Annotated in this window: 52 protein-coding genes and 1 tRNA gene; 46 read left to right on the forward strand and 7 right to left on the reverse strand. The window is 38.5% G+C overall.

Features of this window, described 5'->3' with window-relative positions:
• The first annotated feature begins 102 nt into the window (after positions 1-102).
• Both BMZ99_RS17015 and BMZ99_RS17020 read left to right on the forward strand, forming a co-directional pair.
• Positions 103-191, forward strand: a tRNA-Leu gene (locus BMZ99_RS17015).
• Positions 192-566: 375 nt separating this feature from the next.
• Complete coding sequence (locus BMZ99_RS17020) at positions 567-2,411, forward strand: APC family permease (protein WP_090939967.1); 1,845 nt, start codon at positions 567-569, stop codon at positions 2,409-2,411.
• 58 nt (positions 2,412-2,469) lie between these two features.
• Here the strand turns inward: BMZ99_RS17020 and BMZ99_RS17025 are convergent, their stop codons facing one another.
• Entirely contained in the window at positions 2,470-3,375 is a 906-nt protein-coding gene (locus BMZ99_RS17025) for an RluA family pseudouridine synthase (RefSeq protein WP_090939970.1), read from the reverse strand.
• Positions 3,376-3,648: 273 nt separating this feature from the next.
• Here BMZ99_RS17025 and BMZ99_RS17030 point away from each other — a divergent pair, with 273 nt between their 5' ends.
• The 9 genes from BMZ99_RS17030 (at position 3,649) to BMZ99_RS17070 (ending at position 12,876) form a co-directional block, all read left to right on the forward strand.
• Entirely contained in the window at positions 3,649-5,256 is a 1,608-nt protein-coding gene (locus tag BMZ99_RS17030) for a gamma-glutamyltransferase family protein (protein ID WP_090939972.1), read from the forward strand.
• Positions 5,257-5,498: 242 nt separating this feature from the next.
• Positions 5,499-6,905, forward strand: coding sequence for a sodium:solute symporter family protein (locus tag BMZ99_RS17035; protein WP_090940086.1), 1,407 nt, complete (start codon positions 5,499-5,501; stop codon positions 6,903-6,905).
• Between the two features lies 1 nt (position 6,906).
• Positions 6,907-7,332 carry a HutP family protein gene (locus BMZ99_RS17040; protein WP_090939975.1) on the forward strand — a complete coding sequence of 142 codons (426 nt, stop codon included), beginning with the start codon at positions 6,907-6,909 and terminating at the stop codon, positions 7,330-7,332.
• A gap of 155 nt (positions 7,333-7,487) precedes the next feature.
• Positions 7,488-7,733 carry a hypothetical protein gene (locus tag BMZ99_RS17045; RefSeq protein ID WP_090939979.1) on the forward strand — a complete coding sequence of 82 codons (246 nt, stop codon included), beginning with the start codon at positions 7,488-7,490 and terminating at the stop codon, positions 7,731-7,733.
• Between the two features lie 221 nt (positions 7,734-7,954).
• A complete protein-coding gene (gene kduI / locus BMZ99_RS17050) occupies positions 7,955-8,782 on the forward strand; it encodes a 5-dehydro-4-deoxy-D-glucuronate isomerase (RefSeq protein ID WP_090939982.1) in 828 nt (275 codons plus the stop codon).
• A gap of 116 nt (positions 8,783-8,898) precedes the next feature.
• Positions 8,899-9,657 carry a 2-dehydro-3-deoxy-D-gluconate 5-dehydrogenase KduD gene (gene kduD, locus BMZ99_RS17055; protein WP_090939985.1) on the forward strand — a complete coding sequence of 253 codons (759 nt, stop codon included), beginning with the start codon at positions 8,899-8,901 and terminating at the stop codon, positions 9,655-9,657.
• Between the two features lie 288 nt (positions 9,658-9,945).
• Entirely contained in the window at positions 9,946-10,914 is a 969-nt protein-coding gene (gene kdgT, locus BMZ99_RS17060; protein WP_090939991.1) for a 2-keto-3-deoxygluconate transporter, read from the forward strand.
• 64 nt (positions 10,915-10,978) lie between these two features.
• Positions 10,979-11,911 carry a sugar kinase gene (locus BMZ99_RS17065; protein ID WP_090939994.1) on the forward strand — a complete coding sequence of 311 codons (933 nt, stop codon included), beginning with the start codon at positions 10,979-10,981 and terminating at the stop codon, positions 11,909-11,911.
• A gap of 197 nt (positions 11,912-12,108) precedes the next feature.
• A complete protein-coding gene (locus BMZ99_RS17070; protein WP_090939996.1) occupies positions 12,109-12,876 on the forward strand; it encodes an IclR family transcriptional regulator in 768 nt (255 codons plus the stop codon).
• Between the two features lie 71 nt (positions 12,877-12,947).
• On the opposite strand, the gene lepB is transcribed toward BMZ99_RS17070, so the two are convergent.
• Complete coding sequence (gene lepB / locus BMZ99_RS17075; protein ID WP_090940000.1) at positions 12,948-13,514, reverse strand: signal peptidase I; 567 nt, start codon at positions 13,512-13,514, stop codon at positions 12,948-12,950.
• 340 nt (positions 13,515-13,854) lie between these two features.
• Here lepB and BMZ99_RS17080 point away from each other — a divergent pair, with 340 nt between their 5' ends.
• A complete protein-coding gene (locus tag BMZ99_RS17080; RefSeq protein WP_090940003.1) occupies positions 13,855-14,202 on the forward strand; it encodes an ASCH domain-containing protein in 348 nt (115 codons plus the stop codon).
• 116 nt (positions 14,203-14,318) lie between these two features.
• Here BMZ99_RS17080 and BMZ99_RS17085 read toward each other — a convergent pair whose 3' ends face one another.
• Positions 14,319-15,062, reverse strand: a complete 744-nt coding sequence (locus BMZ99_RS17085; protein ID WP_090940007.1) for a MurR/RpiR family transcriptional regulator — start codon at positions 15,060-15,062, stop codon at positions 14,319-14,321.
• Between the two features lie 256 nt (positions 15,063-15,318).
• Here BMZ99_RS17085 and BMZ99_RS17090 point away from each other — a divergent pair, with 256 nt between their 5' ends.
• From BMZ99_RS17090 to BMZ99_RS17185, 21 genes are all read left to right on the forward strand, one after another.
• Positions 15,319-15,741, forward strand: coding sequence for an RpiB/LacA/LacB family sugar-phosphate isomerase (locus BMZ99_RS17090; RefSeq protein WP_245755026.1), 423 nt, complete (start codon positions 15,319-15,321; stop codon positions 15,739-15,741).
• 18 nt (positions 15,742-15,759) lie between these two features.
• Positions 15,760-16,275, forward strand: a complete 516-nt coding sequence (gene lacB / locus BMZ99_RS17095) for a galactose-6-phosphate isomerase subunit LacB (RefSeq protein WP_090940013.1) — start codon at positions 15,760-15,762, stop codon at positions 16,273-16,275.
• Between the two features lie 24 nt (positions 16,276-16,299).
• Positions 16,300-17,154, forward strand: a complete 855-nt coding sequence (gatY, locus tag BMZ99_RS17100) for a tagatose-bisphosphate aldolase subunit GatY (protein WP_090940016.1) — start codon at positions 16,300-16,302, stop codon at positions 17,152-17,154.
• Between the two features lie 2 nt (positions 17,155-17,156).
• The gene (locus BMZ99_RS17105) at positions 17,157-18,095 is read left to right on the forward strand and encodes a 1-phosphofructokinase family hexose kinase (RefSeq protein ID WP_090940019.1); all 939 of its coding nucleotides are present in this window, start codon (positions 17,157-17,159) and stop codon (positions 18,093-18,095) included.
• A gap of 172 nt (positions 18,096-18,267) precedes the next feature.
• On the forward strand, positions 18,268-18,582 hold the full coding sequence (locus BMZ99_RS17110) for a PTS lactose/cellobiose transporter subunit IIA (RefSeq protein WP_090940022.1): 315 nt from the start codon (positions 18,268-18,270) through the stop codon (positions 18,580-18,582).
• 35 nt (positions 18,583-18,617) lie between these two features.
• Positions 18,618-20,306, forward strand: coding sequence for a PTS lactose transporter subunit IIBC (locus BMZ99_RS17115; protein WP_090940025.1), 1,689 nt, complete (start codon positions 18,618-18,620; stop codon positions 20,304-20,306).
• Positions 20,307-20,335: 29 nt separating this feature from the next.
• Positions 20,336-21,763, forward strand: coding sequence for a 6-phospho-beta-galactosidase (gene lacG / locus BMZ99_RS17120; RefSeq protein ID WP_090940029.1), 1,428 nt, complete (start codon positions 20,336-20,338; stop codon positions 21,761-21,763).
• 174 nt (positions 21,764-21,937) lie between these two features.
• The gene (locus tag BMZ99_RS17125) at positions 21,938-23,299 is read left to right on the forward strand and encodes an S-layer homology domain-containing protein (protein ID WP_090940033.1); all 1,362 of its coding nucleotides are present in this window, start codon (positions 21,938-21,940) and stop codon (positions 23,297-23,299) included.
• A 220-nt stretch (positions 23,300-23,519) separates the two neighbouring features.
• Entirely contained in the window at positions 23,520-25,382 is a 1,863-nt protein-coding gene (locus tag BMZ99_RS17130; protein ID WP_090940036.1) for a glycosyl hydrolase 53 family protein, read from the forward strand.
• A 123-nt stretch (positions 25,383-25,505) separates the two neighbouring features.
• Complete coding sequence (locus BMZ99_RS17135; RefSeq protein ID WP_245755027.1) at positions 25,506-26,432, forward strand: galactokinase; 927 nt, start codon at positions 25,506-25,508, stop codon at positions 26,430-26,432.
• Between the two features lie 12 nt (positions 26,433-26,444).
• Positions 26,445-26,690: a hypothetical protein gene (locus BMZ99_RS27095; protein ID WP_245755028.1), complete on the forward strand. Its 246-nt coding sequence runs from the start codon at positions 26,445-26,447 to the stop codon at positions 26,688-26,690.
• On the forward strand, positions 26,687-27,676 hold the full coding sequence (galE, locus tag BMZ99_RS17140) for a UDP-glucose 4-epimerase GalE (protein WP_090940088.1): 990 nt from the start codon (positions 26,687-26,689) through the stop codon (positions 27,674-27,676). The genes BMZ99_RS27095 and galE overlap by 4 nt, the downstream gene beginning before the upstream one ends.
• 13 nt (positions 27,677-27,689) lie before the next feature.
• Positions 27,690-29,183 carry a UDP-glucose--hexose-1-phosphate uridylyltransferase gene (galT, locus tag BMZ99_RS17145; RefSeq protein ID WP_139214792.1) on the forward strand — a complete coding sequence of 498 codons (1,494 nt, stop codon included), beginning with the start codon at positions 27,690-27,692 and terminating at the stop codon, positions 29,181-29,183.
• 130 nt (positions 29,184-29,313) lie between these two features.
• Positions 29,314-30,195: a 3D domain-containing protein gene (locus BMZ99_RS17150; RefSeq protein ID WP_090940038.1), complete on the forward strand. Its 882-nt coding sequence runs from the start codon at positions 29,314-29,316 to the stop codon at positions 30,193-30,195.
• A gap of 256 nt (positions 30,196-30,451) precedes the next feature.
• Entirely contained in the window at positions 30,452-31,066 is a 615-nt protein-coding gene (locus BMZ99_RS17155) for a TrkA C-terminal domain-containing protein (protein WP_245755029.1), read from the forward strand.
• Between the two features lie 324 nt (positions 31,067-31,390).
• The gene (locus BMZ99_RS17160) at positions 31,391-32,548 is read left to right on the forward strand and encodes an ABC transporter ATP-binding protein (protein WP_090940042.1); all 1,158 of its coding nucleotides are present in this window, start codon (positions 31,391-31,393) and stop codon (positions 32,546-32,548) included.
• Positions 32,542-33,186, forward strand: a complete 645-nt coding sequence (locus tag BMZ99_RS17165) for an ABC transporter permease (protein ID WP_090940044.1) — start codon at positions 32,542-32,544, stop codon at positions 33,184-33,186. Before BMZ99_RS17160 ends, BMZ99_RS17165 begins: the two co-directional genes overlap by 7 nt.
• A gap of 17 nt (positions 33,187-33,203) precedes the next feature.
• Positions 33,204-34,100, forward strand: coding sequence for an ABC transporter substrate-binding protein (locus BMZ99_RS17170; RefSeq protein ID WP_090940046.1), 897 nt, complete (start codon positions 33,204-33,206; stop codon positions 34,098-34,100).
• Between the two features lie 292 nt (positions 34,101-34,392).
• Positions 34,393-37,347: a bifunctional diguanylate cyclase/phosphodiesterase gene (locus BMZ99_RS17175; RefSeq protein ID WP_090940048.1), complete on the forward strand. Its 2,955-nt coding sequence runs from the start codon at positions 34,393-34,395 to the stop codon at positions 37,345-37,347.
• A 76-nt stretch (positions 37,348-37,423) separates the two neighbouring features.
• Positions 37,424-38,281 (forward strand): pyridoxamine kinase, encoded by an 858-nt coding sequence (locus BMZ99_RS17180; protein WP_090940050.1) that lies wholly within the window; start codon positions 37,424-37,426, stop codon positions 38,279-38,281.
• 26 nt (positions 38,282-38,307) lie between these two features.
• Positions 38,308-38,832: an ECF transporter S component gene (locus tag BMZ99_RS17185; RefSeq protein WP_090940052.1), complete on the forward strand. Its 525-nt coding sequence runs from the start codon at positions 38,308-38,310 to the stop codon at positions 38,830-38,832.
• Positions 38,833-38,923: 91 nt separating this feature from the next.
• Here the strand turns inward: BMZ99_RS17185 and BMZ99_RS17190 are convergent, their stop codons facing one another.
• The 3 genes from BMZ99_RS17190 to BMZ99_RS17200 form a co-directional block, all read right to left on the reverse strand.
• Complete coding sequence (locus BMZ99_RS17190; protein ID WP_090940054.1) at positions 38,924-39,985, reverse strand: AbrB family transcriptional regulator; 1,062 nt, start codon at positions 39,983-39,985, stop codon at positions 38,924-38,926.
• 159 nt (positions 39,986-40,144) lie between these two features.
• Positions 40,145-40,912: a hypothetical protein gene (locus BMZ99_RS17195; RefSeq protein ID WP_090940056.1), complete on the reverse strand. Its 768-nt coding sequence runs from the start codon at positions 40,910-40,912 to the stop codon at positions 40,145-40,147.
• 82 nt (positions 40,913-40,994) lie between these two features.
• Positions 40,995-41,594: a hypothetical protein gene (locus BMZ99_RS17200; RefSeq protein ID WP_090940057.1), complete on the reverse strand. Its 600-nt coding sequence runs from the start codon at positions 41,592-41,594 to the stop codon at positions 40,995-40,997.
• Between the two features lie 202 nt (positions 41,595-41,796).
• On the opposite strand from BMZ99_RS17200, the gene BMZ99_RS26415 reads away from it, so the two are divergent.
• The 3 genes from BMZ99_RS26415 (at position 41,797) to BMZ99_RS17210 (ending at position 43,508) form a co-directional block, all read left to right on the forward strand.
• Positions 41,797-41,952: a hypothetical protein gene (locus tag BMZ99_RS26415; RefSeq protein WP_175490596.1), complete on the forward strand. Its 156-nt coding sequence runs from the start codon at positions 41,797-41,799 to the stop codon at positions 41,950-41,952.
• A gap of 270 nt (positions 41,953-42,222) precedes the next feature.
• Positions 42,223-42,507: a CC/Se motif family (seleno)protein gene (locus BMZ99_RS17205; RefSeq protein WP_090940059.1), complete on the forward strand. Its 285-nt coding sequence runs from the start codon at positions 42,223-42,225 to the stop codon at positions 42,505-42,507.
• Between the two features lie 86 nt (positions 42,508-42,593).
• Positions 42,594-43,508, forward strand: coding sequence for a TIGR01777 family oxidoreductase (locus BMZ99_RS17210; RefSeq protein ID WP_090940061.1), 915 nt, complete (start codon positions 42,594-42,596; stop codon positions 43,506-43,508).
• 62 nt (positions 43,509-43,570) lie between these two features.
• On the opposite strand, the gene BMZ99_RS17215 is transcribed toward BMZ99_RS17210, so the two are convergent.
• Positions 43,571-43,774 (reverse strand): (2Fe-2S)-binding protein, encoded by a 204-nt coding sequence (locus BMZ99_RS17215; protein ID WP_090940063.1) that lies wholly within the window; start codon positions 43,772-43,774, stop codon positions 43,571-43,573.
• A gap of 233 nt (positions 43,775-44,007) precedes the next feature.
• Here BMZ99_RS17215 and BMZ99_RS17220 point away from each other — a divergent pair, with 233 nt between their 5' ends.
• The 10 genes from BMZ99_RS17220 to BMZ99_RS26775 all read left to right on the forward strand — a co-directional run.
• Positions 44,008-46,200 carry a DNA topoisomerase III gene (locus tag BMZ99_RS17220; protein ID WP_090940064.1) on the forward strand — a complete coding sequence of 731 codons (2,193 nt, stop codon included), beginning with the start codon at positions 44,008-44,010 and terminating at the stop codon, positions 46,198-46,200.
• Positions 46,201-46,412: 212 nt separating this feature from the next.
• Positions 46,413-48,257, forward strand: coding sequence for an ATP-binding protein (locus BMZ99_RS17225; protein WP_090940066.1), 1,845 nt, complete (start codon positions 46,413-46,415; stop codon positions 48,255-48,257).
• A gap of 23 nt (positions 48,258-48,280) precedes the next feature.
• Complete coding sequence (locus tag BMZ99_RS17230) at positions 48,281-48,973, forward strand: GNAT family N-acetyltransferase (RefSeq protein WP_090940067.1); 693 nt, start codon at positions 48,281-48,283, stop codon at positions 48,971-48,973.
• Between the two features lie 39 nt (positions 48,974-49,012).
• Positions 49,013-49,729 (forward strand): aspartate/glutamate racemase family protein, encoded by a 717-nt coding sequence (locus tag BMZ99_RS17235; RefSeq protein WP_090940069.1) that lies wholly within the window; start codon positions 49,013-49,015, stop codon positions 49,727-49,729.
• Between the two features lie 141 nt (positions 49,730-49,870).
• Entirely contained in the window at positions 49,871-50,185 is a 315-nt protein-coding gene (gene ppnP, locus BMZ99_RS17240) for a pyrimidine/purine nucleoside phosphorylase (RefSeq protein WP_090940071.1), read from the forward strand.
• Positions 50,186-50,278: 93 nt separating this feature from the next.
• On the forward strand, positions 50,279-51,526 hold the full coding sequence (locus BMZ99_RS17245) for a GDSL-type esterase/lipase family protein (RefSeq protein WP_090940074.1): 1,248 nt from the start codon (positions 50,279-50,281) through the stop codon (positions 51,524-51,526).
• Positions 51,527-51,666: 140 nt separating this feature from the next.
• Positions 51,667-52,341: a response regulator transcription factor gene (locus BMZ99_RS17250; protein ID WP_090940077.1), complete on the forward strand. Its 675-nt coding sequence runs from the start codon at positions 51,667-51,669 to the stop codon at positions 52,339-52,341.
• A gap of 2 nt (positions 52,342-52,343) precedes the next feature.
• Positions 52,344-53,615 carry a sensor histidine kinase gene (locus BMZ99_RS17255; RefSeq protein ID WP_090940079.1) on the forward strand — a complete coding sequence of 424 codons (1,272 nt, stop codon included), beginning with the start codon at positions 52,344-52,346 and terminating at the stop codon, positions 53,613-53,615.
• Between the two features lie 72 nt (positions 53,616-53,687).
• Positions 53,688-55,058 carry a hypothetical protein gene (locus BMZ99_RS17260; RefSeq protein WP_175490597.1) on the forward strand — a complete coding sequence of 457 codons (1,371 nt, stop codon included), beginning with the start codon at positions 53,688-53,690 and terminating at the stop codon, positions 55,056-55,058.
• Between the two features lie 127 nt (positions 55,059-55,185).
• On the forward strand, positions 55,186-55,380 hold a 195-nt coding region (locus BMZ99_RS26775), incomplete at its 3' end, for a hypothetical protein (RefSeq protein ID WP_217645110.1).

Consider the following 55,380-nt stretch of genomic DNA (forward strand, 5'->3'; position numbering starts at 1 on the left):
GGCAGAGGTTTGCAAAACCTTTATTCCCTAGTTCAAATCTAGGTGTCGCCTCCAAAAATAGTTTACTACACTGCCTTTAACAGTTTGGCATATGATGAATATGCCGGGGTGGCGGAACTGGCAGACGCAACGGACTTAAAATCCGTCGGAGAGAAATCTCCGTACCGGTTCGATTCCGGTCCTCGGCACCACGTACATTAGAAGCTTCGCAACTATGCGGGGCTTTTTTACTGTTTTAGAATTTATAAAAAGCAGCCACAAAAGCATAATGCTGTTTGGGTACGAAGTATAAGTTAGCTGCCTTTTGATGTTCTTTGTGATGGAAACGGCTATATTTAAAAGAATGCATAATATTTTTCTTAATATTTATTAAAAACGATGAAAAATTAACCTTTCTTGAAAAATAATAGGATATATAACCTTACAAAAAGCGTATAATAAATTCTGTAGACCTGCATCTGGCGTTACGTTTTGATGCAAGTGAAGTTTGAAAAGAAGGGACGGACGTAATACTATATTTAGTGGCGTAAATAACAAAAAGGATCTTAAGGAGGTCTAGATTAAAGTTGATCAACATTGCTCGCCGCCTTCTAATTGGCAAGCCCCTTCATAATAAGGAAATGATGCATGAGAGGCTGCCGAAGTGGAAAGCTCTTTCCATATTTTCCTCAGATGCTTTATCATCGGTAGCATATGGTCCCGAACAAGCCTTGCTCGTATTAGTGGCAGCTCAAGGGATTGTCGCTTATGGCTATTTATCTCCGATCATTGTAGCGGTATCGATTCTATTACTTATTGTGGCGTTATCGTATGTGCAAGTATCCCGAGCAAATCCTGGAGGAGGAGGCGCCTATGCTGTTGCTAAAAAGAATATTGGTGAGCTTCCTGCGCTAGTAGCTGCTGGTGCGGTTTTTGCTGATTATGTTCTAACAGCAGCAGTAAGTGTGGCGGCAGGAACCGCAGCAATTGTATCGGCATTTCCCAGCTTAGCCGGCAGAGAAGTGGGAATTGATTTAGGAATTTTATTCTTTATATTAATGTTGGTGAACTTGCGTGGTATGCGAGAATCCTCCAACATGTTTGTATATCCTACCTATGCTTTCTTGCTGGGGATGATCGCGCTGATTGTAACCGGAATTTATCAAGCGGTTACTCAGGATGGAGCCTTACTGCCTGCTGCCTCCTTAGAAAAGCAGCCTCTTAATATGGCAATGCTGTATATCGTACTAAGAGCTTTTGCCAATGGGTGCAGTTCCATGACAGGTGTAGAAGCAATTGCTGATAGTGTACCCCTATTTCGAAAGCCGGAAGCCAAAAATGCAATTATTACGACTTATTGGATGGCAGGTATCTTGGTAGTGATGCTGAGTGGAGTAACCTTTATGATGATGCATTTTCATGTGATACCCATTCTAGAAGTAACAGCATTATCCCAGCTTGCCGAGCATGTTTTCGGCAGATCCTTTATTTACTATTACATTCAAGTAACAACGATGATTGTCTTATACTTGGCGGCTAACACAGCCTATAATGGCTTACCTGTATTATTGTCAATAGTGGCAAGAGATGGATATCTTCCAAGGTATCTCAGTTCTCGTGGCGAGCGTCTGACGTTCTCCAATGGGATTATCGTCATTACTGTTTCTGCTGCAGCACTAATCGTGGTCTTTGGAGGGCATCTAGACCACTTAATTGCTTTATATGCGATTGGTGTATTTATCTCTTTTACCATTGCTCAGTGCAGTATGGTTGTTCACTGGAAGAGAGAAAAGGGAAGCGGCTGGCTGATTCGAGCTGTTGTAAATGGCATAGGCGCCGTTGCTACCGGGTTGGTTGTTATCATCATTACCCTAACCAAGTTTTCCCATGGTGCCTGGGCCGTATTAGTATTCATTCCAGTGATGGTGTTTATATTTAAAAAGATCCGCTCTCATTATGATGATATGGCAGAGCAATTGCATCTTCCATTGGAAGAAAACCTGCAATATGACGATAACCAAGTAGTGCGCAACTATGTAATCGTACCCATTTCCTCCCCTACACGAGTAGTATATGAATCCTTAAAATTTGCAAAAACCTTGAGTAAGGACATCATTGTATTGCATATAGCCAAAGATGAAGAAAGTGCAGCAAAAGTGCAAATGAAGTGGGAGCAATGGAATCCGGGGATGGATCTAGAGATCATTCAATCTCCGTACCGTCTGACCATTCAGCCGCTGCTGGACTATGTAGAGGCCTTAAAAAAGAGAAAAAACCCTCAGGACTATATTACAGTTGTCATCCCTGAATTTGAAACAAGGAAATGGTGGCACAGGCTATTGCATAATCAAACAGGCTGGTTACTACACGCCATGCTGGTTATAAAAGAAAATGTAAGCGTGACAACCATTCCGTACCACTTAAATAAATAAGAAAAAACGATTAAAATAAAAAACCTCGCATTTTGGCGAGGTTTTTTATTTTAATGGCTTAGGATTTTTTTTCGCTGCAGCAAAAGTCGATGGCCCGGATCAGGTCGGGGGGAAGAGGAGCTTGTACTGTAATTGGTTGCTGACTTTTTAAATGGTTAAAGCTTACAGAAGATGCATGCAAGGCTTGTCTGGATAACCAGGAAGTGCGTATGCCATACATGCCGTCTCCTATAAGAGGGTAACCAATATGAGCAAGATGCACTCGAATTTGGTGGGTTCTTCCTGTATCCAACTGTAGCTCTATTAATGATGTTTCTGAAAAGTTCTGGAGAGTACGATAACGTGTAATTGCCGGATCTCCTTTTTCTCTTACTGCACGGCGATTTGCCATGGTAGGATGAAAACCAATAGGAACGTCAATGGTAGCGGAAGAGGGGTGAATAATTCCCTTTACCAAAGCCCAGTAAACGCGTTTTAGCGTTCTGTCTTTTAACTGTTGTTCTAAGATAAATTGGCTGCGATCGTCTTTTGCGAAAATTACACATCCAGAAGTTTCCCTATCTAATCGGTGTATTGGGCGGATGGTAGTAATTATTCCTTGCTGCTGCAGATGGTGGGCCAAATAATTGGCTAATGTACCTTTTGTAGTTTGCCCAGTAGGATGAACAAGCTGATAGGCCGGCTTATTAACGACTAGCATATACTCATCTTCATATAGGATCTCAACCCTTCCATCTTCTGGTTCAACTCCGTAATTCATGTCCTGCGCGATGAGGACACGCAAAACATCTTGGGATTTTATCTTTCTTTGGAGAAAAACTTTTTTTCCATTTAAAAAAATTCCCTTTTGTCTTGTTAATTTTTGAATTTTTCTTCCGGAATACTGCAAAATAGTTTTTAAATATTCTTCAAGGGTCAAGCCCTCATGCTCTTTCGTAACTTTATAGGTTGTAAATGATTTCATATAGTAATCCTTCTTTCTGTTGTAGGCAATTTACTGGTAAGTTTAGTCATACTTATGTGCAATAATACAATATTTATTATCAAAATACAATCATGAAAGAAAAGACGAAGAAGCGCGAAGCTGGGGAACTCTGGAAGAAGGAAGAGGCTTATTAAAGTAGAATGAATAAAATATGGAGATCATTGGAATATCGTTATACTCATCTGTTGCTTGCATATGGCTATAATTAAAGTGTTCTTCAAGGGGACACTGTAATATTAGGAGGATGAACATATGAATTTGGATGCTCTTTCTTACCCTTTTCCTTCAAAGCGCACGGTAGTTTTTGCAAAAAATGGAATGGTTGCTACTTCACAGTATTTGGCTGCGCAATCAGGATTGGATATTCTCAAAGCAGGCGGAAATGCCATTGATGCGGCAATTGCAGCTGCAGCCTGTTTAACAGTAGTGGAGCCTAGTTCTAATGGCATTGGTGGTGATGCTTTTTCCTTGGTTTGGGTGAAAGGAAATTTATATGGATTAAATTCAAGCGGTCCATCACCTCAAAGCATCTCTCTTAAGGCAGTGCGAAGACAAGGTTTTAAAGAGATGCCTTCATATGGTTTTACGCCAGTGACAGTTCCGGGAGTACCAGCTGCATGGGCTGAGTTGTCAGCGCGTTTTGGCAGACTTCCTCTAAGTGAAGTGCTAAAGCCTGCGATTTTTCATGCGCAAGCAGGATATCCTGTCTCTCCTATTGTCAGTAACAATTGGGCACTTGCATTTAAGAACTATTCGAAAGTTCTAAAAGGAAAAGAATTTGCTTCATGGTTTTTTACTTTTGCTCCTTTAGGCAGAGCTCCTCATGCTGGCGAGATTGTCCAATTATTAGATCATGCTGCTACCTTGCAGGAAATTGGTGATACAAAAGGAGAGTCTTTTTATCGTGGCCCTTTAGCAGAAAAAATATGTCAGTTCTCTCAAAGCTTTGGCGGATACTTGCAGGCTGATGATTTGGCTGCGTATAAAGCTGAATGGGTTCAGCCAATTAAAGTTGCCTATCGAGATTATGAGGTATGGGAAATACCGCCTAATGGTCATGGATTGGTTGCTCTTATGGCATTAAATATATTAAATGGTTTACAGCTTAAAGAGCAAAATCCTATAGATGCTTATCATAAACAAATCGAAGCCATAAAAATTGCATTTGCGGATGGACAAAAATATATTGCCGATCCTAAGAATATGACCGTAAGGGTTTCTGATTTACTTTCAGAGAGTTACAGTCTGGAACGAAGAAAATTGATTGGAGATGCTGCCATACTGCCGGAAGCAGGCAGACCTGATTCTGGAGGAACAGTATATTTAGCGACAGCGGATAAGGAAGGCAATATGGTTTCGTATATCCAAAGTAATTATATGGGCTTTGGCTCTGGCCTTGTTGTGCCAGGAACCGGGATAAGCCTGCATAATCGCGGCAAAAACTTTTCATTAGATCCTTTCCATATGAATCGGCTAGAAGCTGGCAAAAAACCATACCATACCATTATTCCAGGTTTCCTTACAAAAGATAACAAAGCACTAGGTCCTTTTGGTGTCATGGGAGCCTTTATGCAGCCCCAAGGACATGTTCAGCTGCTGGTAAATATGATTGACTATAATTTAAATCCCCAAGCTGCTTTGGACGCACCCCGCTGGCAGTGGAAGGAAGGAAAAAGCATTGAGTTAGAGCCGGGTTTTCCAATGTATATGGCTGAAGCATTAATGCAAAAAGGCCATATTGTTAATTTGTCTCTTGAAACTGGCAGCTTTGGGCGGGGGCAAGTTATCATAAGACAGGAAAATGGCACGTTTGCTGGAGGGACGGAAGGTCGTGCCGACAGTGCAATAGCTGCGTGGTGAATGAGCTATTAAACATTTGATTAGCATTACTGCGACGGTTAACCAGATCAGATGCTTCATCTATATTTGACACAGAGTCACTATTACCTATATAATTATTATGTAGAATAGTAGTATGAATAGTTGTATGATTTTGTAGGATGGCAGAATGGTGAATGAAACAGTGCGCACTCCTAGTTGGGGTGCTTTTTTGTTTTTTGCCGAATTCTGTACATGAATAGTAGGAAGGTAGGATGGAAAAGATGAATATTCAATTGGTTATTATTATTAGTTACATTTTTGTGTTGTTCGGAATTAGTTTTTATGTAAAGCGAAGGACCGACAGCAGTACGGGTTTTTTATTTGCAGGCCGTAAACTTACTACTTTATTGGTTGCGACCAATATTGCGGGTACAGCGATTGGCGCTGCTTCGACAATTGGTGTTGCAGAGAATGCATATCAGTTTGGTATTGCTGCTGGATGGTATAATGTCGCTTGGGCTGCAGGAGCCGTATTGATGGCAATGGTAGCAGCTGAAAAATACAGAGAAATGGATTGTACTACGATTCCGGAATTATTTGAACGCTATTATGATAAAAAAGGGCGAGCAATTAGTGTTTTGGGGATGATAACGATTCAACTGGTAATCACCTCGTTGCAATACATTGCTGGTGGAGCGATTTTGTCTTCTCTTCTGCCTGGTATATTTTCTTTTCAAGGTGGCATGATAACCAGTGCCATAGTCTTTATTGGAACGACTCTAATCGGTGGATTGTGGTCGTCAGGCTTGTCGAATATTTTAAGTGTAACGCTGATTTATATTGGTGTATTGATTAGTACGGTGACGACTGTTTCCAATCAAGGAGGTTTAAGCAGTATAGCTGCTGCTTTGCCTTCGAATATTGACTGGTTCAGCCCCCTTGGAGGCTTGGGGCTGGCTACTATTATTGGCTGGTTTGCCGTCATGATGACGCAGACGATCACTGCTCAGGGACCCGTACAGGTTGCTTGCTCAGCCGTTGATGGCAAGGCGGCGAAAAGAGGATTCTTGTGGGGAGCTCTTTTGATGTTCCCTGTTGGCTTCTCTTGCGCTATTATGGGGATGGCTGCTAGAGTAGCCCATCCAGGTATGAACGCAACATTGGCTCTTCCCCAGATGATTATGGGACTGGATCCTATCGTGTCTGGTTTGACGCTGGCGGCACTTTGGGCAGCAGATGTTGCTACTGCTTGTCATATTTTACTTGCAGCAGGAACGTTATTTTCTCAGGATATTTACAAACGTTTTATCAATCCTAGTGTGAGCGATAAAAAATATACGATTGTGAATCGCTATTCCATTTTGGGGTTGGGGATTCTTACGTTATGGTTTGCCTTTAATGCAGTAGGTATTGTTAAGACAATGCTGATTGGGCTAAGCCTGACGACTGCTTTTACATTGGTGTTTTTATTTACCATGTTTGCACCGAGTCTTTGCCGTCGTAATTCAGCATTTTATACTACGCTAACAGGCATGATTACATTGTTCGTTTGGCAGATGTTCCCGGCAGTTCAGATTTTTGCACATCCCATTTACATGGAATGGCTGGTTTGCTTGATTACGTTCTTTGTCGTAGCTGCGGTTGATAAGGAAAAAATTAAAGTTGTTGAAAAGAAGGCGGTTGCTTAAAGTGGAAATTACGAGTATTGATGTGGGAAGAGCGGCGATGGCTATGGCAATTAGTGAGGATCGACAAGACGAACAAGAAACTCGTCAGCGCCTAAGTGCTCGTGGTATTTCTTCTGTTGCTGTTGATTTTGGCGGCGAATATTTACTATCGGTCAAGAAAATTATTGAACGTGCAGTGGTATCAGCCCAGCGCCAGAAGCTGGTGAGCGCAAATCATATAGGTGAAGGTGCGGTAGCTGGTGCGACCCACGCCGCACTGGAACAGATTACGCCGAAAGCTGCTGGACTGAATGTGGGCGGAAAAATCGGAATTGCCCGCTATGGAGAGCACATCTGCGTAGCAATTTATTTTGGTGTAGGTGTATTGAACCTTAATGAAGTCGCAGTAGGATTGGCTCATCGTTCTTTACCACTAGGAGAAGCTTAAAAAATATCTTCTGTTTCTACAAAATTTACGTAATGTTTACAAGACAGTACTAAGAATCCGTGGTACTATGATAGTGGACAATCTATTATCAGGTTTGTTAGAAAAGTGTACGTTACTTAGTTCTAAAAGATGGATAGAAAAAAGGAGTGTGTATTATGTGCGGTTGTGAAGAAAAAGATCCTGAATTAACAGATGAGATTCCAGTGTTGTTCACGGACGACATCGAAATTCTCGAAGATCGTATAGCGGATGTTATTATTGCTATGGGGCTGCCAGAAGAGCAGACTGGAGCAGTGCTAAGACTGATGAGCGATGCATTAGAAGAACATCATTCCAATATTCTGGACACCTTTGAATACATTATAGCAGACGAAGATGATGAGGAAGAAATCAGCGGATAAGCTCTCTGGCTAATGGCATAGTTATGAAGACCCTCGATAACCACAAGTTGGTTACGAGGGTCTTTTTTTTGTATATAAGAACAAAGATCGAGATACAAAAACCACATAGTGGAATAAAAATAATATTTATGAGAAAAAAGAAGGAATTTAAATCTGTTGCACGAATATGATTTGTGTAAAATGAAAAATAAATCCATATAGTGAAAAAGGGAGGTATTTTTATGGATGTCAGGCATAATGTTCATCCAGAGGATGCAAAGCATTATACGACAGAGGAGCTGCGAAACCGATTCTTAATTCAAGAGTTATTTATGAAAAATGAAGTAAGGATGGCTTACAGTCACATTGATCGGATGATAACTGGTGGTGTGTATCCAGTTGAGCCTGTAGCACTTCAGGCAGGGGCCGGTATGGGTGTTGATTATTTCCTTGAACGGCGGGAAATCGGGATCATAAACATTGGCAACACCGGTTCTGTTATAGTTGATGGCGTGAAATATGAACTTAATACCACGGATGGCTTATACATTGGTATGGGTTCCAAAGAAGTTAGCTTCACTAGCGCAGATGCAAAGCAGCCAGCTAAATTTTATTTTAATAGTGCACCGGCTCATAAGACGTATCCAACCGTAAAAATTGAAAAAAGCAAAATTACTCCAAATCATCTGGGGTCTATAAATCAGTCAAATGAGCGCAATATATATAAATATATTCATCCAGAAGGAGTTAAAAGCTGCCAAGTGGTAATGGGAATGACTGTTCTTGAACCAGGTAATATGTGGAATTCAATGCCTTGTCATACACACGATCGTCGTATGGAAGTATATTTTTATTTTAATCTTCCGGAAGATGCTATTGTTTTTCATTATATGGGTGAGCCAACTGAGACTAGGCATGTAGTGATTAAAAATGAAGAGGCTATTCTTTCTCCAAGCTGGTCGATTCATTCTGGTGTAGGTACACACTGTTATACATTTATTTGGGGTATGGCAGGAGAAAATCAAACCTTTGATGACATGGATCATGTTGATATGAAAACATTGAAATGATGCAGTATAGTGCGTCTATTTAAAGTATTAAAAGGGCTGCAAAATTATCATTGTTTTTTGATGGTGTAATGTACTCACCAAGATAGTAATTAAAAAGAACGAATGGAGGCTTAAGCATGAATACGATGTTTGATTTAACGGGGAAAGTGGCGATTGTAACTGGTGCGGCAATGGGACTGGGGCAAGGAATGGCTCTTGCTTTAGCTAATGCAGGAGCAGATATTGTAAGCGTAGGTTTAGGTGATAATACCCAGACCCAAAGGTTAATAGAGGGGGCTGGCAGAAGGTTTTTAGCTGTGGAAGCAAACTTGATGAGCATTGAAGTTATTGCTCCTGTAATTGAAAAAGTGGTTGCAGCTCTGGGTAAGATCGATATCTTGGTAAATTGTGCAGGTACGATTCGACGTGCGGATGCGATTGACTTTACAGAAAAGGATTGGGATGATGTTATGGATCTTAACCTTAAAACAGTATTCTTTTTTAGCCAAGCTGCAGCAAAACAATTTATTAAACAAGGGTATGGCGGTAAAATTATTAATATCGCTTCTATGCTGTCTTTCCAAGGGGGTATCCGAGTACCTTCTTATACCGGCAGTAAAAGTGGCGTAATGGGTATTACTCGTCTGATGGCGAATGAATGGGCTAAGTACAACATTAATGCGAATGCAATTGCACCTGGTTATATGGCTACTGCCAACACTGCTCCAATTCGTGCAGATGCACAGCGTAATGCTGAAATTGTAGGGCGTATTCCTGCTGGACGCTGGGGATTGCCTGAAGATTTGGCTGGTCCAGTCGTTTTCTTGGCTGCGCCTGCTTCTGATTATGTCAATGGCTACACAGTAGCTGTTGATGGAGGATGGTTAGCTCGTTAATTACCTAAAATGATTGATTAAGCAGCTATTTGTTAGTATCTTATCAAATTAAAAGCTTTGCTGCTTTAGCAGTCTTTTCCGTCATGCTTCCTTGTCATTGCCTTAACGATTCTCGATCTGCGGGCTTCTCTGTCTTGCAGATCGAAAAATCCTCGCTAAATTATCTATCATTTAAACGCAGATAAGGTACTGGGCTGCTGATTGCCATTGAATTCCGAATCTTCATAGATTATTAAATATTTCATGTAGGTATGCAATTTTAAATATTATGAAAAAGGAAGGTATATTATGAAAATCAAGCAATCTATTGATAAAATTCCTGGTGGACTGATGTTGGTTCCCTTATTTATAGGAGCTATTTGTCATACGTTTTTCCCTGAATCAGGTAAGTATTTTGGTTCCTTTACCAATGGTTTAATCACAGGTACGGTACCGATTTTGGCTGTATGGTTTTTTTGCATGGGTGCTGGTATTGATATTAGAGCTACAGGCACAGTGCTGCGCAAGTCAGGTACCTTAGTAATAACTAAAATTGCTGTTGCCTGGGTAGTTGCTTTTATAGCTGCTAGAATATTGCCAGGGGATGGGATACAAACTGGTTTTTTTGCAGGGTTATCCACACTTGCTTTAATTGCTGCAATGGATATGACGAATGGAGGACTGTATGCCTCGATTATGCAGCAATATGGCAGTAAAGAGGAAGCAGGGGCCTTTGTACTAATGTCCATTGAATCAGGTCCTTTGGTGACAATGCTGATTATGGGGACCTCTGGTTTAGCAACCTTTGAGCCTCGGTTGTTTGTTGGGGCTGTGCTTCCTTTTATAATTGGCTTTGCCTTAGGAAATTTAGATAGTGAACTGCGAGAATACTTTGGTAAAGCATCGAATGTTATGATTCCATTTTTTGCATTTGCATTAGGTAACACGATCGATTTGAATGTTATTGGAAAGACTGGCTTTTTAGGGATTATGCTGGGGATTTCTGTGATTATAGTCACAGGCATTCCATTAATGCTGGCGGATAAATGTATCGGCGGCGGAAATGGCACTGCAGGATTGGCAGCATCGAGTACAGCAGGGGCAGCCGTCACCAATCCTCTTATAATCGGCGAGATGCTGCCGGAGTTTAAAGCTGTTGCACAAGCCGCTACGGCATTAGTTGCTACGTCTGTCATTGTGACCTCCATATTGGTGCCTGTACTTACTGCCTGGTGGAGCAATTATATGAAGGGAAAAGAGCAATCTGTAGGGGCATAAATTGTGACTCAGAGGAGAGGAATGCGCGGCATGCCTCTTCTCATTAGATATTAGGAGGCAGAACATGAGTAAGATTCTTACAATTGGTGAGCCGATGGCGCTTTTTGTAGCAGACCAGGAAGGGGATTTAAAAGATGTAGAACATTTTTCCCGTTTTGTTGCAGGGGCAGAAGTGAATTTTTCCATTGGTATGGTGCGTTTGAAGCATGCAGTGACTTATATTACTAAGCTAGGTGACGATCCTTTTGGCAAACAGATAGAAGAATTTTTACAGAAAAATGGAATTGATACATCTTATATAACATACGATGCTCAGTACTTTACCGGCATGCAATGGAAACAAAAAGTTATCAGCGGTGACCCTCACGTTTTTTCTCTGCGTACAAATTCGGCAGCCTCTCATATGGATGTAAGTACTATTGCGAAATTTAATTGGGATGGATTTGATCATATTCATTTAACGGGTATTCCGCCAGCGTTATCCAGTGGATGCCGACAGTTGGTGTATGAGCTGATTAGGCAAGCACGAGAAAAAGGCCTATCCATATCTTATGATCCAAATTTACGGCCTGGCCTTTGGCCAGATAAGAAAGAAATGGCACAAGTCGTTAACGATTTGGCATGTCTAGCCGATATTGTGATTCCTGGTATTTCAGAAGGCAAATTACTTACTGGAAAAGATGATGTACAGGAAATTGCGAATGTCTATCATGCTGCGGGTGTAAAGACTGTTGTGATTAAATTAGGTGCAGAAGGTGCTTATACCAGCTCAGAGGGGAAGAAATTTTATACGCCGGGCTTCTCTGTAACAAAAGTGGTAGATACCGTGGGGGCAGGAGATGGCTTTGCTGTTGGATTAGTAAGCGGGATTTTGGAAGGTTTGTCCCTACACGAGGCTGTAAGGCGTGGAACTGCAATAGGCGCTTTGGCAGTGATGTCTCCTGGTGATAATGATGGACTGCCTGATCGAGCAAGTCTTGCTGCTTTCATACGATAATTATGGTTTAGAAATCTCTTTTATGCATTAGATTCTTCCTATTGTCATGTTCCTTTTGCAATCATGGCTGCCAAGAAAAGGTAAGTAGATTCATTAATCGTGCTATAGTGTTATGTATTATATTCGCCATGTTCTATAAAAAAATGATATAATAGTACAATCATTATTGCTGTTGCATGATAGGAAGGGGTATTGACATGGCTGGCAAAATAGAAGTTCAATCATTGCATAGGGCATTTGACATATTAGAAACGATTGGAAATAGTCAAGTACCCATGAGTATTAAGAAAATTACAGAAGAAACGGGATTGCCCAAATCAACTGTATACCGTTTGTTAAATAATCTAGAAAGTAGAAATTATGCTTTTTGCGACGCTAATGGAAATTACCGGCTTGGATATCAGCTTTTGATGATGAGCCAATGGGCTGAAAAGGATTTTGAAATTAAAAATTTAGCAAAGACTGCTTTGGAATCCTTGAATGCACTCACAAAAGAAACAGTTCACTTAGCCATTTTGCAGGGAAAAAGAGTTCTATATGTGGATACGGTAGAAAGTCCCTATTCTTCTCGTTTAGTTGCCAAACTGGGTACGACCAATTCTGTCCATTGTACAGCTCTTGGCAAAGCGCTGTTAATCAATCACAAAGATGCTGCGATATTAGAGATTTTAGAAGCGGAAGGCATGGAAAAAAGAACAGAATATACACTAATAAAACCTCTTGATTATCTCAAAGAGATGGAAGTGGTTCGCAAGCTAGGTTATGCCTTAGATCAGCAGGAAAGCGAAATGGAAGGCAGATGTATTGGAGCTCCCATTTACGATAAATCAGGAAAAGTAGTTGCGGCAATTAGTGTTTCGGGAATCGCCACTCGATTCTCTCTGGATTTCATTGTGAAAGAAGTAGTCAGTAAGCTGCTGGAGAGTACAATGCGTATTTCACGCGTATTAGGCTATATTGGCTAATGATACAATAGAAGAAAGATCTCTCCTAAAATGGACATTGCAGTCATATAGGAGAGATCTTTTTATAAGTTTTATAATTTATAAACAACTTTTCCAAGTACTTGATTTTTGGGCACAGAACCAATATAGCGGCTATCACTGCTGTTGTTACGATTATCTCCCATGACAAATATATGGTTTTCAGGGACGATGATCTTATTTTCTGATGTATAGCTCATAGGTTCTTTTGTATATGGCTCATCTAAGGCGATTCCATTACGGTAGACTTTGTGGTCTTTGAATTCTAATGAATCGCCTGGTTTGCCAATGACTCTTTTTACCCATACATGATGATCAGGTTCCGTGATCAGTTTGGTCATTGTTAAATATGTATGCATGGGATCAATTAAATCGTCTTTCCAGGTGCGCTCTCGCTGCACACGGCTGTCGATAATAACAATATCGCCGTATTCAGGCAATTGACCCAAGGTATGGGGTATTTTAGAAACTAGCAAATAGTTATTGCTCTGCAAGGTAGGTTCCATAGAGCTGCCTTGTACTCTAGTCGGGTGGAATAAAAAGGCATTAATGAGCAATGCGCAAGTAAAGGCAATGACAAGGCTGTAGAGCCAGTCAAAAATTTCTTCTTTTACATTCATAGAGTTACTCCTTATTGGTAAAGTTAATAGATAGTTTGATCCAGCAATCAATCTATATAGCAACACAATACTACTATAGAATGTTGTAAAAAACAATAGTAAGCAAAGAATCCTGTTGTTTTTGTAAAGTTTCAGTCAAATGTTGTGATTTATAGAGATGGACGATGTAGAGCAGGGATGATATACTATAAGAAACAAATTGCAAAGATGACAATGCGATTTTATCAACCAAGCAATGGCGCTAAAGACGTAAGTTTTTTAGTGCCATTTTTAAAAAAATGGTTCAGTCTTATTTAAGAGAAATCATTAGCTAAGTTTTTTTATAATAAGGAGGAAAAATATGTTTGCATTAAATTTTCAGTCATCACACCATGAGGAATTACTGCAGAATCGGGTTAAGAACTGTACTGTTAGACTAGGGGATTTAAGGGATGTTTATGCAGAGAATTCCTTAGTTTGGATTACCTTTGGTAAAAAATTAAGTCCAAGAAGAAAAATGTATCAGGCGATTATTGATAAAATATTAATAAAGAAATTTTCTCAATTAACTGCTGATGATTTAATACATCAAAATCCTAGTATTACGACCACAGAAGAATTAATTAAATTTTTTGAAGCATTATATTGTAAATCTATATCACCGAATGATATTGTAAGTGTTATTTATTTTTCAGAAGTAGTCGAATAAAGAGAGGGACTCAATTTCTTAGAGAACCCAGTCTAGATTCATAAATTCATTTCAATTAGATTATATAAAAATACACGAAATAACTACGAAGTTAGTTATTTCGTGTATTTTTATATTTATTTTTTAATCGTTAAATAGTCGATAATAATTCTTGATAATACATATAGAGGAAAACGAGAGGTTACATCTACTGTTGTGATAGACGTATGTTTATGTTTATAGCCCCAAAGAGGAATGTTTGCCATTTTGACTAGGGGGGAATTCTCTGCGCAAGTACAAGTAATCAATTTGGCACCGAGGGACTTGGCATTTTCTGCTGAAACAACCAGCTCCTCCGTTGTTCCGGATATTGAAAAAATAATCATCAGTTCATCGGATTTTATATCTGCGGAAACTTTCTTCATAATGGCTGCATCAGAAATTTGAAAAATATTATATCCTAATAATTGCAATTTTAATGAGAATTCCTGTGCGACTAATATTGTTAAGCCTCTAGATAAAATATAAATACGAGGGGCTTTTTTGATCAGCTCGATCGATTTTAAAATTTGATCAATGGATATGTGTTCAATCGTGTTGGTTACTTCCATTAATGACTTTTTTAAAATTTCATTTACCTGAATCGAATTTTCTGATTCAGAATTTTTTTTTGATAGTAAGTATCGTAATTCAGCAAAACCGTCAATCCCACATTTTTTGATGGTTCTAGATACGGTTGCTGGAGAGGAGAAAGTTTGCTCAGCAACAGCCCTGATGGACATATTGGCTATTTTATCGGTGTTGGCGTTAATAAAGGTAATAACTTGCTTTTCTGTAGTAGTAAGTTTGTCGTAGAAGGAATGATTTATTTTGATCAACATAAATAAAATACCCCCTGTCCAATGGAGAAAGGTAACATAAAATACAAATCTACTCTTCATTTTAAGAATAAATAAGTACTCTGTCAATAAAAATTAGATTTTTTCAAATCAAGCAGATTTACTCTAAAGAACAAATGAAAACTGTTCCAGAAAGCTGGAAACAAAAAGAAGTTTAAAGGCACTATAATAAAGATAAGGTTAATAAATAAAAATTAGCCATTATGATTTAAATAAAAAGTATATAAGCGAGGTCTTAATGATGAAAATAGCGATTGCTGCCAATAAAAAAGGCAAAGTATTAAAAGAAAAAGTCAAAGCATTTTTAGCAGAGCGTCATTATGAAATGATGGATCAATCATCTTCTGATATTTTTGAAGCTACAATGAATATTGTTGAAGCAATCAAAAATAAAACAGCAGATAAAGGGATTGTGATTGATGAATATGGTGTTGCACCATTTATGATTTCCACTAAAAATCATGGAATTATTTGTGCACCTGTTTATGATGATTATACTTCAAAAATGACGAGAATGCATAATGCTACGCAAATCATTACGTTAGGTTCAGCGATTTCAGCAGAACCGTTTGCTTGTCAATTGGCTTTGAACTTTGCTGAATCTGAATATGATGGTGGCAGACATCAAGTTCGTATTGATATGTTGAATAAAATGGTATAAAAGGATGGGGGATAAAAAATGAAAATAGCAGTTGGTTGTGATCATATTGTTACAGATATTAAAGATAAAACCGTAAAATATTTAAATGGAAAAGGGCATGACGTTATTGATTGTGGAACCTATGATTTTGTTCGTACACATTATCCGATTTTTGGTCGAAAAGTTGGTGTAATGGTTGCTAAAGGTGAAGTAGATATTGGGATCTGCATCTGTGGTACTGGTGTAGGAATTAATATAGCAGCAGAAAAGGTCAAGGGTGTACGTTGTGCGTTAGTCAGAGATGTGCAGACTGCTGTGTATGCGAAAGAGGAGCTTAATGCAAATGTTATTGGTGTGGGCGGTAGGGTTGTCGGCGAAGGAACAATTGAATATATAGTGGATGCTTTTATCGCTGCAAAATATAATCCGACCGCTGAGAATCAAGCATTAATTAAGAAAATCGATGGCTTGATCGGTGAGAATGACACGATAGAAAATGATGCGATATTTGATGAATTCCAGAAAAAATGGGATGAGGGCTTTTACAACGATTAATTTATAAAAGGAAGCTGAAAAAATATGAATTTAAAAAATACCAAAGAATTGATTTTAGATGCACAAAAGAGCGGTTATGCTGTTCCGGCATTTAATATTCATAACCTTGAGACAATTCAAACTGTCTTAGAAACATGTGAAAAATTAAAATCTCCGGTTATTTTAGCGGCAACTCCCTCTACAGTAGATTATGCCAACAAAGAATACCTCATTGCAATTATGCGGCAAGCAATGGGAAAATTAACAATCCCGTTTGCTTTTCATCTTGATCACTTTGAAAATGTAGGAGATATCAAAGCAATCATTGCTGAGGGGTGCCGTTCTGCTATGATTGATGCATCAAAATATCCGCTTGACAAAAATATTGCAATTGTAAAAGATGTCGTTGAATTTGCACATGCCTGTGGGGCTACAGTAGAAGCAGAGCTTGGTAAACTTGGCGGACAAGAAGATAACATAAATGTTGACGAAAAAGATGCTTTTTTAACGAATCCTGATGAAGCCGTAGAATTTGTAGAACGGACAGGGATCGATACATTAGCCGTAGCAATTGGGACAGCTCATGGACTATATAAAAAAGAGCCAAAACTAGATTTTGACCGTTTGGCTAAAATTCATCAGGTTATTGATATTCCATTGGTATTGCATGGAGCTTCTGGGGTTCCATTCGAGGCAGTACAAGAAGCGATTCGTTTAGGTATTTGTAAAGTGAATATTGCTACGGAATTGAAAATTCCATTCTCTGCAGCAATAAAAGATTATTTTACTAAACATCCGGATGCTTCTGATCCCAGAAAATATTTAATTCCTGCGAAAGAAGCGATGGCAGAAGTTGTAGAAGAAAAAGTAAAAATGTGCAAGAGTGTTCAGCGAGGTTAACTATGATTACAGTACTTACAATGAATCCATCGATTGATCGTTCCTACGTATTGGATGATTTCGTAATCGGAAAAGTTCAGCGTGCCAAAAGTTTTATTGCTACTGCAGGAGGGAAAGGGCTTAACGTTTCCAGAGTTGCTAATTGTCTTGGCGGAACGGTCTGCTGCCTAGGGTTTATAGGGGGCTTTACTGGAGAATTTCTCAAAAAAGAAATGAAAGCAGAGGGGGTAATTGATTGCTTCACTCCAATTCATGGAACAACTAGAATTTGTATGAATTTTACAGATCGCAATGGAGCATCTACTGAGGTGCTTGAAAGCGGGCCAGAAATTATGCCAGAGGAAATGGAGCAGTTTGAGGAGGAATTGCACAATGTACTAGGGGATACGAAAATTCTAGTTGCTTCAGGCAGCTTGGCACAGGGGCTGCCAAAAGATTATTATGGCAAAATTGCAAAGATATGTATTGAAAAGAATATTAAATTTATTTTGGATTCTTCTGGGGAAAACTTGCGATTAGCCATCAAAGACAAACCGTTTTTAATAAAACCAAACGAGGATGAACTGGAATATATTACAGGCATTTCAGTTAAAACGGATGAAGATGTGTTTTTGGCCTCCTCAAAAGCTCTGGAAATGGGAGCTGAAAATGCCTGCGTATCGTTGGGCAAACGAGGTATGATGTTAAATGGCAGCTTAGGAAGATTTATAATACACGTTCCAGCAGTAGAAGTTGTTAATACAGTTGGGTGCGGTGATTCTTTAGTTGCAGGTTTGGCATATGCACTACATGAAGATTACAATATCATTGATATGTTGAAATTTGCAAACGGTTGCGGAATTTCCAATGCACTGCATAAAGGCGTAGGTCAGATTGATCCCATACAAGTAGATGAATTTGCAAAGCAAGTAACCGTTATTCCCTATGTCAATATAAAATAGAGAATTGGCGGTTCAGCATAATCATTCCGATAAGTTTTAAAAGATTCACAAAGAACCCATTATTTAAAAGGATAAGCAATATTTATGTGATATTCTATTTATCAGTTAAATTGATTGAAAAATTAGAAGAAAGGGAATATCGCGACTAATTAAATTTAGGAGGAAGATTAAGATGACGAATGAAGAGATTGAAATGATCACTGTTGAAATTATCGCATATGCAGGAGATGCAAGATCAAAATATATGGGAGCTTTAGCGGCAGCAAATGATGCAGAGTATGCTAAAGCAGATAAACTCATTCAAGAAGGCAATGAACTAATCACAGAAGCGCACAATACGCAGACCCAAATACTTCAAATGGAAGCAGCCGGTGAAAGCATAAAAGTAAACTTTTTAACAATACATGCGCAGGATCATTTAATGACAGTGATGCTGCTGCGAGATTTGGTCAAAAACTTTATTAATTTATACAAAAAAATAAATTAGTTTAACTTTATAAAATAGGGTGGGAGGGATTTTGTATGGAAAAATTAATTCATTTGATTGAAACAATGAAACCGATGTTTGAAAAAGTTTCAAATAACCCTTATCTTAGAGCCATTAGAGATGGATTTGTAAGTTGTATTCCAGTCGTTTTATTTTCAAGTATGTTCATCTTAGTTGCATGTGTTCCAAATATATTCGGCTATGTTTGGCCTGATGATATTAGTCAGGTACTATGGAAAGCTTATAATTATTCCATGGGAATTTTAGCAGTGCTTATGGTAGCAACGATTGCAAAGAGCTTAACCGATAATTTTAATAATTTGTTGCCTAAGTTGAGACAAATTAATCCGGTATCTGTCATGATTGTTTCCATTTGTTGTTTTCTTTTATTAAGTGTTGAGTCCGTGAAAGGTGGATTTTCTAGTGAATACATGGGAACGAAAGGCTTATTATCTGCATTTGTTGTAGCTTTTATCATACCTAATATTTATAAATTTTGTGTAAAAAACAATATTACCATCAAAATGCCAGATGAAGTACCCCATAATATTTCACAGACCTTTGCCGATTTAATTCCGCTAGCAGTATCCGTTTTACTTTTTTGGTTAGTTAGCATATTTTTCAAAGATCTTGCCGGAATGGTATTCAGTGCATGGATTTTAGAAGTATTCAAGCCGTTGTTTACGGCAGCAGATGGATACGTTGGTTTGGCAATCATTTATGGTGCAATGGCAATGTTTTGGTTTATCGGTATTCATGGTCCTTCCATTGTGGAACCAGCAGTAACAGCAATCTATATTGCAAACATTGAAGCAAACTTAAAATTGTTTCAAGCTGGCGAACATGTAACGAATGTATTGACACATGGTACTTCTTACTTTGTCGCAACACTAGGTGGTACAGGGGCAACGTTAATGTTTGCAGTAATGTGTGCATTTATTGCAAAATCAAAACAGTTAAAAGCAGTTGGAAAGACGTCTGTTGTTCCAGTATTATTTGCCGTCAATGAACCCATTTTATTTGGTGCACCCATTGTATTAAATCCAGTATTCTTTGTACCTTTTATCTGTGCGCCCATCGTGAATGTTTGGTTATTTAAATTCTTTATTGAGAATTTGGGAATGAATGGTTTTGTTTATATTTTGCCATGGACGACTCCAGGGACAATCGGTTTGATTTTAGGAACTGGTTTTGCAAAATTATCATTTATTTTAGCTCCGCTATTATTACTTATTGATTTTGTAATTTATTATCCCTTCTTTAAAGTTTACGATAAGCAACTAGTAGCAAGAGAATTTGACGATAACGGTGAAAGCGAAGAAGTAAATTTTCAAATGATGCAAGTTCCAACTGTTGCGACAAAGGAAACAGTTGTACAGGCAGTTGTTGTTAAAAATACAGATAAACAGTTAGCCGTGCTGGTGCTTTGTGCAAGTGGCGCAACAAGTAGTATGCTTGCAAAATCAATAGCTAAAGGGGCAAAGGAAAAAGGGATTAATTTGGATTCGATCGCCATGGCATATGGACAGCATAAAGAAAAAATTACTGATTTTGATTTGATTGTGCTGGCACCGCAAATGGCATCTATGTATGATGAATTAAAGCGTGACTGCGATGCAAAAGGTGTAAAATCAGCCACAACTTCGGGGAAAGAATATGTCAAATTGACAAGAGAGTCTGAAGCGGCAGTGAATTTTGCGTTAAATTTAATCCACCAACAGTAAAATAATAGAGATAAAAGGCGGTTATAAAAATGAAGCAATTTGCAGATGATTTTATATTTGGTGGTGCGACTGCGGCTTTTCAAGTAGAAGGTGCAGCGAAGGAAGACGGCAGGGGACCGTGCTGCTGGGATGAATATATGAACAGACCGGGCAGCTGTTTCAATGGTGATAAGGCAAGCGACTTTTATCATAAATACAAGGATGATCTTGAGTTAGCAAATGAGTTTGGCATTAATGGTATTCGAATTTCTATCTCATGGAGCCGGATTATTCCAGATGGATCTGGTGAGGTAAATCGTAAGGGAATCGATTTTTACAATCGGCTCATTGATGAATGTATTAAAAATGAGGTAGAACCATTTGTTACGTTGCATCATTTTGATACGCCGCTAACGCTTTTTGAAAAAGGTGATTGGCTAAACAGAGATATAATTGCACATTTTGTTAGATTTGCTGAGATCTGTTTTGTACATTTTGGCGATCGCGTAAAAAAATGGGCCACTTTCAATGAACCTTGGTCGGTTGCCCAAAATGGCTATATCATTGGAAATTTTCCGCCAAGTATTAAGTTTGATATTCCTAAAGCTGTCCAGATAATGCACAATATGATGGTTGCCCATGCTAAGACTATCAACTTATATAAAACTATGAATCTGCCAGGGGAAATTGGTATCGTTCATACGTTGGAAGGCAAGTGTCCCATCAGCGATAAAGCGGAAGATAAGCGGGCGGCTTATTTAGATGATACCATTGCCAATACGTTTATGCTTGATGCGTGCTTTAAAGGGGAATACGGCAAAGATACGCTAGAGACAATACACGAAATTCTCAAAAAGAATCATGGAACCTTTACTGTTTATGATGGGGATATGGATATTATCCGGACTGCGTCAAAAGATATCGATTTTTTAGGAATGAATTATTATTCCAGTCATTTTTTGCAGGGCTATGACGGCGAAAGTAAAATGCATCATAACGGGACGGGGGAAAAAGGCACTAGTGTATTTGCATTGCAGGGGATTGGTGCACGGGTAAGCAATCCAAACGTGGAAACGACGGATTGGGACTGGCCGATCTATCCCCAAGGAATGTATGAAATGCTGGTTAGAATCAAAAGAGACTATCCAAATTACAAAAAGATTTATATCGCAGAAAATGGCATGGGATATAAAGATGATTTCGTTGATGGAAACATTGATGATACGCCGCGTATTGAATATATTAGGAAACATTTCACTTATATTTTGAAGGCCATTCAAGAAGGCGTGAATGTTAAAGGGTATTATGTGTGGTCGCTGATGGATGTTTTGTCGTGGTCGAACGGCTATAATAAACGCTATGGTCTATTTTATGTAGACTTTGAAAGCCAAAAACGTTATCCGAAAAAAAGTGCATATTGGTTTAAAAAAATGTCAAAAACAAAGCGGCTGGTAAGTGTCGACGATGTAGAAATTTAGTTTTTGTCACCAATGGACAGTCAGGATAATAAGGCAGTATTTGCTGTTAGAAAACTTGGCTAATCCATTGGTGTTCAAAATAGGAGACGGCTGGAAGGGTCGTGATATTGGAAACAAGGATAACAATATTACGATCCTAACAGGTGCTCAAAAAAATATTTAGGAGGAAATAAAATGAGAAAACAGTTTCTTGTCTCTGCAGCAGTCGTAGGTGTTTTAAGTTTTTCCAGTGTTGCTTTGGCGGCCCAGGCAAATCCATTTACCAGTGTACCGAAAGATCATTGGGCTTATTCGGCAGTTGAAAAGTTAGTACATGCTGGTTTAGTTGATGGTTATGGTGACACAGATTTCCGCGGTGAAAAAGCGATTAGTCGTTATGAAATGGCAGAATTAGTTGCAAAAGCGATGGCTAATGTTGACAAAGCAGATGATGTAAATAAGGCAGCACTAGATCGTTTGTCAAAAGAATATTCTGATGAGCTAAGGAATATGGGAGTTCGTCTAACAAACGTAGAAAATAGGATGTCTTCTTTTAAATGGTATGGGGACGCTCGTATGCGATATCAAACAAATTATAACAGCAATATAACTGAAAATTCAAAATACGGTAACTCCAGCCGTATTCAGGAACGAGTACGACTTGGGTTTTATGGTGAAATTGCGGAAAATATATCTGTGAATGGACGCCTTAAAATGGAAAACACAAGTCATAACAATGATGGCTGGGGGACAAAAAATGACGACAGCGGCCAACATAATAGCGCATATCTTGATTTGCTCAGTTTAGACTGGAAAAATAAAGATACAAAAGTTTCTGTTGGTCGCCAATCTGTAACGCTTGGTCAGGGGATTATTTGGAATGATAATCCAATTGATGGTATTTATGTAAGTGAAAAGCTTGGAAGAGCAACTATATCTGCAGGCTGGGGTGACTTAACGGCTGAAAACTGGAAAGACAATACTATGGATGCATTTTTAGCAAACATTAGTGTTCCCATTAGCAGTAAGACAACTTTTACTACGGCTATGTTAAAAACAAATGGTGGCGCTAATAATACGGTTAGTACGATGAGGGATAACTATGGTGATGGTACTTGGAAATCACCATTTTCGTTAGAGCAATATTCTGTAGGATTTAATAGTCAATTATCTTCAAAAGTAAATTTATTGGTGGAAGGTGTTACGAATAAAGCCGATGTTCCGGATAATGCCCAGAAAAATGGCTGGTGGAGCAGATTAACTTATGGGAATCAACAATGGAATACTGCAAATACATATAATGTTTATTTAGATTATGTACACTTGGGGAATTATGCTGTAGATTCTACTGGTTGGGGGCATATATTAAATACTGCAGGTGGTAATGGATATGGTAATGATGGTGAAAAAGGTTTGGGTATTGGAATAAGCTATATGCTTGCAGCCAATACAAATCTGGATGTTAACTACTACAAACTCAAAGCGTATGATTCGGCAGTATCTGGGTTCGATAAATATAAAGATGCATACAATGTATCGCTATGTTTTAGCTTTTAAGATTAGGGGGCTTTGCAATGATAAGCGGACAAAAAAAGAAACTTGTTGATAAACGCATTTTTATAGACAGCGGCCAGGCTAACCTATAGATACGTTTTGGACAAGTTCCTTATCAAGTATTATTCTTGAGAAATTTCGTAAATCCTCTTGCGCAAGGCAGGCGGATTTACGAAAATCACATAGTAAATGATAGGTTTGAATAAATAAATGAGGTGAAGATATGCGAAAAAATAAATTAGCTTCCTTTGTATTCTCTGCATTAATGGCGGGAACCATCCTATTTGGTGCACCGTTTGCAGAAGCTGCAATTCATGTAAATCCAATCGATGGCATACGTCCTGATTTTATCAAGGGGGCAGATATATCAATATTAAAGGAGATTGAATTAAAAGGTGGCAAATTCTATGATCAAGGCGTAGAAAAAGACTGCTTAGATATTTTACAACAACATGGTATTAACTGGGTACGTCTTAGAATTTGGAATAATCCGATTGTAAATGGCATTGAGGTAGGCGGTGGCAATACGGATGAAGTAAAAGCATTAGAAATTGCGGCACGTGCGAAAGCAAAAGGCATGAAAGTACTCATTGACTTCCACTACAGTGATTTCTGGGCTGATCCAGGTAAACAAAATAAACCGGCAGCATGGACAAATCATAATGCAAAACAACTTGAAAAAGATGTATATGACTATACTAGTAAAGTGATGAAAGATTTTACATCCAAAGGCATTGAACCAGATATGGTGCAAATCGGTAACGAACTTAACAACGGGATGTTATGGCCAGAAGGTAAAACGACAAGTCCAGAAGGTTATAAAAATCTTGCCAATATGATTCGTCAAGGATTGAAAGCGGTTCGTGATAATGATCCAGACAAAAGTGTCAAGCTGATGGTTCATCTAGCAAATGGTGGCGATAATAGTTTATATCGCAGCTTCTTTGATGCCTTAATTTTAGAAAATAAGGTAAACGATTTTGATGTGATTGGACTGTCTTACTATCCATTCTGGCATGGCAAAATGGAACAGCTCGAAAGTAATATGAACGATGTCAGTGCTCGTTATAATAAAGATGTTGCTGTCGTAGAAACAGCATTAGGCTTTACAAACGATGGCTTCGATTCTCAAAAGAACTGCTATGGGCCAAACGAAGAAGGGCTTGGCGGTTACAAAAGCAGTGTACAAGGGCAGGCAACTGGACTTAGAAATATCATAGAAGCAGTAAGCAAAGTAAATAATAAACGTGGTATTGGTGTATTTTATTGGGAGCCAGATTGGATTCCAACACCCGGAGTTGGCTGGAAACAAGGCGAGGGTAACGAATGGGAAAACCTTGCAATGTTTGATTTCAAAGGAAATGCCTTAGAATCTCTTGATGTATTCAACCTTGTGTCTGACCCTAATAATCAATTTGTACAAGCAGCAGTTAAAGAACTAGAACCGGCGGCTGTTATTGGCAATATTGGTATACCAACAGAGCTGCCAAAAGGAATTAGTGCTGTTTATACAGATGATTCAGTAAAAGAACTTCCTGTTTCTTGGGAGAACGCAGCACCAGTTTATGATGCGGTAGGTAATTATAGAGTCAGTGGGGCCGTTCTTGGCACCGATCAAAAAGCAATTGCTAAAATCAATATTATTAACAAGGTCAACCTTGTGAAAAATGGTAACTTCGAAACTGGTGATTTGAGCCAATGGACAATTAAAGGTGATGTTAGTTCCGTTAATAATGCAAATTCTGCTGGCGATGTTCGCGATAAGAGTGCAATGCACTACTGGGCTAATAAACCCTTTGCTTTTACTGCAACGCAGACGATTACCGGTGTAAAGAATGGTAAATACACGCTGTCAGTATGGACACAAGGCGGCGGTGGTGAAAAAGCGATACAACTGTTTGCTAGTGACTATGGTGGCAGCAAAATGACAGCTGCCATTATGAATGATGGCTGGAACAAGTGGCATCAATGGACGATTAAGGATATCAATGTTACGAATGGGCAAATAACAATTGGCCTTGATAATCAAGCAAATGCAGGAAACTGGGGATCTTTTGATGATATGGAACTGTATGCTCAAGATTAACCATAGTATTGTAGTATCTTTGCGTTACTAACTCATATGCCGGCTGCCACGCCGGCTTTTTCAATCGTTTGGAGGAGACATTTTTTTAGGTATATTTGTATGTGTTGGGAGTGGGAGGGGCTTATGATAAATTTTCAACGATGTGAAGCAATGTTTAAAAAAATATTTCATCAAACAAATTATAGAATTTTTTTTGCGCCAGGAAGAATTAATCTAATTGGCGAGCATACGGATTATAATGGCGGTCATGTTTTTCCTTGTGCCATTACTTTTGGAACCTATGGGATTGCCCAAAAAAATAATGACAATATCATTCGTGTGTACTCTATGAACTTTCCAGAAAAAGGAGTTTTTGAGTTTTCGTTGAAAGAATTAGAGTATACCAAAGAGCATGAGTGGGCGAATTATCCGAAAGGAGTGATTCGCTATCTGATCGAAGATGGGTATGAGATTACTGCGGGGATGAATATTTTATTTTATGGTAATATTCCCAATGGAGCAGGCCTTTCCTCTTCGGCTTCGATTGAATTAGTAACAGGTATATTAGCAGCAGGCTTATTTGATTTAGTCATTGATCGCATTGATCTAGTAAAAATAGGTAAAAAAGTTGAGAATAACTTCATCGGTGTAAATAGTGGTATTATGGATCAATTTGCAATAGGAATGGGGAAAGCCCATCATGGGATTTTACTAAATTGTCAAACCTTACAGTATTCTTATGCCCCTATTATTTTAGAAAATTACAATATTATCATTATGAATACCAATAAACGCCGTGAACTTGCTGACTCGAACTATAATGAGCGAAGAAGTCAATGTGAAGCCGCGCTGATCTTGCTGCAAAAAGAACTTCACATCCAATCTCTTGGTGAAGTGTCGGAAGGAACATTTGAGAAATATAAAAAAATGATTCCGATTGATGTTTTGATAAAACGTGCAAAACACGCAGTGTATGAAAATTTGCGCACAATTAAAGCTTTAGAAGCGTTAAAGCGGGGAGACTTGTTAGGGTTTGGCGTATTAATGAACCAATCTCACATTTCGTTGTGAGATGATTATGAAGTGACAGGCAAAGAATTAGATACATTGGTGGAAGCTGCATGGGAGCAGCCTGGTGTAATAGGGGCACGTATGACGGGTGCAGGATTTGGCGGTTGTGCGATTGCAATTGTTGAGCAACGGCATACCGATTCCTTTATTACTCTAGTTGGGAAAAAATATGAGGAAAGAATTGGCTATAGGGGAACATTCTATGTTGCAAGCATAGATGATGGAGCAAGGGAAATAAACAAGGAGGTCATAATATGAGTATTTTAGTTCTCGGTGGTGCAGGTTATATTGGCTCACATGCTGTATATCAGTTAGTCGAACAAGGGCATGAGGTAGTTGTGCTTGACAATTTGCAGACTGGTCATGAACAAGCTGTTCATTCTAAGGCAACCTTTTATAACGGAGATGTTCGTGATAAAGAGTTTTTAAGGCATGTATTTGCAAAAGAAGACATTCATACTGTAATGCATTTTGCTGCTAGTTCCACGGTAGGAGAATCCATGGAAAATCCTCTTAAATATTTTGATAACAACATGTATGGAGCACAAATTTTGTTAGAAACGATGAATGAATTTCATATTAAAAATATTGTGTTTTCTTCTACGGCAGCAACTTATGGCGAGCCCAAACAGGTACCTATTACAGAAGATATGCCGACGAATCCAACTAATCCTTATGGCGAAAGCAAGCTCGCCATGGAAAAATTAATGAAATGGTGTGATGTTGCATATGGTATTAAATATGTATCTCTCCGTTATTTTAACGTAGCAGGAGCTAGATGCGATGGAAGAATTGGTGAAGACCATGCAATTGAAACCCATTTAATACCCCTTGTGCTGCAGGTGGCATTAGGTAAAAGAGAGTATATAACAATTTTTGGTGAGGACTATCAAACAAAAGATGGGACTTGCATTCGTGATTACATTCATGTGGAAGATTTGATTGAAGCTCACATTTTAGCAATGAATTACTTACGGAATCAAGGTGAAAGTGATATCTTCAATCTTGGCAGCAGCCAGGGTTTTTCAGTTAAGGAAATTGTTGAAGCAGCAAGAGCAGTCACCAAACATCCGATTCCAATTAAAATAGGTGAAAGAAGAGCAGGCGATCCTAGTACCTTAATTGCTTCTGCAGCGAAGGCAAAAGAAATACTAGGTTGGCAGCCAAAACGTACTTTAATCCAGCAAATCATTACAGATGCTTGGAATTGGCATCAAAATCATCCAGAAGGCTATAATGATTAATAAGGAGATCAATATGAATATCTGTCAAGTAATTCAGCAATTGATTGATAACGCATTAACATTAAAATTTATTGAGCAGGAAGATGAAATATATGTAAGAAATCAGATATTATGCCTTCTGGGAATGAATGAGTTTATTATACCTGAAAAAATTAAAGAGAACGAACATACAATACCTGACTTGCTGGAAAAGTTGGTAGACTATGCATGGGAAAATGGTATCATTGAAGATTTGTTTGATGAAAAAGAAATCCTAGCAAGTCGTATCGTAAATTGTTTTATGGCGACGCCCTCCACCGTTAATAAGAGTTTCTATGAAAAATATCACAAGAATCCAGTAATGGCAACGGATTACTTCTATGGACTGAGCAAGAATAGTAATTATATTCAAACAAAGCGGATTGCCAAAAACATTAATTATCAATCTCAAACGGAGTATGGAACATTAGACATTACGATCAACTTATCAAAGCCAGAAAAAAACCCTAAAGACATTATGAAGGAAAAGGGAATAAAAAGCACAAATTACCCAAAATGTTTGCTGTGTGTGGAGAATGAAGGTTATGCAGGGCGAATCGGGCACCCTGCTCGATCTAATCATCGTTTGGTTCATTTGAATTTGGTTGGTGAACCTTGGTATCTGCAATATTCACCTTATGTTTATTATAATGAGCATTGTATTGTGCTTTCTAAAGAACATCGTGATATGAAAATTGATCGTCAGGGACTGTTGCGTTTGGTATCTTTTGTAGAGCAGTTTCCGCATTATTTTATCGGCTCTAATGCCGACTTGCCAATTGTAGGAGGATCTATTTTATCCCATGATCATTATCAAGGCGGCAGATATGAGTTTGCTATGGCAAAAGCCGCAGATGAGTATCTTTTTGCATTACAGTCCTTTCCCAATGTGAAAGGTGCAATTGTGAAGTGGCCCATGTCTGTTATTCGTTTAAGAAGTAAAAGGGCAGATGAGTTGGTAGCTGCTGCTGACCGTATTCTTGAGTCTTGGAGAAATTATGATGATCCAAGTGCAGATATTTATGCCTATACAGGAAAAACGCCACACAATACGATTACTCCCATAGCTAGAAAGCGGCATGATGTACTGGAATTGGATCTTGTATTACGCAATAATCGTACCAGTGATGAACATGTCTTAGGAATCTTTCATCCTCACAGCGATGTGCAGCATATAAAGAAAGAGAATATTGGTTTGATTGAAGTGATGGGATTGGCAGTCTTGCCTGCTAGACTGATCCCTGAACTTAAGGAAGTAGAAAAATATATACTCGGTAACCAACATGAAATTGCAGAGTATCATAGATCCTGGGCAGAACAGCTGCGTGAAAAGTATCAAAAACAAGCCAATAACGAAAATATTGGAGATATTCTTAGAAAGGAAGTAACGGCTAAATTTATGCGGGTTTTAGAAGATGCTGGCGTCTTCAAACGCAATGAGCAGGGAATAGCTGCCTTTAAAAGATTTATAAAAACAAGTAAATTGTAAATGAAAAAATGCAGATACTCCAAGAAGCATAGAATGGAGTATTTGCATTTTTCCCTGGAAATGGTAAGGATGGCCTAAAAAAAACAGTGAATACTATGGATAATAACCTTGTAAAAAGGAGACAATCCATATGAAACATATAGCACATAAACGCATTTCACATTTTAAAAGAAAATATAAGCATATTGCAGCAGCATTTGCAGGAGCAATTCTTATCTCATCGGCATTATTGCCTGGTATACCTGTTTCTGCTGCACATGCTGCAATGAAGTCTAATGTTGGAAGCAGCGCCCGAGGAGATGCCAGTGCAGAAAAAATGGAACATGAAAACGGCATCAAGAGCTTGGAAGGGAAGAAAGGCAAACGAAGCAGCAGTAAGATCAAAAATACCATTAGAGAAAATCTTAGAACGAATAAAACTCAGCTCAAAACTTTTCAGTCTTCAGTTCCCCAAAATCGAGCGGAGACTTCTGTTCAACCTAGTGCTGAAAAAGCGTCCCCAATAGCCACAGAGAAAAATACCTTAATAAAACCAGATTTAGCAAGTAAGCCAACATCCAAGGAGGCAGCGCCGACAATTTCAACTAAAACTAAGGAAAAGTCAGTGATAGCAAAAAAAGATTCGCAAAAGGTGCAAGATAAATCTGATTCCCCAAAAAGCACAGAAAAAGAACAAGCGTCAGGTGCCCCTAGTAAATATGAAAAAGTCTTAGATATTAAAGCGACTGCCTATTCTCCTGGTCCTTTAGATAACGACCAATGGGGTGATAAAACTTATTTGGGAACGACCATTCGTCCAGGCGTTGTTGCTGTAGATCCAAAGGTGATTCCTTTAGGTTCACGCTTATATGTTGAATACCCCGATGGACATGGCGAATATGCGGTAGCGGAAGATACTGGCGGTGCTATTAAAGGAAATCGAATTGATATTGCCATAATGAATCGAGACAAAGCCACTGAATTTGGCATAAAGCCGGTAAAAGTATATGTGGTAAACTCCCCAAAAGAATGAACAAGAATGCAGAGTAATCTGACTTTCCAAAAAGAGAGTCAGGTTATTTTTTTCACAGAAATAGATGAAAGATAGAATATGTTATAATAAAGGTAGGAGTGGAAGACCGAATGGAACTGTTTCCAACATGAACCATCAAGAAAGAAACAAAAATCTTGATTTCATGATTAGAATAGTATATGATTACAAATTGTTGAGATGTGTAACTTATTAGCACAAAGGGACTTATATGTAAAAGCAGAGGCGAAAAATGAGAATGAAAAGTAATGTACCCGTATATGAGTCCATTGCGATGGATGTAGCGGAGCGGATTGTTAATGGTGAATTTGCTGTTGGTGATAAGATATCGGGACGTACATTGCTGGCTAGTCAGTATAATGTCTCTCCTGAAACCATTCGCAAGGCCATGGGATTATTAGGGCAAGCAAATGTTGTTGCTGTATCGCAAGGAAAAGAAATTTTAGTACAGTCCCAAGAACAGGCGGAGGAATTTTTAAGACATCATCTATCCATGCATTCAGCTTATTCTTTAAAGCAAGAGCTGGAATTTTTAATGGAAAAGAAAAACGAAATCAACAACCGTTTTGATGAAATTATCGTTCAAATTACGCGTTATACGGATCGGCTGAGAAATTTACAGCCCTTTAACCCAGTTGAGGTGTATGTTTCTGAAAATGCCAGTGCAGTAGGGCGTTCTGTTGCTCAACTTGGACTGTGGCAGCGTACAGGTGCCACACTGATTGCAATCAGAAGAGGAATGGAAGTCATCATATCTCCAGGGTCAGGCGCGCTTTTACAAGCCGGAGATCGTCTAATTGTGGTTGGATCTGGTGATATCCTAGAAAAAGTAAATACGGTATTGCAAGAATAAATTAAAAAATCCCTTGTTAAGCAGACTGAATATCTGTTGCTTAACAAGGGATTTTTTATTCTATTAAGATAAATCATTTCGCAGAACTAACAACTCTATAAAATGTTAAGAATTGCTAGTGTATTGCAGAACTAACAATTTTATGATATAGTTTAAGTTGTCAGTTGAGAAATGCTATGAGAATCTCTTATAGTTTGAAGATCTTGTAACTAGTGTCTTGTCAGCAATAAAAAGGATAATGGCGAGGAATAGACCGTCATTATTCACTGATTTAGGGTCTGATAAGGTACTAGAGCACAAGATAATAGGAAAGAGGGGGATTTTATGATACGTTTCGAAAATATAGTTAAGACCTATGAGAATGGGAGAACAGTAGTAAATGGTCTGAATCTACATATCAAGGAAGGAGAAATACTAGTATTGATCGGTCCAAGTGGCTGCGGGAAAACAACAACGATGAAAATGATTAATCGTTTAGTGGAGCCAACAAAGGGAAAGATCTTTATAAAAGGTGACGATATTAGTAATTTAGATCCTGTACAGCTGCGAAGAAATATTGGCTATGTAATACAAAATATTGGCTTACTGCCTCATATGACAATCGCTGAAAATGTAGCTCTGGTTCCAAAATTGAAGAAATGGGATAAGGATACCTATGTAGCGCGTGTTAATGAATTGCTTCGTATGGTCAATCTTGACCCTGAAGTGTACGGAAGTCGTTATCCTAATGAATTAAGTGGTGGTCAGCAGCAGCGAATTGGAGTCATTCGTGCAATGGCTGCTGATCCTCCAATCATTTTAATGGATGAACCATTTAGCGCCTTAGACCCAATTAGTCGTGAGCAGCTGCAGGATGAGCTGGTTCGGCTGCAAGAAGCAATTTCCAAGACAATTATCTTTGTTACTCATGATATTGATGAAGCAATTAAGATTGCCAATCGTATTTGTATTGTTAAAGATGGAAATATTGTACAAGTGGACACCCCAGAAAAGATATTACGTCATCCTGGGAATGAATTTGTCAAAGAGTTTATTGGTGCAAATCGGCTGCAAAAAACAGAGATATTGCCATCTATTCAGAATATCATGGTAAAACCTGCTGCTGCTCGTCCTAGCAAGGGACTTGCCGAAGCTATCGTGCAGATGAAAAAGCAGAAAGTCGATACGTTGCTTATTGTAGATTATAAGCAAAAATTACTTGGAAAAGTGAGTGTATGGGATATACATAATAACTTTCAGAAGGAAGAAATTCTGCTGAAAGATGTACAGAATCCTATTATTCATAAGATACATGTAAATCAGTCTTTAGCAGAAGCATTACAAATCATTAGTAAACATCATATTGCCTATCTTCCTGTCGTTAGTGAGGAGAATGAATTGGTTGGAGTTATTACTCGGTCAAGCTTAGTAGATGTTATGGCTGAGCGGTTCCAAGAAGCTGAGAGTAGCCCAGTAATTGAGAAAGGGGCGATTCTATGTTAATGGATGTACTCAATATTTTTCAAACTCGATATGACGATATTTTGTTAGCTTCTTGGGAACATTTGCAACTAACATTTGTTGCGTTATTTATTGCCAATCTGATTGCCATTCCATTAGGCATTTTGCTGACACGTCATAAAAAATGGGCAGAACCGATTATTGGTGTGGCAGCAGTCTTTCAAACCATTCCTAGTTTGGCGCTGCTCGGTTTTATGATCCCCTTTCTTGGGATTGGTACATTGCCTGCTATTATCGCATTGACTATATATGGGTTGTTGCCGATTCTTCGCAATACCTATACAGGTATTGTCGGGGTAACACCTGCAGCTGTGGAGGCCGGTATGGGTATGGGGATGACATCATTGCAAGTACTGTTTATGGTGGAACTGCCGATGGCTCTGTCTGTTATCATGGCAGGAATACGGACGGCAACGGTATTGATTATTGGTGTAGCTACATTAGCAGCACTGATTGGCGCTGGAGGACTGGGAGATTTAATATTTCGCGGCATTGCCATGGCAAATTCCCCGTTGATCTTAGCTGGAGCACTACCAGCTGCTTTTTTAGCAATTGTTTTTGATTTTGCACTAAAGCATTTGGAATATAAAACACAGCCAAAAGGATTAAAAAGATTATAAAACAAGGAGATGATAGAATGAGAAAGATTGCTGTTTTGTTACTTAGTGTTTTTATGGTCATGGTGTTTACTGGCTGCTCGTTGCTAACGGGAAAAGAGAGCAATAAAGTTGTAATTGGCGGAAAGAACTTTACAGAACAAGATATTTTAGTCTATATGATGAAATATGTAATTGAAGATCAAACCAAAGTGAAAGTTGAAACAAAAGCTTTTCTTGGAGGAACAAGCGTTGTAGCACAAGCCATTGAGCGTGGAGATATTGACATCTATGCTGAGTATACGGGAACAGCGCTCATAAACCTTCTTGGGGAACCCGCAATGAATGATCCACAGGCTGCCTATGATAAAGTACAAAAGATGTACAAGGAGAAGAAGCAGATTGTTTGGCTTGACCCTTTCGGATTCAACAATACCTATACCTTATCCATGCGCAGTGATGAAGCGGAACGTTTAGGGATACAGAGTATTTCTGATCTGGCATCTAAGGCAGAGGGACTTATGCTTGGATGTACTTCTGAGTTTCTGGAACGAGCCGATGGTCAAAAAGGTTTGGAAGAGAAATATGGATTTAAATTTGGTGCTTCCAGCGGTATGGATCCTGGTTTAACATATGCAGCAGTACGTGACAAGAAAGTTGATGTAATTGATGCATTTGCAACAGATGGGCGAATTGCAGCATTTAATTTAAAAGTCTTAAAAGATGATAAAAACTTTTTCCCTCCTTACTATGCAGCACCCATTATACGAGCCGATGTGTTGCAAAAGCATCCTGAAATTGCAGATGCTCTGAAACTGCTGGCAGGAAAATTAGATGATAAAGAAATGGCTAAGCTAAATGCAAAGGTAGACTTGGAAAAACAAGACCCTAAGACAGTGGCCAAAGAATGGCTGCAATCTAAAGGAATAATCAAATAAGCAATAAAAGGAGACTTGACGACAGTCAAGTCTCCTTTTATTGTGGAAGTCCTTTGTCATTATGCAGCTTTGTAGCTAGATTTGTTGTATTGTCTCTAAAGGAGGCGAAAGACCTTTTAATAGAATCCATGATTTTTATTGGCATTATATTTCATTTATAGAGTCACTAGCAAAGGAAAATAAGTAGTGTGGATAGAAGTTATGGAAAGCGATAGGAATATAATAAGAAGTATAGGTCTTTATTACTGATGCAGCTTTTTACGCCATATTGTAGATGACTGGAGAGATGATCATGTTCCGTACAGTCCGAGAAAAATTAATTATTAGCTTTCTGTTGGTAGCGATGGTTCCTTTATTCCTTCTGGGATTTAGCACGTACATACAAATGTCCAATTCATTAAAAGATGAAATGATACTTGCCTCGAGTAATCAAATGACTCAATTGGATTACTTGATTTCCAATATGTTAAAAAGCATAGAAGAAGATACGCAAATGCTGTCCACTCATCCTGCTGTTAGCGAAGGAGTAAGTGCAGCATTGATTTACATTGATGCAAAAGTAGATGTACCGATTTCCTATCAAGAACCAGGAGATTCGATTGACCACCGTATTTTTACAGAATTCTCTAGATATGCAAAGGCTCATCAGGATGTAGCTTATGTATACATGGGAACGGAAGCAGGTGGGTATATTCAATGGCCAGCTACAAAGGTTCGGAAGGCGGGATATGATCCGCGAAAACGCTCCTGGTACCAGCAGTCCATTAAGAACCCGGATCGAATTATGATTTCAGAGCCATATCAATCCTATCTTGGTGATAATTTTATTGTCAGTACGACCAATCCGATTAGAGATAAATATGGCAAGATGATTGGTGTAATGGGGATCGATCTTAGCTTGGATCATTTTTCGCAGATGATTGAGGAGAATAATCAAAGCAATTCAGGCTATCAATTTATGTTTACCAAAGATGGGACTATATTAGCTCATCCTGACAAAAATCTTCACTTTCAGAATATCTCTGTTTTAGCAATGGAAGAAGGGAAAAGCCTGCAAGAAAATAGCGGTAAGATGGGGTTTAGTGATTTTTATAGATTATTGCATGAGCCAGAGGGTTTTCTGGAAACGACGATTAATGGAACAAAAGTGTATATCAATTTTCAGACCTCTTTAGTTACAGGCTGGAAAATAGCTACTGTAATAGACGAATCGGTACTCATTGCTAAATATCGGCATGTCGCACTTGTCACGGGTGTATTTGTTTTGCTTTTGCTGCTTTGTACTTTTGGAGGAACTTTCTTCATAACATTATATATGACCCAGCCTTTAGAGAAGGTGGTTCATCATTTGGAAAGAATAACGAATGGAGATTTTACGCTGCGCATTTCAGAAGCGCTGCTAAAGCAAAAAGATGAAATTGGGAAAGTAGCTCGAGCAATCGATAGTATGCAACAAGGGCGTTATCAAGCAGAAATGCAACTAACAAGCAGTAACGAAGAATTAACAAGTTTATATGAACAGCTTGCCAGTACTGAGGAAGAACTTCGTGCTCAATTTGATGAGCTATGGGATAAACAGAATCGAATTGAAATAAGCGAAGAGCGCTATCGGTTAGCAACAGAAGGGGCTAATGATGCGATATGGGACTGGAATATTCAAAGTGGAGAGATGGTTATATCGAAGAGGTGGCTGAAAAAATTAGGATGGTCTGAACAAGAAGAGGAGGACTTCTTAGCATCCTGGTGGAAAAGCATTCATCCAGAAGACCAACTGCAAACCCGTGAAAGTCTAAAGGCACATTTGAAAGGCAATACAGAGGACTACTTATGGGAGTATCGTGTAAAAGGGCAGGCTGGTAAATACCTATGGATATTAACTAGGGGAAAGGCTTTGTTTAATGAGCAGGGTGTTGCAATACGTATGGCAGGGTCTTATACAGACATCACGGAGAATAAGATGCGTGAATTGCAAATTCAGCATATGGCGTATTATGATTCCTTGACCAATCTGCCTAACAGGGCATCGATCGCTGAGCATTTATCGGCAGAGCTAGAAAAGAAAGACGCAAAAGGTGCTATTTTATTTATTGACTTAGATAATTTTAAACTTGTAAATGATTCTTTTGGCTATGAGAATGGGGATCGCTTACTTGTACAAGTGGCATCAAGGCTGCAGCAAATTGCCAAAAAATATTTTGTTGCTCGCTTGGGTGGCGATGAATTTATTATGATGGTAAAAGGCATTGTAGATGTTGCTACCATTGAAAATTTAGCCCAGCATATTACTTTGGCAATTGATCAGCCCTTTGGGGGAGATAAAAATTACTTTATGGTCACTTCGAGTATTGGCATTGCAATATATCCGAAAGATGGCAATAAACCGGATCAGATTATGCGGAGTGCAGATTTGGCTCTTCATCAAGCAAAAAGAGACGGAAAACGCTGTTATGTATGGTTCCAAGAAAAACTTGAGCATGAGATGTTAGAAAAACTGCGCATTGAGCAGGGGATACGGGATGCCCTTGAAAAGGAAGAATTTGTACTTTATTATCAGCCCATCATAGATTTGCATAACGGTCAAACTGTTAGTTTGGAGGCGTTAATTCGGTGGAATAGACCAGAGCATGGGCTTGTTTCTCCAGAAATCTTTATGTCAGTTGCAGAAGAAAGCGGATTGATTATTCGTATGGGGAAATGGGTTCTAAAGACAGCCTGTTTATTTGGTAAAGAATTGCGAGATCATGGGCGAGATATTTCTATTGCAGTAAATGTGTCTGTAAAAGAACTTTTACAGACTGACTTTGTAGATCAGGTCGCAGAGGTTTTAGATGAAACAGGATTTCCAAGTTCTTATCTGGAATTGGAAATTGTTGAAACCTTGCTGATTGAAAAATTTGAAGCAGCACTTCCTAAACTTCATCATTTGCGAGCAATGGGAGTACAAATTTCTCTTGATGATTTCGGAACTGGATATAGTTCACTCAGTTATCTCAAAGAACTGCCAATTGACACAGTCAAAATTGATCGAACTTTCGTGATTGATGCTATGAAAAAAAGTGCTCACGCAGCAATTATTGAAACCATTATTGAACTGTCTCATAGATTGCAATTAAAAGTAGTAGCAGAAGGCGTAGAAACAGAAGGACAGCGTTTTTTCCTGCGGAAGAAGAAGTGTGATAAAATCCAGGGCTATCTAATTAGTAAGCCAATGGAAAGGGAGGAAATCTGGCGGTACCTTCAAAATTGACGGGCAGCTTTCTTTTGCGATATACTAAATTTTGATGTAGTAAAGAATACAGGGATTGTGCTAGAAGGAGAAAATAATGAGAAATTATGTGCCCAAAGTGGCGGCTGTTCATGATATTTCCTGCTTTGGACGCTGCTCATTAACAGTTATTAGTCCAGTATTATCAGCAATGGGAATTCAAGTTTGCCCTCTTCCAACAGCTGTATTAAGTACACACTTAGGTGGTTTCAAAGAATTAGCATTTTGCGATTTTACAAGTCATATGCCTAATTTTTTTCATCATTGGAAGAAAGAAGGGATTAACTTTCATTGTATTTACAGTGGTTTTTTGGCTTCAGAAGAGCAAATTGATATAGTACAGCATTTTATTGATGAATTTTCTTCCAACCATCCGTTAGTGGTTGTAGATCCAGTTATGGGAGATGATGGGAAGTTATATTCTATCTATACGCCTCGTATGCAGGAACGAATGAGAGATTTAGTTCGAAAAGCAGATATTGTTACACCCAATTATACCGAGGCATGTTTTTTGCTGGGAGAAAGTTATCAGGATAAAATTGATGATACTAAGAAAATGAAAAACTGGCTTTTGGATCTAGCTGATTTTGGTCCATCTAAGGTAGTCATAACAGGAATTCCTTATGTGAATAATAAAATTCTTACATTGGGATATGACAGAAGTCAAGATACTTTCTGTGAAGTGTATAGTGACTATATTCCAGCCAAATATCCTGGAACAGGAGATATTTTTGCAAGTGTGTTAGTAGGGGCTTTGTTGCAGCAGGACTGTCTATCGGCAGCCATGGAACAAGCTGCTGAATTTGTCAGGCTTTCTATTCAAACCACCTTTGCCGCTCAGACTCCTCCCAGAGAAGGCGTATTGGTAGAAAAGGTATTGCCTTGGCTTTGCCGAGAAACTCAGCCAAAAGACTAAAAAGGAAATATAGGGAGGTTCAGTTTATGAATTGCAAGCGTAAATTAGATGTAAGAGACATCGTATTTATTGGTGTACTCTCTTCTATGTGTACGATTGCCACAACCATAAAAATACCTTTTGGTGTTGGGGCAATGGTGCATTTAGGATCGGCATTTTTATATACAATGGGGATTATTTTTGGCGGTGTGTATGCAGGATTGGCTGGGGCGATTGGATCAGGCTTTTATGATCTTTTAATGGGCTTTTCTCCTTATACATTATGGTCTTTTCTCATTAAAGGAATTGCGGGTTTAATCGTAGGTAGGGTTGCTAAAGGGCTATGGCCAGAGTCGACAGCAAATACTAGTAAGTTATTTGTACGCGCCTTTTTTGCCTGTATTTTGGCTGCTGTTTGGACTTTAGGCGGATATATTCTGGCCTGGTGGTATGTTACAGGTAGTCTTGCCACTGCGTTAGGTAATATACCAAGTTCTTTAATGACGTCGGGGGTAGGACTGAGTATAGCGCTTCTTTTAGGACCTAAGTTACGCAAGTTATTAAGACGCTAGATGATAATTATGATAGTAATAAAACAGCAAGAATTAGCCTGAACGATGATAATCTTAGGCAATTCTTGCTGTTTTATTACTATCATTGATATTAGAGAGTAGGCTGCAAGGCTTTAGGAACTGACTTTTTTCCTAACCACCACCGTAGTAAGGGGATTCCAATAAGCAGCATGGATAACAAGCGGAATAATTGATAAGCAACAACGAGTGAAACATCGGCATGAACGGTCATGGCAGTGAGTCCCATCTCTGTGATACCACCGGGAGCAGTACTGATAAAAGCGGTTAAAAAAGGAATTCCATAAAGCTTCACTAGTATATAATCAATTCCTAATGAACCTGCAATGACAAAAATGACTCCTCCTAAACTATATGAAACAATGGATTTCCAATTCGTTAATCCCTCAAAAGTGATATCGGCTCCCATGCGTATTCCAATAAGTATCTGTGCGAATGCTGTGATATATTGAGGTAAATGAGGAGCACTATGACCCTGGATGATAAGAGCGATGGTTCCAATTACAGGTCCCATCAGATAAGGAGTGGGAATCTTGATGACCCTAGCTAAAAAGGCTGAAACAATACACACGATTCCAAAGGGCAAAAATTGTTCAACTTGCAAAGAGGCAGTGGAGGTAAAAAGCGGCAAAGGGGTAGAATTATTTGAAAGACCGTAAATTGCCAGCATTGGTACAACGAAGACAACAGTTAGTACTCTGGTTATTTGCATAAGAGTAACGACGGCAACATCGGCACCATCAATTTCTTCACAAATGACAGCCATTTGTGAAAGTCCACCTGGTATGCTGCCAACCAGACCATTTACGATCCCTACGCCTGTAAAGCGGCAAGTAAACCATCCTGCCAAGAGACTCATTGTCATAGTAATGAAGGTGGCTAACAGCATACCGGGGAGCTGATCTAAAATTTGCTGGCCTACCTGAAGGGTAAAGGGGCTGCCCATCGCATAGCCAAGAACAATCAGACCTGCATTGCGTATTGATTTTGGCCAATGGATTGGTTTCTTTCTAATTGTCTTCCAAAGCAAGGTAGTCACCAATGGGCCGAGAGTCCAAGGAAGAGGGATATGAGCACTAAAAAAGATGATTCCTCCTATACAAGATAAGAAGAAGATTACAATATTATTTTTCATGTTTCGCCATTCCAATCAATTTCATTATAGGATCTCTAATCATACTTACCGCAAAGTAATATAAATATAAAATACCATGAGATAGTTGCGTGGTCAACTATCTCATGGTATTTTATATGTTTTTTTTGAGTAAGAGGAGTAATATTGGTTGCTGGAGTATTAAATCGATTGCCAGAGGGTAGCCAGATTTTCGGTATTATATTTTTTCAGGGATTTTTCCTTCAGAGCGGCAAAAGTATCTGCACTATATTGAATAGGTTGATTAGATAAAGATCCTGATTCTGTTAATTTCCAACCACTTGACGTTTGTGATAGCGTAAAGGTCATAGCGGCTAAATCGGTATTGCCATGAAGAGTCATTCCGTTTACAAGTTCACGTGTATAATAACAAGAACCAGTAATAGAAGTAGAATCTGCATCTGAAATAGCAACATATAAAAGGGTAAAATGATCATATTTTGCGATCCAGCTATCAAATTGTTCTTTAGTAAGCTGTCTAGATACAATATCTACTTCCTGCAGTTTTTCTAAATCCTTTGTATTAAATGCATCCAATCGTTTTAATAATAAATGGATGGCTTTACGCTCTTCAGGAGCAATGGACGAAGTAATTTGAGCTACATTAGAGACTTCTATAATCTTTCCCCATTGAAAGGTACTCATGGTATTTGCCTTTAGCTTTGTGTCAAATTGAATGGTGAGCCCGTCTTTTTTAAATTTGCGTGGTAAATTGATCGGCTGGTATTTTACGCCATCATCTCCGATTATTCCGTAAAAACCTTGAATACTAGGGGCTGTTACTTGGCCAGTCATATGAAAGGTGGTATTGGTTTGAGAAATATCTGCCGCTGCTAAGGCAATATGAGAAAATACAGTAAGCATCAGAATTGAAAATAAACATATACATCTTTTCGTAATTGTATTCATAAAGCACTCCTATGATTTTAAGTTTATTGATCATTGCAGCGTGCTGCCTCAATTTGTCATTGCGAGCACAGCCAAGCAATCGTTAATTCACCCTCTGTATGAGAGCGTCGTCGGGGACCCTTTTATAAGGTAATTTTCCAATCAGTTCATCCATTGCTTTTTCCACGGAGTTGTAAAGGTTTGTGTCGACTCTCATTGGCTCTAAGCCTGAGTTAGAAGATTTTAAAGCCAAATATGTATCATCTTTGGCAGAATAAGCATAACATTTTATCAAAACTCTGGTATCTAAATAGGTATCATCGTCATCAGAATAAGGACCCCAGAAGGGAGGGGTTACAGTCGTTGATTGAGCGTGGACAAGTTCAACTCCAATCACGATATCCGCAGAAAGATCTTTCGCCAGTTTTTTCATAGCTGCTTTATCTTTTAGTGGTTTTAGCGCATCTTGTTGTATTGCTGCTGCAGATTCGGCAGGAATGATTTCATAAAAGGGAAATTTAAATTTATTTGTAACTTTTGATTGTAGCAATTCTACGATTTCTTTATCTTGGCAGTTCGCAGTATTGGCTAAAGGCAGCAGAGCAACATGATATGTGTTATAAGCAAGAGCTGAGAAGGGATTAAAAATAAGAGTAACCTGCAGAAAAGTGATGAGAAGCAACACCTTCTTAAAACGAGTCATAATCTCGCCTCCTATGATTTGTTTCCTAAATATAGAATAGCATAAAGTTCCAGCATAAAGAAGGTTAAATTCACATAGTGTACTCAGCCTCATCGAAGTCTTCCTTAAGCTTGTTATATTTTATCTGGCAGCTGAAAACATAATAGGATTGCAGTGCATATAATACATAACTAGGGGCAGTGAAAAAGAGGGAGGAATAGGGATGGAGTGGGTCAGTTTAGTAATGGATCATTCTGGTATTACTATTATTTTTTTATTAGTATGTCTGCTCTGTTTTAATTTTGGCAGCTTTATCTTTTTATTATTGATTTTAGCAGCACTTTATTTTGGAGGATCATGGTTGTTAGGATGTATATAAGAGATGTGATATTATGATACAGGAAAAGAATATTCATACTGCCCATTGCTCCAGTAAAAACAAGTATTGATAGTGCAATGGGAGGGATATAAAATAGTAGAAAGAAGTACGATCAATCTGTCATTGCGACAGAGTGAAGGGCTCTAGGCTTGTTAAGAGATTCTTTGCTCTGTTCGTAATGACAAAAGGACGCGAAATATTGCTTACATTGAATTTGACTCATGATAAGAAGCGTTTAGTTACTCATAATTATGGGAGGATAGGAAGCGTATGTTGAGGATTAGTGATGAAGCAAAGGAATATATTCTTACTAAAAAAAAGTCTGTGTATGTGATCCAAAATGGCCCAACTGGATTATGCTGTGGCAGCGTTGATTTTGGACCCACTGTATATTTGGGAAATCCACCAAATGATCAGGAGTATAATAGGAATGAAATTGATGGAATTACGGTGTATTTACCACATGATTTCTATACCAATATTCCTCTGACAGTTGAGGTAAGAAGTTTCTTAACGATTAAAAATTTATATATAAAAGGATGGAAAATGATTTGATTATTACATTTACATACCTAATGGAGGAGTTTGGTTAGATGAGTAGAAAGGAATCAAAGTAAGATGGCTAAAGGAGTGAAAAGCTGGTGAATCTATTGATAACCGGAGGGACTGGTTTTGTAGGGCGAGCCGTTGTCAAACAATTGATATCGCGGAGAAATTCGTTTCAGATTGTCTCTCGTGACAGTAAAAATCACTCACGGGATTTCGTAGTTCAGCTTCCTGATCCAGGAAAGCTATTCACTTCTGAGGTGATTGCAAGGACAAGCTGTATTATTAATTTAGCAGGTGAAAACATAGCCGGCAGCCGATGGAATCGGGATGTTCGTGAAGAAATCTTGAATAGCCGAGTAAAAGTCACATCCTGTATTGTTAATAGTATCCTCCAGAATCAAAAGCGAGGACTAGATTATCCGAAGGTATTGATTAATGCATCTGCGATTGGCTATTATGGCTCTCATCCAAAGCAGCGCTTCACAGAAAGCAGTGGAAATGGTCATGGCTTTTTAGCTGAAGTATGCCGTGCTTGGGAAGAAGAAGCTTTGCGAGCAGAAAGTTTAGGCGTACGTGTCCTTCGTTTACGCTTTGGACATGTACTTGGGATGGGCGGCGGCATGCTGCCAAAGGTCATTTTCCCCTTTCGTTTTGGTGTTGGCGGTTATATTGGAGATGGGCAGCAATGGATGTCTTGGATTCATTACGAAGATCTTGTGAACTTGATTTTGCAGGCAGTTGAGTGTGAAGAATGGCAAGGGGCTTATAATGCTTGTAGTCCCAATGCTGTCACTATGAAGGAATTTATGAAATTCTTAGGCAGAGTGCTGGGGAGTAAAAGTCGTACTCGTATTCCAGCTTTCTTAGCAACGGTACTGTTTGGTGATATGGCGCAAGAGGTCTTATTAAAAAGCCAGAAGGTATATCCCAAGCGTTTATTGCAGCAAGGCTATACCTTTAAGTACCCTTGTCTTTTCGATGCCTTAACAAATATCTTAAAAAAATAGGACGATACTAATAATCCTGGCATGTTTCAAACATGCCAGGATTATTAGTATCGTCCTTATGATTAGAGCTCTAAGAGTTCTTTGATTTTTGGTGTACATCGCTTGCCGCCACAGGGGCCAGAGCCAGCGCCGCATTCTTTTTGAACTTTCTCTAACGTATCAGCTCCAGAGGCAATGATCTTTTTTATCGATGCTTTACTAATGGCTTTGCAAATACAGACTTTAGTCAGTTTATCTAATATTTCTTGATTAACATTTTCACTCATAACATCACCTCACTTTATTCCTTAAATTCTGCCCGATGATCATTCTTAAGGTAAAGACAGTTTTCCATTTCTTGACTTGTCTTGAACGAGGAAGGTATAATTGGGGTACATTTTGACTTATAACGTGTAAAAGATGTAATATAAGCATAGATTGTATAAAAAGGAAATAAACTCCTGCAAGAGAACTTTGTTTCGTAAAAAGTTTTGCGGTTGTATAGAGAAAGGACTGTATAATGAGTAAAGTATTAGTGTTAGCTGAAAAACCTTCTGTTGGTCGGGATTTAGCCAGAGTGCTACGTTGTAATCGAAAAGAAAATGGCTATTTTGAAGGAGAAAAACATATTGTTACCTGGGCATTGGGGCATTTAGTAACCTTGGCAGACCCAGAGGTGTATGATGATAAGTATAAATCCTGGAAGTTAGAAGATTTGCCTATGCTGCCTTCACAATTAAAATTGGTTGTCATTAAGCAAAGCGGCAAGCAGTTCAACACGGTAAAAACACAAATGACGCGCAAAGATGTAAGCGAGATTGTAATTGCGACAGATGCCGGACGAGAGGGCGAGCTAGTTGCCCGCTGGATAATTGAAAAGGCACATATCAATAAACCCATTAAGCGCCTGTGGATTTCTTCTGTTACGGATAAAGCCATTCAGGAAGGTTTTAGCAAACTTAGACCTGGAAAAGAATATGAGAGTCTTTATGCTTCTGCCGTTGCCCGGGCAGAGGTGGACTGGCTTGTGGGAATTAATGCAACTCGCGCTTTAACATGCAAATACAATGCCCAGCTTTCTTGCGGCAGAGTACAAACGCCAACGTTAGCCATTATTGCAGCCAGAGAAGAGGAAATAAAAACCTTTAAACCAAAAGAATATTATGGAATTTGTGCAACTGGCAGCAATCATTTAAAACTAATCTGGCAAGATAAAAATACAAAAAATATACGAACCTTTGACAAAAGTGTTTGTGAAGCACTCTTAAATACGGTTCGAAATAAAAGTGCTGAAGTGGTGGAAATCGATAAATCTTATAAAAAGAAATTTTCTCCCCAGTTATATGATTTAACAGAACTGCAGCGAGATGGTAATCGTTTATTTGGCTTTTCGCCAAAAGAAACTACGTCTATTATGCAAAGATTGTATGAAAATTATAAGGTGCTGACTTATCCGCGTACGGATTCGAGATATATTTCCACGGATATTGTAGATACCTTAAAAGACAGAGTCAAAGCATGCAGTGTAGGTCCTTATTCTCAAATTGCCTCGGAAATTTTTAAAAAACCCATTAAAGGAAATTCCTCTTTTGTTGATAATAATAAAGTTTCTGATCATCATGCGATTATCCCAACAGAACAGATGCCGATGCTTAGTTCCATGAGTGATATGGAGAGAAAAATTTATGATCTAGTCGTAAAACGGTTTTTGGCAGCCTTATATCCGCCTTTTGAATATGAACAAATCACGCTGAAAGCTAAAATTGGCAGCGAATTCTTTATTGCTACGGGGAAAACAATCATTTCCCAAGGCTGGAAGGCAATTTATGAACATGTGAATGAAGAAGATGAAGCTAAAGAAGATGTAGTAGAACAATTATTGCCTAAGATCAATCGAGGAGACACCATCTCAATTACAAATGTAGTTCTTACTACAGGAGAGACGAAACCTCCTGCGCCTTTTAATGAAGGCACCTTATTATCGGCTATGGAGAATCCTGTTAAGTACATGAGTAATGAAAGTGAATCTTTGAAAAAAACCATTGGCGAAACAGGTGGTCTCGGAACAGTAGCAACAAGGGCTGATATAATTGAAAAATTATTTAATAGCTTCTTAATCGAAAAAAATGGCAAAAATATTTTTATTACTGCCAAAGGAAAACAATTGTTGGCACTGGTTCCAGAAGAATTAAAATCTCCAGCTCTGACTGCTCAATGGGAACAAAAACTAGGCTATATCGCAAAAGGAAGCCTGAATAAAAATATCTTCATCAATGATATGAAAAAATATGCGCAAGTGGTAGTAAGTGAGATCAAAAACAGCCAAGATAAGTTTAGGCACGACAATCTTACTAGAACAAAATGCCCGGAATGTGGAAAGTTCATGCTAGAAGTGAATGGCAAGAAGGGAAAAATGTTAGTTTGTCAGGATCGAGAATGCGGACATCGCAAAAATCTCTCCATCATAACGAATGCTAGGTGTTCTACTTGTCATAAAAAATTGGAATTACGTGGTGAAGGAGAAGGACAGATCTTTGTCTGCAGCTGCGGTTTTCGAGAAAAACTTTCTACGTTCAATGAACGAAAAAAGAAAGAAAGCACTAAAAGTTCAAAGAGCGAAGTAGCTAAATATATGAGAGAGCAAAGTAAAGGAAACGATGGTCCGTTTAATTCCGCTATGGCTGATGCCTTGGCAAAATTACAGTTAAAATAGATCTCAAATGGAAAAAGGTCAGTAACCTGTGAAGGTACTGGCTTTTTTTAGTGACTAACCCAATTTCTACAATTTTTAGCATTATAAACAAGGAAATTTGAAATTAACGGAGAAGTTTACAAAAAGTTACATAGATTGCAATTCCTATTGAAATTTTCAAGCAAGGTAAGAGAGGCGACAAAAATGATTCTTAAGCTTGTTTTGAGGTACTTATGAAAATAAAAAAACAATCTATCGGATTCCAGTTTATACTATGGACTTTATTAGTTTGTATCGTACCATTCATTGTTGGCGGACTCTATATCGAGAAGGTAATAACGAGACAGGTACATGAGAATTTTGAGTATTACACTTATGAAGTATTAAATAAAATACATAACAAGATTAATGATGGATCTATTAAACCAGTTTATGAGGCCATATCATTATTAGCAATGGATGACCGAACGGCGGAAGTCATGAAGGTCGTGGGAGAAAGGCAAATAAAAAATCCTGAGATGATTGACCCTAAGATCTATCAATTTGTTGCCAACTATTCGGGTGTATTTCCCCGTATGATGCTTCTTGGATTAGGGACAGAGCAAGGGGGATATTTAGAGTATCCTGGTTTTTTTACAGAACCAGGATATGACCCCAGGTCACGAATGTGGTATCAAGAGGCAATGAATCACAAAGGCACCGCTTATTTAACAGACCCTTATGCCATGAAAACGACAGGAGAAATAGTTGTTGCATTTTCACGAACTGTTCAATACGAAAATAAGACACTTGGCGTGGTGGTAGCTGGCTGGAATGTAGAGGAATTAGGGAAAAGGATAGAAGAATTTAAAATTGGTACGAATGGTTATGTGATTTTGTTAAGTCAAAATAATAAAATTATTGCTTGTTCTAAGCATAATGAATGGTTGATGAAAACTCCGATAGAAATTGGTGTACCTGCGTTAATTGATTTGGCAGATGATGGGCAGATATACCATGTCAATATTGATGGTAAAAGACAATTAGTCTCTGTTAATCGATCTCCTATATCAGGTTGGAAGGCCATAGCCGTTATTGATGAGAGTGAATTAGCAGAAAAAGTAAGCCAAATAATGACACCGATTTTTATTACCTATATCGTGATGCTATTTTTAATTTTAGGCTCAATTTTTTGGATCACCAAAAAATATGTGATAGAGCCAATCAGTGAATTAACAGAGGGCGTTGCAGCTCTTAGTAATGGAGATTTGGAATTTAGGGTACCTTCAGGACGGAAGAATGAATTTGGTATCTTAGCAATTGCTTTTAATGAGATGGCTGATAAGTTAAAGTCGAATTTTAAAAAAATCCAACAGCAGAATGAAATGATTTTATTGAATACGATTCGGCAAAAAGAAATTGAAAAGCAGATTGCTAGGCTCGATCGATTAAATATCATTGGAGAAATGGCAGCAGGGATTGCTCATGAAGTACGCAATCCGATGACCACGGTACGAGGCTTCCTGCAAATGCTTTTTAAGAAAGAGCATAATTCTCCTCATGCTTCTTTCTACAACATCATGATTGAAGAATTGGACAGGGCCAATGGCATTATAACCGAATTTTTATCCCTGGCCAAAAATAAAGCGGTTAATCTCGAATATGCAAATCTAAATCAAGTTATAGAAGCCATTGTTCCTCTTATAGAGGCAGATGCTAGAATCAGTAATAAGAGTATTGTATTAGAATTAAGTGAGATCCCCGATTTGTGGATTGATGAAAAAGAAATTAGGCAAGTAATTCTTAATATGGTGAGAAATGGATTAGAAGCAATGAACGAGAAAGGAGAAGTCAGAGTAAGGACGTACTGTGAAGAGAATACAGTAGTCATGGCTATTGCAGATCAAGGTTCAGGTATTAAAATCGAAATATTGGAAAATATTGGAATACCTTTTCAAACAACAAAGGAAAATGGTACTGGTTTAGGTTTACCTGTTTGCTATAGCATCGCAGCTAGGCATAACGCTAAAATTAGCGTGAAAACAGGAGATGATGGGACTGAATTCTATGTTAAGTTTGAAATGAATCAAGACAATTAATATTTATGAAAGGGTTGAAAACAATGGCAAATGTAACAAAAATCGACGGCAGCAGCGAATATGATATCCAAGTCTTAAATGAAAGTCATATAGCTCAAATCCTTTATTTACAGGAAACCATAGTTAAAAACTTATCTGACCCAACAAGTTATTATGCAGAGCCAACACCGTTTTTTCATAAGCAAATAGCTATTGAGAATAGCGTATTAGGACTTTTTCAAAAGAAACAATTAATCGGTTTCCATATTGCCTCTTTTCCAGGTTTAGATGAAGAGAACTTAGGTACTGATATTGGTATCAAACAAGAGGAACTTTTACAAGTTGCCCAAGTGGGCCCGCTTGCTGTACACCCAGAGCATAGAAAGAGGGGGCTTTTTAGTAGGCTCCTTGAAAGACATTTACAAGTGATTAAAGAAATGGGATATAAGCATGTATGTGCTACGGTTGCCCCTGCTAACTATCCATCTATAAAAGGTTTTATTAGTAATAGTTTTGCTATTAAACAGCTAAAAATTAAATTTAATAATCTCCTTCGTTATGTAATGTATTTAGATTTAGAAAGTAATTTAGAGCGACCTAAGTACAGCGTGCGAGTACTAGGGGCAGATACTGAATCACAGAAGTTTATGATAAGTTTAGGTTTTTATGGATATGATGTCTTAAAAAATGAGAATGGTTTTGATATTATTTTGGGACGAGACGAAATAAAAGTTTGAATTTGATTAGTTGAATTTAGATATCAGGAGGGAGTTATATTGAAAACTTGTGGTATTGTCGGCGGTATGGGACCAGAAGCAACCGCTCTATTTTATATGAAGGTTATCAAACAATTCGTACATACCAATGGGTATCCCCCGATATTAATGTATAGCGTTCCAGAACCCTTTCAAATTGCTGACTGCTTTTTACAGCGTAACCAAGAAGGAGATTTACTAGAGAAACTTGTGATTGAAGGTATTGAGACAGTGCATGAAAAAGTGGATTTTTGTGTAATTCCTTGTAATACGGCTCATATTTATATCAATTCTATTCGTGAGGTTTCAAAAGTCCCCGTATTTAGTATTGTGGAAGAAACCTGCAGACATCTTAAACTGCACAAAGTTAAAAAGGTGGGAATTTTAGCGACGACTGCATCTATTGAAAATCAGCTATACATAAAACCTTTATATGAAAATAACATAGCTCCAATACTTCCTCTTTTACATCAGCAAAAGATTGTATCAGAAATCATATACCGATTGGTAAAAGGAGAAATCTTGGCATCTGACAAAACAGCATTGCTGAGGATTATTAAGGATCTAAAAGATATGGGGGCCGAGTGTGTAATATTAGCTTGTACAGATTTACCCATTCTGCTTTCTCAAGATGATATTAATTTCCCTTTATTTGATACCTTGGATATATTGGCAGATGTAGCTAAAAATGCAATCATAGGAAAATATACACTTGGTAGTACATTAAGTACAGCTTAAACAGTATCGAATTAGATTTACTCCAAGGATTTCTAGCTTTTGCATTTTGTAATGAGTATGATACAATGAGAAGAAGTAAAAAAATATCGAATGCCTGTTATATGATGTAATAAAGTTGGGAAAGACAAGGAGGAAATACGTGTGGATCAATTTAAAAGTGTTTCAATTGTAAAAAAGGCAAATGTATATTTTGAGGGTAAGGTAACAAGCCGAACCGTTCTTTTTGCTGATGGAACTAGAAAGACTTTGGGGATTATGCTGCCGGGGGAATATGAGTTTGGAACGGATGCTGCTGAAGTTATGGAGATATTAGCAGGAGAATTAGAGGTATTGCTGCCAGGTGAAAGTGCCTGGAAGGTATATACAGGTGGAGATAGCTTCCAAGTTCCAGCTAATTCACGTTTTTCATTAAAAGTAAAAATCGTTGCGGATTATTGTTGTTCCTATGAAGAATAATTCATGAAAAGAATGTAGTAGATACATACTGTTGTCACAAGCGTATGCTTGTGGCAATCTTTATTTTTTGTACACAAAGAGAGGAGAACTTTTTTGAGAATATTAAAGATCATGTTTATATGTATTGCACTGTTTTTAGTAACCGTAAATGGTTATGCCCAAAATGATAAGATACAGCTTGTATGGCATACTGCTGAAGATGCAGTTATGTATGAGCTAGAGATCGCCAATTGCCCCATTAAGAATAACAAAAGAGCCTCTGCCAAGCAGATCGTTTATAGCAAAACCAATATTTCTGCTCCTGGTATTGAATTGGATACGGCTTTGTTTAAAGGTGAAAAACTAAAAAAACTATATTATCGCGTTCGTCCTTTAGATTTAGATAAGACTCCACGTGCAGCTTTTTCGGCTCCAATTGCTTTAAGTAAAGGTGTCATTAATCCTGATAAACCGGCAATTACATCTAGCCTAAAAAAGAATCACCCTTTGCTCCTGTATCCTGTATATTCCTGGATACCAGTATTAGGAGCTGATTCTTATGAAGTGGAAATTTTAAGTGCTCCTCCAGACAAATCTAATGGAGTGGTAGCGTCAAAATACAGAGTTCGTTCTTCTACTGTACAGGGCGGATTTGGATTCGATTATTATGATACCCATGCCTATATAGAGCCAGGGACTTTTTACTGGCGGGTACTTGCTTTAGATGCGAATAAAAAGCCGATTGGCAAATATTCAGATGCGAGTCCATTGCCCGTGAGAACAGGCAGTCAAAAGTGGGCAGTATTTGGAGACAGCATTACTCACGGAGGAGGAGCTGTTTCAAATCCTCCATCGGATGAGCGATTTGAGTATGTTTCGTATTTACCTTTTCCAGTGAAAAATCTTGGAAGAAGCGGAGATACCAGCGAGGCAATGGTGGAACGTTTTGAACATGATCTACTTCCTTTTAAGCCTCAATATCTGTTCATTTTAGGCGGAACGAATAGTATTCGCGGTGGTGTGTCTGGTGAAGAGGTCATTGAATCCTTAGAAGCCCTAAAAGAAAAGTGTGCGGCAAATGGAATCACACCGATCTTCCTGACACTTCCTCCTTTAAATCCTGAAAGAATACAGCGTGTATTTGATCAGCCAACAGCTGATAATTGGCAGGTGGAATTAGCGAAGGTAAATGAATTTATCCGCAATCAGCCTTATGCTATTGAGATTTATTCTCTGCTAGCAGATGAAGATGGAATTCTGCCAGTAAAATATGCCCAGGATGGATTGCATCCTGATATTTCAGGCAAAAAAATTATGGCAGACTCCATTAAGAATTTTTTAAAAAAGCATCCTGAACTATAAAGCCTTACAAAATACCTGATTGTAAAACACCGATTGCTGCGGCTAGCATCGGTGTTTTTGTTATTTGATCCGAATGTATACGTTTTCACTTGGATAAGCTATGTGTAATGAATAAAGGCAGGTCCTAAGGGGAGGCACTAGTGAGAATTTTAGTTGTAGAAGATGATCAGATGCTGCGGGAAGTGGTTGTTGCTGTGCTCAAAGAAGAAGAATATTTGATTCATGAGACAGGAAATGGTGAGGAAGGTTTATATTTAGCATCGCAGAATGTCCATGACTTATTAATACTTGATATTATGCTTCCAGGAATCAGTGGTTTAGAGATTGTAAAAGCACTGCGTTCACAAAATATTTCTATGCCGATTATGCTTTTGACAGCAAAGGATAGTGTACAAGATCGAGTCATCGGCTTAAATAGCGGTGCCGATGATTATTTGGTGAAACCTTTCGCCATTCCAGAGTTATTAGCGAGGGTAAAAGCCCTGTTAAGACGTACAGGTAGAGGTGGAAAAGAGGGAGAGATTTTGTATGGCGACGTCTCAGTGAATTCGAAAGTTAGAGACGGGTTTGTAGATAAAAATGCCTTGCAATTAACGAGTAAGGAGTATGAATTACTCGAATACCTGATATTAAATCAGGGTCATATTTTGACCCGTGAACAAATCTTCGATCGAATATGGGGATTTGAGTCAGAAACCACAATCGGAATTGTAGATTTATATATTCACTATCTTCGCAAGAAATTATCGGCACAAGGCAGCCAGGTCGTGATACAAACGATTCGTGGAGCAGGTTTTATGATGAAGGAGAAGTAAACATGTTCCAAAAAACCTTACGAAGATTGATGCTGGTAAATTCCGTAGTATTTTTAGTGATTTTTATTATTTTTGGTGGAACCTTGTATGGATATGTAGCCAGGCAGATTTTTGATGATATTGATGAATCCATGGAACGCAAAGTAAATGCTTTTCGAATTCCGAACAATCACTCGAGGGATGGAGGGAGGCACCAGATTTATTTTGAATCCCGAATACTGATTCTGCTTCGTGATATAGAGGGAAGGATTATCAATCTTCACACCTATCCCATTGAAGGAGTACCGTCTGAAGTATTGGATTTTCTTGAAACAGTCAGTAACCCAAAATGGCAGACGCAGAAAATCGATCATCATGTGTATCGCATTTTCTCTTCTCCTTATCCTGATGAAAGCATAATGATTAAGGACCAATTTATTAAGGTCAAAGATGTTATAGCCATTAGCATAGTTGATTCTGAGTTAGCCATGTTAAGGCGATTTTTAGTTATTATTTTCATTGGGCAGCTTATTGGTATGACAGCTATTGTATTAGGGAGTTATTTTTTGGCTCGTCGCGCCTTAGTGCCCATTCAAGCAGCATGGGAAAAGCAACAGCAATTTGCAGCTGATGCTTCTCATGAACTGCGCACTCCCCTGACAGTAATAAAAAGTAATGCAGAACTTTTATTGCGCCATCCCGGGCATACCATTGAATTAGAAACCATTCGTATTACCAATATCATACGAGAAACCATACGTATGAGTAAACTGGTCTCTACTTTATTTACCTTAGCCAGAGCAGACGCAAACCAGATGGAAATTGAGGTAGTACCGCTACTCCTGAATGAACTTATTAATAGGGTTGTAGAGCAGTTTGAGCCTTTAGTCCAGATGCGAGGTATTTCCTTAGACGTGCAATGCAGTGATACAATCTGGTTGCTAGCAGATCGGGAGAGACTACACCAATTATTCGTCATTTTATTAGATAATGCGATTAAATATACACCTAACGCCGGGAGTATTCAAATTATTTGCCATAAACAGTTCAATCGAGTTTCAATTCAGATGAAGGATACAGGCTGCGGAATTTTACCAGCAGATTTACCTCATATTTTTGAACGCTTTTTTCGGGGTGATAAAGTTCGATCTCGTAAAAAGGGGGGTGCCGGTTTAGGATTAGCGATTGCACAATGGATTGTTGCCAAACATCAAGGGAAAATATGGGTAGAGAGCCAGGTAGGCATTGGTACCCAAGTTACGATCACCCTTCCTATTGAAACAGCAGCTACATAGTTAAATGGTTTAATATGACATAAAATGTTCATATAACTGTAACAAACAGATTTTATAATAATTGTATAATAAATGGAAAGGAATGAGTGTATGAAGATCATTATTTTGAGAAAAGCACTGATTGGTGCAGTGATTGCCAGCTTTCTCGTAAGTGCCTATGCGTCAGCGCAAAACACACAGGGACTCTCCTATTTAGACTATCCATTACCTCCACCTGATCAGCAGGGACCGCCGTCAAATCGAGAAATTATTAAAACGACTGCTGTATATACGCAAAATGGCAAAAATATAACCAAGAAGGACCAGGCGATTCGAGCATATGATACAAATCAATCAGGTGTCAAAGTAACGGACGGTGGCATTTTAACTTTAAAAGATTCAACAATTGCAACGACTGGTGTTACGACGTCCGATGAGAACAGTAATTTTTACGGTCTTAATGCGGCTATTTTGGCAGAATCAGGCAGCAAAATAAAGATCAAGAATAGCACCGTTTCCACAAGTGGTAATGGTGCCAATGCCATTTTTGCAACAGGCGCTGGTTCGATGGTGACTGTTGAGAATGCTAAAATTAAAACCACTGCTGATTCTTCTCGTGGTTTGGATGCGACATTAACGGGCATCGTAATTGCTAATAATGTGGACATTAGTACGCAAGGAACTCATAGTGCTGCTATTGCAACAGACCGTGGAAATGGAACCATCATTGTGACTGGTGGAATAATGCGAACATCGGGCATGGATTCCCCTGGGATCTATTCCACTGGAGATATTACCGTTACTGATGCCAAAATCAGTGCCAGTGGATCAGAGGCAGCTGTTGTAGAAGGGAAAAATTCGATATATTTGAGAAATACTGTACTGGTGGGAACAAAAAAACGAGGAGTTATGCTGTATCAAAGTTTCTCCGGGGACGCGGAGGTGGGTATAAGTCGTTTTATAATGAATGAAGGTTCTCTCTCTGCAGGGGATGGCCCCTTGTTTTATGCGACGAACACAGATACAGCCATTTATCTAAAGGGCGTAGACCTGACTACTGCATCAGGGATACTGTTAGAAGTCGGTGCAGGTAATTGGGGTATACAAGGAGCAAATGGGGCTGTTGTTGACTTTAAGGCAGAGAAGCAAATTCTTAAAGGAAATATTATTTGTGATGGGATTAGTACAATAAACGTTGGACTGCAGAATTTCTCAATGCTGGAAGGTTCGATCAATCAGGAAAATGCAGCTAAGTCAGCAGCTTTGACTTTGGATCTAACCAGCAGATGGATTGTAACGGGGAACTCCTACCTAACAAGCTTGATCAACAGAGATACTACTTTATCTAATATTGAAGATAACGGCTTTACCATCTATTATGATGCAGCTCATAGTGCAAATAACTGGCTTGAGAATAAAACGTATCAGCTAAAAGATGGCGGTATACTAACTCCAAAAATTTGAGAGTTTCCCATCTAAATCGCAAAAAAGGGGCTGTCTCAATAAGAAATTGAGATAGTCCCTTATATGTATTAAAAATACAAGAGGCAGGTTCCGAAGAACCTGCCTCTTGGTGTAGAATTAAACTGCTATGAAAAACTTTACACATATAAATCCTACAACAAAAACAAATTCATATCAACTAGTTTTACCGCTTCCTATCGAAATCCTCATACCAGAAAACGATTCGGTCAGGCTGTTAAGTAAGATAATGGATCAACTTGATTATTCGCTGTTATACAAAGCGTATTCTCGTAAAGGCAGAAAATCAGTAGTCTCACCTAAA

Origin of the sequence: Pelosinus propionicus DSM 13327, from assembly GCF_900114615.1 — a bacterium.
Lineage (GTDB): Bacteria > Bacillota > Negativicutes > DSM-13327 > DSM-13327 > Pelosinus > Pelosinus propionicus.

Excerpts from the sequence above, each read along its gene's own strand:
- BMZ99_RS17025 (WP_090939970.1), bottom strand. The coding sequence starts at position 3,375 with ATGAAATCATTTACAACCTATAAAGTTACGAAAGAGCATGAGGGCTTG.
- BMZ99_RS17030 (WP_090939972.1), top strand. The coding sequence starts at position 3,649 with ATGAATTTGGATGCTCTTTCTTACCCTTTTCCTTCAAAGCGCACGGTA.
- BMZ99_RS17035 (WP_090940086.1), top strand. The coding sequence starts at position 5,499 with ATGAATATTCAATTGGTTATTATTATTAGTTACATTTTTGTGTTGTTC.
- BMZ99_RS17045 (WP_090939979.1), top strand. The coding sequence starts at position 7,488 with ATGTGCGGTTGTGAAGAAAAAGATCCTGAATTAACAGATGAGATTCCA.
- kduI (WP_090939982.1), top strand. The coding sequence starts at position 7,955 with ATGGATGTCAGGCATAATGTTCATCCAGAGGATGCAAAGCATTATACG.
- kduD (WP_090939985.1), top strand. The coding sequence starts at position 8,899 with ATGAATACGATGTTTGATTTAACGGGGAAAGTGGCGATTGTAACTGGT.
- kdgT (WP_090939991.1), top strand. The coding sequence starts at position 9,946 with ATGAAAATCAAGCAATCTATTGATAAAATTCCTGGTGGACTGATGTTG.
- BMZ99_RS17065 (WP_090939994.1), top strand. The coding sequence starts at position 10,979 with ATGAGTAAGATTCTTACAATTGGTGAGCCGATGGCGCTTTTTGTAGCA.
- BMZ99_RS17070 (WP_090939996.1), top strand. The coding sequence starts at position 12,109 with ATGGCTGGCAAAATAGAAGTTCAATCATTGCATAGGGCATTTGACATA.
- lepB (WP_090940000.1), bottom strand. The coding sequence starts at position 13,514 with ATGAATGTAAAAGAAGAAATTTTTGACTGGCTCTACAGCCTTGTCATT.
- BMZ99_RS17080 (WP_090940003.1), top strand. The coding sequence starts at position 13,855 with ATGTTTGCATTAAATTTTCAGTCATCACACCATGAGGAATTACTGCAG.
- BMZ99_RS17085 (WP_090940007.1), bottom strand. The coding sequence starts at position 15,062 with ATGTTGATCAAAATAAATCATTCCTTCTACGACAAACTTACTACTACA.
- BMZ99_RS17090 (WP_245755026.1), top strand. The coding sequence starts at position 15,319 with ATGATGAAAATAGCGATTGCTGCCAATAAAAAAGGCAAAGTATTAAAA.
- lacB (WP_090940013.1), top strand. The coding sequence starts at position 15,760 with ATGAAAATAGCAGTTGGTTGTGATCATATTGTTACAGATATTAAAGAT.
- gatY (WP_090940016.1), top strand. The coding sequence starts at position 16,300 with ATGAATTTAAAAAATACCAAAGAATTGATTTTAGATGCACAAAAGAGC.
- BMZ99_RS17105 (WP_090940019.1), top strand. The coding sequence starts at position 17,157 with ATGATTACAGTACTTACAATGAATCCATCGATTGATCGTTCCTACGTA.
- BMZ99_RS17110 (WP_090940022.1), top strand. The coding sequence starts at position 18,268 with ATGACGAATGAAGAGATTGAAATGATCACTGTTGAAATTATCGCATAT.
- BMZ99_RS17115 (WP_090940025.1), top strand. The coding sequence starts at position 18,618 with ATGGAAAAATTAATTCATTTGATTGAAACAATGAAACCGATGTTTGAA.
- lacG (WP_090940029.1), top strand. The coding sequence starts at position 20,336 with ATGAAGCAATTTGCAGATGATTTTATATTTGGTGGTGCGACTGCGGCT.
- BMZ99_RS17125 (WP_090940033.1), top strand. The coding sequence starts at position 21,938 with ATGAGAAAACAGTTTCTTGTCTCTGCAGCAGTCGTAGGTGTTTTAAGT.
- BMZ99_RS17130 (WP_090940036.1), top strand. The coding sequence starts at position 23,520 with ATGCGAAAAAATAAATTAGCTTCCTTTGTATTCTCTGCATTAATGGCG.
- BMZ99_RS17135 (WP_245755027.1), top strand. The coding sequence starts at position 25,506 with ATGATAAATTTTCAACGATGTGAAGCAATGTTTAAAAAAATATTTCAT.
- galE (WP_090940088.1), top strand. The coding sequence starts at position 26,687 with ATGAGTATTTTAGTTCTCGGTGGTGCAGGTTATATTGGCTCACATGCT.
- galT (WP_139214792.1), top strand. The coding sequence starts at position 27,690 with ATGAATATCTGTCAAGTAATTCAGCAATTGATTGATAACGCATTAACA.
- BMZ99_RS17150 (WP_090940038.1), top strand. The coding sequence starts at position 29,314 with ATGAAACATATAGCACATAAACGCATTTCACATTTTAAAAGAAAATAT.
- BMZ99_RS17155 (WP_245755029.1), top strand. The coding sequence starts at position 30,452 with ATGAAAAGTAATGTACCCGTATATGAGTCCATTGCGATGGATGTAGCG.
- BMZ99_RS17160 (WP_090940042.1), top strand. The coding sequence starts at position 31,391 with ATGATACGTTTCGAAAATATAGTTAAGACCTATGAGAATGGGAGAACA.
- BMZ99_RS17165 (WP_090940044.1), top strand. The coding sequence starts at position 32,542 with ATGTTAATGGATGTACTCAATATTTTTCAAACTCGATATGACGATATT.
- BMZ99_RS17170 (WP_090940046.1), top strand. The coding sequence starts at position 33,204 with ATGAGAAAGATTGCTGTTTTGTTACTTAGTGTTTTTATGGTCATGGTG.
- BMZ99_RS17175 (WP_090940048.1), top strand. The coding sequence starts at position 34,393 with ATGTTCCGTACAGTCCGAGAAAAATTAATTATTAGCTTTCTGTTGGTA.
- BMZ99_RS17180 (WP_090940050.1), top strand. The coding sequence starts at position 37,424 with ATGAGAAATTATGTGCCCAAAGTGGCGGCTGTTCATGATATTTCCTGC.
- BMZ99_RS17185 (WP_090940052.1), top strand. The coding sequence starts at position 38,308 with ATGAATTGCAAGCGTAAATTAGATGTAAGAGACATCGTATTTATTGGT.
- BMZ99_RS17190 (WP_090940054.1), bottom strand. The coding sequence starts at position 39,985 with ATGAAAAATAATATTGTAATCTTCTTCTTATCTTGTATAGGAGGAATC.
- BMZ99_RS17195 (WP_090940056.1), bottom strand. The coding sequence starts at position 40,912 with ATGAATACAATTACGAAAAGATGTATATGTTTATTTTCAATTCTGATG.
- BMZ99_RS17200 (WP_090940057.1), bottom strand. The coding sequence starts at position 41,594 with ATGACTCGTTTTAAGAAGGTGTTGCTTCTCATCACTTTTCTGCAGGTT.
- BMZ99_RS26415 (WP_175490596.1), top strand. The coding sequence starts at position 41,797 with ATGGAGTGGGTCAGTTTAGTAATGGATCATTCTGGTATTACTATTATT.
- BMZ99_RS17205 (WP_090940059.1), top strand. The coding sequence starts at position 42,223 with ATGTTGAGGATTAGTGATGAAGCAAAGGAATATATTCTTACTAAAAAA.
- BMZ99_RS17215 (WP_090940063.1), bottom strand. The coding sequence starts at position 43,774 with ATGAGTGAAAATGTTAATCAAGAAATATTAGATAAACTGACTAAAGTC.
- BMZ99_RS17220 (WP_090940064.1), top strand. The coding sequence starts at position 44,008 with ATGAGTAAAGTATTAGTGTTAGCTGAAAAACCTTCTGTTGGTCGGGAT.
- BMZ99_RS17225 (WP_090940066.1), top strand. The coding sequence starts at position 46,413 with ATGAAAATAAAAAAACAATCTATCGGATTCCAGTTTATACTATGGACT.
- BMZ99_RS17230 (WP_090940067.1), top strand. The coding sequence starts at position 48,281 with ATGGCAAATGTAACAAAAATCGACGGCAGCAGCGAATATGATATCCAA.
- BMZ99_RS17255 (WP_090940079.1), top strand. The coding sequence starts at position 52,344 with ATGTTCCAAAAAACCTTACGAAGATTGATGCTGGTAAATTCCGTAGTA.
- BMZ99_RS17260 (WP_175490597.1), top strand. The coding sequence starts at position 53,688 with ATGGAAAGGAATGAGTGTATGAAGATCATTATTTTGAGAAAAGCACTG.